Annotated in this window: 54 protein-coding genes, 3 tRNA genes and 2 pseudogenes (2 of these 59 only partly in view); 18 read left to right on the top strand and 41 right to left on the bottom strand. The window is 71.4% G+C overall.

Annotation, left to right across the window (positions count from 1 at the left end; genetic code table 11):
- The 3 genes and pseudogenes from ACIRF8_RS01880 to ACIRF8_RS01870 form a co-directional block, all read left to right on the top strand.
- Positions 1-1,075: the 3' portion of a pyridoxal phosphate-dependent aminotransferase gene (locus tag ACIRF8_RS01880; protein WP_404209858.1), read on the top strand. It extends 173 nt beyond the left edge of the window; 1,075 of the gene's 1,248 nt are visible here — the last part of the coding sequence; the start codon falls outside the window, past its left edge; it ends in the stop codon at positions 1,073-1,075.
- 123 nt (positions 1,076-1,198) lie between these two features.
- On the top strand, positions 1,199-2,218 hold the full coding sequence (locus tag ACIRF8_RS01875; RefSeq protein ID WP_404209856.1) for an adenosine deaminase: 1,020 nt from the start codon (positions 1,199-1,201) through the stop codon (positions 2,216-2,218).
- Positions 2,219-2,284: 66 nt separating this feature from the next.
- Positions 2,285-2,924, top strand: a pseudogene (locus tag ACIRF8_RS01870) (NAD(P)-dependent oxidoreductase).
- On the opposite strand, the gene ACIRF8_RS01865 reads toward ACIRF8_RS01870, so the two are convergent.
- The 10 genes from ACIRF8_RS01865 to ACIRF8_RS01820 form a co-directional block, all read right to left on the bottom strand.
- Entirely contained in the window at positions 2,918-4,345 is a 1,428-nt protein-coding gene (locus ACIRF8_RS01865) for a tetratricopeptide repeat protein (protein WP_404209854.1), read from the bottom strand. The pseudogene ACIRF8_RS01870 and the gene ACIRF8_RS01865 sit on opposite strands and share 7 nt — an antisense overlap.
- 91 nt (positions 4,346-4,436) lie before the next feature.
- Positions 4,437-5,540, bottom strand: coding sequence for a UDP-N-acetylmuramate dehydrogenase (locus ACIRF8_RS01860; protein WP_404209852.1), 1,104 nt, complete (start codon positions 5,538-5,540; stop codon positions 4,437-4,439).
- Between the two features lie 10 nt (positions 5,541-5,550).
- A complete protein-coding gene (locus ACIRF8_RS01855; RefSeq protein ID WP_404209850.1) occupies positions 5,551-5,931 on the bottom strand; it encodes a DUF3291 domain-containing protein in 381 nt (126 codons plus the stop codon).
- 103 nt (positions 5,932-6,034) lie between these two features.
- A complete protein-coding gene (locus ACIRF8_RS01850) occupies positions 6,035-7,471 on the bottom strand; it encodes an MFS transporter (RefSeq protein ID WP_404209848.1) in 1,437 nt (478 codons plus the stop codon).
- A gap of 144 nt (positions 7,472-7,615) precedes the next feature.
- Positions 7,616-8,179 (bottom strand): TetR/AcrR family transcriptional regulator, encoded by a 564-nt coding sequence (locus ACIRF8_RS01845; RefSeq protein ID WP_404209846.1) that lies wholly within the window; start codon positions 8,177-8,179, stop codon positions 7,616-7,618.
- Between the two features lie 140 nt (positions 8,180-8,319).
- Positions 8,320-8,748, bottom strand: coding sequence for a MaoC family dehydratase (locus ACIRF8_RS01840; protein WP_404209844.1), 429 nt, complete (start codon positions 8,746-8,748; stop codon positions 8,320-8,322).
- 2 nt (positions 8,749-8,750) lie between these two features.
- Positions 8,751-9,203 carry a MaoC family dehydratase N-terminal domain-containing protein gene (locus ACIRF8_RS01835; protein ID WP_404209842.1) on the bottom strand — a complete coding sequence of 151 codons (453 nt, stop codon included), beginning with the start codon at positions 9,201-9,203 and terminating at the stop codon, positions 8,751-8,753.
- A 77-nt stretch (positions 9,204-9,280) separates the two neighbouring features.
- Positions 9,281-9,445 (bottom strand): 50S ribosomal protein L33, encoded by a 165-nt coding sequence (gene rpmG, locus ACIRF8_RS01830; RefSeq protein ID WP_004571794.1) that lies wholly within the window; start codon positions 9,443-9,445, stop codon positions 9,281-9,283.
- A gap of 91 nt (positions 9,446-9,536) precedes the next feature.
- Positions 9,537-9,609 (bottom strand) — tRNA-Met (locus ACIRF8_RS01825).
- 46 nt (positions 9,610-9,655) lie between these two features.
- A tRNA-Thr gene (locus ACIRF8_RS01820) sits at positions 9,656-9,728 on the bottom strand.
- A gap of 193 nt (positions 9,729-9,921) precedes the next feature.
- Between ACIRF8_RS01820 and ACIRF8_RS01815 the strand changes: the two genes are divergently transcribed.
- Together ACIRF8_RS01815 and ACIRF8_RS01810 are read left to right on the top strand one after the other, a co-directional pair.
- Positions 9,922-11,184 (top strand): amidohydrolase family protein, encoded by a 1,263-nt coding sequence (locus tag ACIRF8_RS01815; RefSeq protein WP_404209840.1) that lies wholly within the window; start codon positions 9,922-9,924, stop codon positions 11,182-11,184.
- Between the two features lie 194 nt (positions 11,185-11,378).
- Complete coding sequence (locus ACIRF8_RS01810) at positions 11,379-12,035, top strand: SDR family oxidoreductase (protein WP_404209838.1); 657 nt, start codon at positions 11,379-11,381, stop codon at positions 12,033-12,035.
- A 16-nt stretch (positions 12,036-12,051) separates the two neighbouring features.
- Here the strand turns inward: ACIRF8_RS01810 and ACIRF8_RS01805 are convergent, their stop codons facing one another.
- The 6 genes from ACIRF8_RS01805 to ACIRF8_RS01780 all read right to left on the bottom strand — a co-directional run bounded on the left by ACIRF8_RS01805 (position 12,052) and on the right by ACIRF8_RS01780 (position 16,854).
- Positions 12,052-12,285: a hypothetical protein gene (locus ACIRF8_RS01805; RefSeq protein ID WP_404209836.1), complete on the bottom strand. Its 234-nt coding sequence runs from the start codon at positions 12,283-12,285 to the stop codon at positions 12,052-12,054.
- A 108-nt stretch (positions 12,286-12,393) separates the two neighbouring features.
- Positions 12,394-13,665, bottom strand: coding sequence for an MFS transporter (locus ACIRF8_RS01800; protein ID WP_404209834.1), 1,272 nt, complete (start codon positions 13,663-13,665; stop codon positions 12,394-12,396).
- 3 nt (positions 13,666-13,668) lie between these two features.
- On the bottom strand, positions 13,669-14,358 hold the full coding sequence (locus ACIRF8_RS01795; protein ID WP_404209832.1) for a DUF5825 family protein: 690 nt from the start codon (positions 14,356-14,358) through the stop codon (positions 13,669-13,671).
- Positions 14,355-16,301 carry a RiPP maturation radical SAM C-methyltransferase gene (locus tag ACIRF8_RS01790; RefSeq protein WP_404209831.1) on the bottom strand — a complete coding sequence of 649 codons (1,947 nt, stop codon included), beginning with the start codon at positions 16,299-16,301 and terminating at the stop codon, positions 14,355-14,357. The genes ACIRF8_RS01795 and ACIRF8_RS01790 overlap by 4 nt, the downstream gene beginning before the upstream one ends.
- Before the next feature lie 51 nt (positions 16,302-16,352).
- A complete protein-coding gene (locus ACIRF8_RS01785) occupies positions 16,353-16,481 on the bottom strand; it encodes a hypothetical protein (protein WP_404209830.1) in 129 nt (42 codons plus the stop codon).
- 291 nt (positions 16,482-16,772) lie between these two features.
- A tRNA-Tyr gene (locus tag ACIRF8_RS01780) sits at positions 16,773-16,854 on the bottom strand.
- 213 nt (positions 16,855-17,067) lie between these two features.
- Here ACIRF8_RS01780 and ACIRF8_RS01775 point away from each other — a divergent pair.
- On the top strand, positions 17,068-17,556 hold the full coding sequence (locus ACIRF8_RS01775; protein ID WP_404209828.1) for a YajQ family cyclic di-GMP-binding protein: 489 nt from the start codon (positions 17,068-17,070) through the stop codon (positions 17,554-17,556).
- A gap of 135 nt (positions 17,557-17,691) precedes the next feature.
- Here the strand turns inward: ACIRF8_RS01775 and ACIRF8_RS01770 are convergent, their stop codons facing one another.
- The 14 genes and pseudogenes from ACIRF8_RS01770 to ACIRF8_RS01705 all read right to left on the bottom strand — a co-directional run bounded on the left by ACIRF8_RS01770 (position 17,692) and on the right by ACIRF8_RS01705 (position 30,444).
- Positions 17,692-17,964: a GlsB/YeaQ/YmgE family stress response membrane protein gene (locus ACIRF8_RS01770; RefSeq protein WP_404209826.1), complete on the bottom strand. Its 273-nt coding sequence runs from the start codon at positions 17,962-17,964 to the stop codon at positions 17,692-17,694.
- A 127-nt stretch (positions 17,965-18,091) separates the two neighbouring features.
- Positions 18,092-18,484 (bottom strand): YccF domain-containing protein, encoded by a 393-nt coding sequence (locus ACIRF8_RS01765; protein WP_404209824.1) that lies wholly within the window; start codon positions 18,482-18,484, stop codon positions 18,092-18,094.
- The gene (gene htpX, locus ACIRF8_RS01760) at positions 18,481-19,344 is read right to left on the bottom strand and encodes a zinc metalloprotease HtpX (protein WP_404209822.1); all 864 of its coding nucleotides are present in this window, start codon (positions 19,342-19,344) and stop codon (positions 18,481-18,483) included. Before htpX ends, ACIRF8_RS01765 begins: the two co-directional genes overlap by 4 nt.
- Before the next feature lie 198 nt (positions 19,345-19,542).
- Positions 19,543-20,004: a large conductance mechanosensitive channel protein MscL gene (gene mscL / locus ACIRF8_RS01755; protein ID WP_404209820.1), complete on the bottom strand. Its 462-nt coding sequence runs from the start codon at positions 20,002-20,004 to the stop codon at positions 19,543-19,545.
- A gap of 92 nt (positions 20,005-20,096) precedes the next feature.
- Positions 20,097-21,632, bottom strand: a complete 1,536-nt coding sequence (locus ACIRF8_RS01750; RefSeq protein WP_404209818.1) for an NADH-quinone oxidoreductase subunit N — start codon at positions 21,630-21,632, stop codon at positions 20,097-20,099.
- Complete coding sequence (locus ACIRF8_RS01745) at positions 21,629-23,203, bottom strand: NuoM family protein (protein ID WP_404209816.1); 1,575 nt, start codon at positions 23,201-23,203, stop codon at positions 21,629-21,631. Before ACIRF8_RS01745 ends, ACIRF8_RS01750 begins: the two co-directional genes overlap by 4 nt.
- Before the next feature lie 6 nt (positions 23,204-23,209).
- A complete protein-coding gene (locus ACIRF8_RS01740; protein ID WP_404209814.1) occupies positions 23,210-25,228 on the bottom strand; it encodes an NADH-quinone oxidoreductase subunit L in 2,019 nt (672 codons plus the stop codon).
- Entirely contained in the window at positions 25,225-25,656 is a 432-nt protein-coding gene (nuoK, locus tag ACIRF8_RS01735; protein WP_404209812.1) for an NADH-quinone oxidoreductase subunit NuoK, read from the bottom strand. The genes ACIRF8_RS01740 and nuoK overlap by 4 nt, the downstream gene beginning before the upstream one ends.
- Positions 25,656-26,291 (bottom strand): NADH-quinone oxidoreductase subunit J, encoded by a 636-nt coding sequence (locus ACIRF8_RS01730; RefSeq protein WP_404209810.1) that lies wholly within the window; start codon positions 26,289-26,291, stop codon positions 25,656-25,658. Before ACIRF8_RS01730 ends, nuoK begins: the two co-directional genes overlap by 1 nt.
- 452 nt (positions 26,292-26,743) lie before the next feature.
- A pseudogene (locus ACIRF8_RS01725) lies at positions 26,744-27,352 on the bottom strand (NuoI/complex I 23 kDa subunit family protein); the annotation flags it as partial.
- Positions 27,352-28,320: an NADH-quinone oxidoreductase subunit H gene (locus tag ACIRF8_RS01720; protein ID WP_404209808.1), complete on the bottom strand. Its 969-nt coding sequence runs from the start codon at positions 28,318-28,320 to the stop codon at positions 27,352-27,354. The pseudogene ACIRF8_RS01725 and the gene ACIRF8_RS01720, both read right to left, overlap by 1 nt.
- Complete coding sequence (locus tag ACIRF8_RS01715; protein ID WP_404209806.1) at positions 28,317-29,411, bottom strand: NADH-quinone oxidoreductase subunit C; 1,095 nt, start codon at positions 29,409-29,411, stop codon at positions 28,317-28,319. Before ACIRF8_RS01715 ends, ACIRF8_RS01720 begins: the two co-directional genes overlap by 4 nt.
- Entirely contained in the window at positions 29,408-30,055 is a 648-nt protein-coding gene (locus tag ACIRF8_RS01710; protein ID WP_404209804.1) for an NADH-quinone oxidoreductase subunit B, read from the bottom strand. The genes ACIRF8_RS01715 and ACIRF8_RS01710 overlap by 4 nt, the downstream gene beginning before the upstream one ends.
- Complete coding sequence (locus ACIRF8_RS01705) at positions 30,046-30,444, bottom strand: NADH-quinone oxidoreductase subunit A (protein ID WP_404209802.1); 399 nt, start codon at positions 30,442-30,444, stop codon at positions 30,046-30,048. Before ACIRF8_RS01705 ends, ACIRF8_RS01710 begins: the two co-directional genes overlap by 10 nt.
- 204 nt (positions 30,445-30,648) lie before the next feature.
- On the opposite strand from ACIRF8_RS01705, the gene ACIRF8_RS01700 reads away from it, so the two are divergent.
- From ACIRF8_RS01700 to ACIRF8_RS01680, 5 genes are all read left to right on the top strand, one after another.
- Entirely contained in the window at positions 30,649-31,824 is a 1,176-nt protein-coding gene (locus ACIRF8_RS01700) for a sensor histidine kinase (RefSeq protein WP_404209800.1), read from the top strand.
- 210 nt (positions 31,825-32,034) lie between these two features.
- Positions 32,035-33,390 (top strand): sensor histidine kinase, encoded by a 1,356-nt coding sequence (locus ACIRF8_RS01695; protein WP_404209798.1) that lies wholly within the window; start codon positions 32,035-32,037, stop codon positions 33,388-33,390.
- 247 nt (positions 33,391-33,637) lie between these two features.
- Entirely contained in the window at positions 33,638-34,297 is a 660-nt protein-coding gene (locus ACIRF8_RS01690; RefSeq protein WP_404212220.1) for a LuxR C-terminal-related transcriptional regulator, read from the top strand.
- A gap of 255 nt (positions 34,298-34,552) precedes the next feature.
- Positions 34,553-36,499, top strand: coding sequence for a 2-oxoacid:acceptor oxidoreductase subunit alpha (locus ACIRF8_RS01685; RefSeq protein WP_404209796.1), 1,947 nt, complete (start codon positions 34,553-34,555; stop codon positions 36,497-36,499).
- Positions 36,492-37,556: a 2-oxoacid:ferredoxin oxidoreductase subunit beta gene (locus tag ACIRF8_RS01680; RefSeq protein WP_404209794.1), complete on the top strand. Its 1,065-nt coding sequence runs from the start codon at positions 36,492-36,494 to the stop codon at positions 37,554-37,556. Before ACIRF8_RS01685 ends, ACIRF8_RS01680 begins: the two co-directional genes overlap by 8 nt.
- Before the next feature lie 62 nt (positions 37,557-37,618).
- Here the strand turns inward: ACIRF8_RS01680 and ACIRF8_RS01675 are convergent, their stop codons facing one another.
- Entirely contained in the window at positions 37,619-38,011 is a 393-nt protein-coding gene (locus ACIRF8_RS01675) for a winged helix-turn-helix transcriptional regulator (protein WP_404209792.1), read from the bottom strand.
- A 90-nt stretch (positions 38,012-38,101) separates the two neighbouring features.
- Here ACIRF8_RS01675 and ACIRF8_RS01670 point away from each other — a divergent pair, with 90 nt between their 5' ends.
- From ACIRF8_RS01670 to ACIRF8_RS01660, 3 genes are all read left to right on the top strand, one after another.
- A complete protein-coding gene (locus ACIRF8_RS01670) occupies positions 38,102-38,959 on the top strand; it encodes an SDR family oxidoreductase (RefSeq protein ID WP_404209790.1) in 858 nt (285 codons plus the stop codon).
- A gap of 110 nt (positions 38,960-39,069) precedes the next feature.
- Positions 39,070-40,062 (top strand): EamA family transporter RarD, encoded by a 993-nt coding sequence (gene rarD / locus ACIRF8_RS01665; RefSeq protein WP_404209788.1) that lies wholly within the window; start codon positions 39,070-39,072, stop codon positions 40,060-40,062.
- 7 nt (positions 40,063-40,069) lie between these two features.
- Positions 40,070-40,519, top strand: a complete 450-nt coding sequence (locus ACIRF8_RS01660; protein ID WP_404209786.1) for a VOC family protein — start codon at positions 40,070-40,072, stop codon at positions 40,517-40,519.
- Between the two features lie 67 nt (positions 40,520-40,586).
- Here the strand turns inward: ACIRF8_RS01660 and ACIRF8_RS01655 are convergent, their stop codons facing one another.
- Positions 40,587-41,432, bottom strand: coding sequence for an oxidoreductase (locus ACIRF8_RS01655; RefSeq protein ID WP_404209784.1), 846 nt, complete (start codon positions 41,430-41,432; stop codon positions 40,587-40,589).
- A gap of 247 nt (positions 41,433-41,679) precedes the next feature.
- Between ACIRF8_RS01655 and ACIRF8_RS01650 the strand changes: the two genes are divergently transcribed.
- Together ACIRF8_RS01650 and ACIRF8_RS01645 are read left to right on the top strand one after the other, a co-directional pair.
- Entirely contained in the window at positions 41,680-42,618 is a 939-nt protein-coding gene (locus tag ACIRF8_RS01650; RefSeq protein ID WP_404209782.1) for a M28 family metallopeptidase, read from the top strand.
- 134 nt (positions 42,619-42,752) lie between these two features.
- On the top strand, positions 42,753-43,343 hold the full coding sequence (locus ACIRF8_RS01645) for a flavodoxin family protein (protein WP_404209781.1): 591 nt from the start codon (positions 42,753-42,755) through the stop codon (positions 43,341-43,343).
- A gap of 18 nt (positions 43,344-43,361) precedes the next feature.
- Here the strand turns inward: ACIRF8_RS01645 and ACIRF8_RS01640 are convergent, their stop codons facing one another.
- The 5 genes from ACIRF8_RS01640 to ACIRF8_RS01620 form a co-directional block, all read right to left on the bottom strand.
- Entirely contained in the window at positions 43,362-44,249 is an 888-nt protein-coding gene (locus tag ACIRF8_RS01640) for an ABC transporter permease (protein ID WP_404209779.1), read from the bottom strand.
- The gene (locus ACIRF8_RS01635; RefSeq protein WP_404209777.1) at positions 44,236-45,174 is read right to left on the bottom strand and encodes an ABC transporter ATP-binding protein; all 939 of its coding nucleotides are present in this window, start codon (positions 45,172-45,174) and stop codon (positions 44,236-44,238) included. The genes ACIRF8_RS01640 and ACIRF8_RS01635 overlap by 14 nt, the downstream gene beginning before the upstream one ends.
- A 43-nt stretch (positions 45,175-45,217) precedes the next feature.
- On the bottom strand, positions 45,218-46,414 hold the full coding sequence (locus tag ACIRF8_RS01630) for an outer membrane lipoprotein carrier protein LolA (RefSeq protein WP_404209775.1): 1,197 nt from the start codon (positions 46,412-46,414) through the stop codon (positions 45,218-45,220).
- Between the two features lie 269 nt (positions 46,415-46,683).
- Positions 46,684-47,676 carry a CHRD domain-containing protein gene (locus tag ACIRF8_RS01625; RefSeq protein ID WP_404209773.1) on the bottom strand — a complete coding sequence of 331 codons (993 nt, stop codon included), beginning with the start codon at positions 47,674-47,676 and terminating at the stop codon, positions 46,684-46,686.
- A gap of 114 nt (positions 47,677-47,790) precedes the next feature.
- Positions 47,791-48,801 carry a polyprenyl synthetase family protein gene (locus tag ACIRF8_RS01620; protein WP_404209772.1) on the bottom strand — a complete coding sequence of 337 codons (1,011 nt, stop codon included), beginning with the start codon at positions 48,799-48,801 and terminating at the stop codon, positions 47,791-47,793.
- Positions 48,802-49,037: 236 nt separating this feature from the next.
- Between ACIRF8_RS01620 and ACIRF8_RS01615 the strand changes: the two genes are divergently transcribed.
- Entirely contained in the window at positions 49,038-50,540 is a 1,503-nt protein-coding gene (locus tag ACIRF8_RS01615) for a peptide MFS transporter (RefSeq protein WP_404209771.1), read from the top strand.
- A gap of 18 nt (positions 50,541-50,558) precedes the next feature.
- Positions 50,559-52,574 (top strand): CocE/NonD family hydrolase, encoded by a 2,016-nt coding sequence (locus tag ACIRF8_RS01610; RefSeq protein WP_404209770.1) that lies wholly within the window; start codon positions 50,559-50,561, stop codon positions 52,572-52,574.
- A gap of 24 nt (positions 52,575-52,598) precedes the next feature.
- Here the strand turns inward: ACIRF8_RS01610 and ACIRF8_RS01605 are convergent, their stop codons facing one another.
- From ACIRF8_RS01605 to ACIRF8_RS01590, 4 genes are all read right to left on the bottom strand, one after another.
- Positions 52,599-53,402, bottom strand: a complete 804-nt coding sequence (locus ACIRF8_RS01605; RefSeq protein WP_404209768.1) for an HAD family hydrolase — start codon at positions 53,400-53,402, stop codon at positions 52,599-52,601.
- A gap of 140 nt (positions 53,403-53,542) precedes the next feature.
- Positions 53,543-53,995: a hypothetical protein gene (locus ACIRF8_RS01600; RefSeq protein WP_404209766.1), complete on the bottom strand. Its 453-nt coding sequence runs from the start codon at positions 53,993-53,995 to the stop codon at positions 53,543-53,545.
- A gap of 48 nt (positions 53,996-54,043) precedes the next feature.
- Positions 54,044-55,258, bottom strand: a complete 1,215-nt coding sequence (locus tag ACIRF8_RS01595) for an FAD-dependent oxidoreductase (protein ID WP_404209764.1) — start codon at positions 55,256-55,258, stop codon at positions 54,044-54,046.
- A gap of 54 nt (positions 55,259-55,312) precedes the next feature.
- Positions 55,313-55,402, bottom strand: the 3' portion of a protein-coding gene (locus tag ACIRF8_RS01590; protein WP_404209762.1) for an ATP-grasp domain-containing protein. 1,161 nt of this gene lie beyond the right edge of the window; 90 of the gene's 1,251 nt are visible here — the last part of the coding sequence; its start codon lies beyond the right edge, outside the window; the stop codon is at positions 55,313-55,315.

Genomic DNA, 55,402 nt, shown 5'->3' with positions numbered 1-55,402 from the left:
CCCGACGCCCGACTATGTCGTCGAGGCGGCCATCGAGGCGTGCAAGAACCCGAAGTTCCACCGCTACACGCCGGCCGGCGGTCTGCCCGAGCTGAAGGCGGCGATCGCCGCGAAGACGCTGCGCGACTCCGGCTACGAGGTCGACGCCTCGCAGATCCTGGTGACCAACGGCGGCAAGCAGGCCATCTACGAGGCGTTCGCCGCGATCCTCGACCCGGGTGACGAGGTCATCGTCCCGGCTCCGTACTGGACGACGTACCCGGAGTCGATCCGGCTCGCGGGCGGTGTGCCGGTGGAGGTCGTGGCGGACGAGACGACCGGGTACCGGGTCTCCGTCGAGCAGTTGGAGGCCGCGCGCACCGAGCGGACGAAGGTCGTGCTCTTCGTCTCGCCGTCGAACCCGACGGGCGCCGTGTACAGCGAGGCCGACGCGGAGGCCATCGGCCGCTGGGCCGTCGAGCACGGCCTGTGGGTCATGACGGACGAGATCTACGAGCACCTCGTCTACGGCGACGCGACGTTCACCTCGCTGCCCGCGATCCTGCCGGAGCTGCGCGACAAGTGCATCGTGGTCAACGGTGTCGCCAAGACGTACGCGATGACCGGCTGGCGGGTGGGCTGGATCATCGGCCCGAAGGACGTCGTGAAGGCGGCGACGAACCTCCAGTCGCACGCCACCTCGAACGTCTCCAACGTGGCGCAGGCCGCCGCGCTCGCCGCCGTCTCCGGTGACCTGACCGCCGTGGAGAAGATGCGCGAGGCCTTCGACCGGCGCCGCAAGACGATCGTGCGGATGCTCAACGAGATCGACGGCGTCGTCTGCCCGGAGCCCGAGGGCGCGTTCTACGCGTACCCGTCCGTGAAGGGGCTGCTCGGCAAGGAGATCCGCGGCAAGCGCCCGCAGGACTCCGTCGAGCTGGCGGCGCTCATCCTGGAGGAGGCCGAGGTCGCGGTGGTGCCGGGCGAGGCCTTCGGCACACCGGGTTACCTGCGGCTCTCCTACGCCCTCGGTGACGAGGACCTCGTCGAGGGTGTCTCCCGCATCCAGAAGCTGCTGGCCGAGGCGCAGGACTGAGTCGTACGCCGTCGCCGGACGGGCCGCCTCTTTTGAAGAGGCGGCCCGTTTCTTCGTTCGGAGGGGGACCCGAAGGGGGAAAGGCGCTACCGGTACTACAGGTGTGTACGGCAGGATCTTGGGATGGAGCGTGTACCTCGTGACGTACGGCAGTTGCCGAAGGCCCATCTGCATCTGCATTTCACCGGGTCGATGCGGCCCACGACCCTGCTCGAACTGGCCGACAAGTACGGGGTGCGCCTGCCCGACGCGCTGACCGGCGCCGAGCCGCCGAAGTTGCGGGCCACGGACGAGCGCGGCTGGTTCCGCTTCCAGCGGCTCTACGACGCGGCGCGCTCCTGCCTGCGGGCTCCCGAGGACATCCGGCGCCTGGTGCGGGAGGCCGCGGAGGAGGACATCGCGGACGGGTCCGGCTGGCTGGAGATCCAGGTCGATCCGACGTCGTACGCGCCCCGGCTCGGCGGTCTGATCGCGGCCATGGAGGTCATCCTGGACGCCGTCGACAGCGCCTCGCGGGAGACGGGGCTCGGGATGCGGGTGCTCGTCGCCGCCAACCGCATGAAGCACCCGCTGGACGCCCGCACCCTGGCGCGGCTCGCGGTGCGCTACGCGGACCGGGGCATCGTCGGGTTCGGGCTCTCCAACGACGAGCGGCGCGGGATGGCACGGGACTTCGACCGGGCCTTCCACATCGCGCGCGAGGGCGGGCTGCTGTCCGCGCCGCACGGCGGTGAGCTGACCGGTCCGGCGTCCGTGCGGGACTGCCTGGACGACCTGGACGCCACCCGCATCGGCCACGGGGTGCGGGCCGCCGAGGACCCGCGGCTGCTCAAGCGGCTCGCGGACCGGCAGGTGACCTGTGAGGTGTGCCCGGCCTCGAACGTGGCGCTCGGGGTCTACGAGAAGCCCGAGGACGTGCCGCTGCGCACCCTCTTCGAGGCCGGGGTGCCGATGGCGCTCGGCGCCGACGACCCGCTCCTCTTCGGCTCGCGCCTGGCCGCCCAGTACGACATCGCCCGCCGCCACCACGACTTCTCCGACGCCGAACTGGCCGAGCTGGCCCGCCAGTCGGTGCGCGGCTCGGCCGCCCCCGTGGACGTCAAGGAGAAGCTGCTGAGCGGCATCGACGAGTGGCTGGCCTGATCCTCGCCCTCGTACGGCGATACGGCGATACTCACCCACCACCTGACGCCGACCTGGAGGTACGCCATGAGGCTCACGGTTTTCGGTGCTACGGGTGGCATCGGGCGGGAGATCGTCCGGCAGGCCCTGGGGGCGGGTCACGAGGTCACGGCGGTGGTGCGGGACCCGGCCCGGTTCCGCGCCACCGGCGAGCGCCTGGAGGTGTTCCGGGGCGATCTGAGCGACCCCGGGTCGCTGCGCCCCGCGGTCGCCGGCCGCGACGCCGTGCTCTCGGGGCTCGGCGCCCGCGGGCGCGCGGAGGCCGCGACGGGGATCGCGACGGAGCTGACCCGGTCGGTCCTGGCGGCGATGGAGGCGGAGAGCGTGCGCCGCCTGGTGGTGGTCAGCGCGGGCCCGGTGGGCCCCCAGCCCGCGGACTCGCCCTTGGCCGACCGGCCTGGTGCTGAAGGTGATCGGCTCGCTCCTGAAAGGCGTCTACGTCGATCTGGCCGCCATGGAGCGTGAGGTGGCGTCCAGCGCGACGGACTGGACCTCGGTGCGGCCCCCGCGCCTCCAGGACAAGCCGCTGACAGGCTCGTACCGGAAGGCCGTTGGTGGCTTCCCGCGCGCGGGACGCTTCATTTCCCGCGCGGACGTGGCCCACGCGATGCTCGCCGCGGTGGACGACCCGGCGACGGTCAAGCAGGGCGTGGGGGTCGCCTACTGAACGGTGCCCTCGTCGGTAGGCCGCAAGGTCGCCCGGCGCAGTTCCCTGGTGGTCCGGGCCGGCGTCGCACGGTCGAGGGAACCGGTGACGCCGCTCATCACCACGCCCATGCTGCCCTTGTCGAACCAGGTGCAGACGCCCAGCCTGCCGCCCCCCGGCCGGTACGACGCGCACTCCATCCGGCCGCCGAGCGGACCCGGGTCGGCGCTCCAGACGTCCTCCGGCCCGCCCCACGGGGCGTCCCCGCTTTCTCCTCGCATGGCCGCGAACAGCTCATCGGGGTCCTCGGCGTGCAGGTCGCCCGTCGCCCCGAGAAGGACGATCCCGATACCGGAACCCTTGTCCCTGTAGAGGCCCGAGAACGGACGCGCGGATGACGGGAACAGGGAATCCGCCCTGGAGGAGTCCAGGTAGTCGCCCATCGGGTCGTCCGCGCTCAACGCGATCCCGTGGAAGGACCGCGGCACCACCGCCACGTAGTGCGGGTACTGCGTCGACCGCACGTACTGCCACCCCACGGACCCGAACACCGACCCCGCCACCATTACGAGCGCCAACGCCAGCGCGGTCCGCTCACGACGCGTCGGGGGCGGGATGTCCGGGGCACCGGGCGCGGGAGCCGCGTACCCGGCGGGCAGCCGCTGCTCGGCTCTGCGGCGGGCCCGCCTCAGCAGGGACCGCTCCATCCTCACCGGGACGCTCACGACCAGCCCGCACAGGCAGTACTGCCAGGGCAGGCCGAGCGCGGGCACGGTCGGCAGCCAGGCGGCCACGGCCGCACACAGCACGAGCGCTGTCCGGTACGGGTGCCGCAGCATCGTGGCGATGAGCCTCCGGTGCCTCTTGGGCTCGGCCAGCGCGGCCAGCGTCTCGGCGCGGACGGCGAGGCGGCGGTCGTGCGGCCAGGCGTCGGCGGCCTCCCTGGCCTGCCCGGCGGCGGCGTCGAGGGGGGCGCCATTGGTCAGCGCCGCCCTGACGTCATGGCGCTGGACGTACCCGGGGGACGGCGTCCGGCGCCCGGTGGAGCCCCCGGCCACCACCTCGCCGATCCGCAGCGCCTGCGGTGAATCGGGGGCCAGCTCCCGCAGCCGGTCCGCAGCCCGCCGCCCGCGCGCTACGCGCCCCGGTCGCTCCATGAGGTCACCGGCGAGCCCGAACTCGGCGTACGCGGCGAGCAGGTCCAGATCGTCCGGGAAGGCGTCGAGCCCGGCCCGGTAGGCGCGCTCCGCCGCGGCGTCGTGATCGTCGTCGTCCTCGGCCTCGTGAGCCCGGCCGAGGACCGCGTAGAGACCCGCGTGCGGGCCGTGCTCGTCGAGGGCCTTGTGCGCCTCGGCCCGGGCGCGCGCCGGCTCGCCCGCCCGCAGCGACGCCTGAGCACGTTCGTGTGCGGGCAGCACGGACTGCCCGTCGTTCCCCTGCATGTGTGGTCCCCACCCCTGATGTGCGTGTCGATCGTCTCGACGCCGCCACTATCAGGGGCAAAGACCGCTCGGGTCAATGAGTCATTGCAGCTCAGAGGCGTACGCCGACGGTCACCGGCTCATTGACCAGCGTCACCCCGAACGCCTCGCGGACGCCCGCCACGACCTCGCGGGCCAGGGCGAGCAGGTCCTCGGTGGTCGCCTGGCCGCGGTTGGTGAGGGCGAGGGTGTGCTTCGTGGAGATGCGGGCCGGGCCGGTGCCGTAGCCCTTGGTGAACCCCGCCTTGTCGATGAGCCAGGCCGCCGAGGTCTTGGTCAGGCCGTCCCCCGCCGGGAACGCGGGCGCCTTCACGTCCGGGCCGAGACGCTCGGCCACGCGCGCGTGGAAGGCGGCGAACTCCGCCTCCGTGAGGATCGGGTTGGTGAAGAACGAACCGGCCGACCAGGTGTCGTGGTCCTCGGGGTCGAGCACCATGCCCTTCCCGGAGCGCAGCTTCAGGACGGTCTCCCGCGCGGTCGCGGCCGGGACCCGGTCGCCCGCCTCGACCCCGAGGGTGCGGGCCGTCTCGGGGTACTTGATCGGAGCGCTGAGACCGCCCGCGTCCTCCAGCTCGAAGCGCACCCGCAGCACCACATAGCGGTCGGGTTCGGCCTTGAAGCGGCTGTGGCGGTACGAGAAGGCGCACTCGGCGTTGGCGAGCGTGACCGTCTCACCCGCCGTGCGGTCGTAGGCGACGACCTCGGTGATGGTGGCGGACACCTCCTGGCCGTAGGCGCCCACGTTCTGGATCGGTGTCGCGCCCGCGGAGCCGGGGATCCCGGCGAGGCACTCGATGCCCGCGAGGCCCGCCTCGACGGTGCGCTCCACGGCGTCGGTCCACACCTCGCCCGCCGCCAGCTCAAGCTTCGTGCCGTCGAGTTCGAAGCCCTTGGTGGCGATGCGCAGGGCGGTGCCCGCGAAGCCCTGGTCGCCGATGACGAGGTTGCTGCCACCGCCGATGATCAGCAGCGGGGTGCCGGCGGCGTCGGCCTCGCGCACCGCTTCGACGACCTCGGCATCGGTCGTCGCGGTGAGCAGCCGGGTGGCGGGGCCGCCGAGCCGGAAGGTGGTCAGGGGGGCGAGGGGGGCGTCGTGGAGTTCCTGCACGCGCTCCAGAGTACGAGAACGGCCCCGCCGACAGGGCGGGGCCGTCACTTGGCGGGCATCACGAGAAGCGCCGCTGGACGTCCTTCCAGTCGAGCGGCAGGTCGTCGGTGGACACCTGCCAGGTGCGATACGTGACGTCCCGCATCTGGGCACGCAGTCCGGCAGCGACCGGCGCGTGCGGCGCGGAGGCCGCGTACTCCTTGAGGGCGTCCGCCGACTCCCAGGCGGAGAGGGTCCAGAAGGTGCGCTTGAAGGGCGTTGCCCGCAAGGTGGCCCCGTAGGCACCACGGGCGCGGCCCACCTGGCGCCAGATCGTGGGGGTCCGGAGCAGGAACTTCAGCGCGCCCCCCAAGGTGCGGGTCTCGAAGCGGGAGGCGAAGACAACGGCCTCCGCGCGCGTGGGCGGGGTGTTCGGGACGGTCCAGGGCAGGGTCGGCATGGTGGTGCTCCCTTCCGGTGCGTACGTAGCTGGTGCGTGCGCAGGTAACTGGTGCGTGAGTGGTGCGTGCGCGATCGGTGCATACGGACTGGCGCCTCGGGCGTCAGGCGTTTTCCAGGACAGGGGCGGGGCATTCGTCCGGCACCGTGTCCGTCGTGGACCGCAGCCGCGGGATGAACAGGGTGGCGACACCGGCCAGGGCCACCGCCGCGGAACCCACCCACAGCGCGGGTTCGATGCCGTTCACGAAGTGCTGCGGGGAGTCGTAGCCGCCGTTGGCCGAGAAGATCGACGCCATGACCGCGACGCCGAGCGCGCCGCCGACCTCGCGCAGGGCGTTGTTGGAGCCGGACGCGATGCCCTGTTCGTGCGGCAGGACGCTGGACATGACCAGGGCGGACGCGGGGGCGAAGTACAGGGACATCCCTATGCCGCTGATGATCAGGGCGGGCAACTGGGCGGCGTAGGAGACGTCGACCGCGATCGTGGCGGCGTAGTACGCGAGTCCGACGGCCTGGAGGAACAGGCCGGTCGCGACGACCGGGCGGCCACCGATCCGGTCGGACAGATATCCGGCGATCGGCGCGACCAGCATCGGCATGCCGGTCCACGGCAGCATGCGCAGGCCCGCCTCGGTCGGCGAGTAGCCGAGCACACCCTGCATGAACTGGCTGAGCAGGAAGATCGAGCCGAACATGCCGAGGAACATCAGCAGACTGGCCGCGTTGATGCCCGTGAAGGCACGGGAACGGAAGAGCCGCATGGGGAGCATGGGGTTCTTGGTGTGGATGCCGTGGTGGACGAACCCGCCGAGCAGTGCGGCGCCCGCGAAGAGGCCGAGCAGGACGACGGGGCTGGACCACCCGTCCATGGGGGCACGCACCAGGGCGTACACGATGCCGAAGAGACCGCCGCTGGCGAGCAGGGTGCCGACGATGTCGAGCCGGGCGCCGGAACCGTAGGACTCGTTCAGGCGCAGCCGGGCGAGGGGCAGCAGGGCCAGGCCCAGCGGGACGTTGAGCCAGAAGATCCAGTGCCAGGAGACGTGCTCGGTGAGGCTGCCGCCGATGAGCGGGCCCGAGGCGACGGCGAGCCCGTTGACCGCGCCCCAGATGCCGTACGCCATTCCCCGCTTGGCCGCCGGGACGGCCGCGGTCAGCAGGGTCAGTGTCAGCGGCATCATGATCGCGGCGCCGACACCCTGCACCGCGCGGGCGGCGATCAGCGACTCGATGCCGGGTGCCAGGGCCGCGGCGGCGGAGGCACCGGTGAACACGCTGAGCCCGACCAGGAAGAGCCGCCTGCGTCCGAACCGGTCGCCCAGCGCGGCGCCGAACATCAGCAGCACGGCGAAGGTGAGCGTGTAGGCGCTGACCGTCCATTCGAGGTCGTCGAGGGCGCCGCCGAGGTCCTTGCGGATGGAGGGCAGGGCGGTGGTGACGACGAGATTGTCGAGGGCCGCCATGAATCCGGCGACGCTGGTGATGACGAGGGCCCAGACCGTTCCCCCGCGCTGTGGTGTGGCTGTTCGCTGTGACATCGCTTCTCCTTGGATCCCTGGTTAGTAATTGATGACTAACTTTTGCGGGGACAGAAGTGCGCACCCCCGTGACACACGCGCTGTAGTACCACTGCGGTCGTCGGCTGCAAGCCGGGCCGCCGACGGCTATCGAGACCGCTACCGCTACCGTTCCGCCTGCCGTTGCACCGAGTCGTAGAAGCCGGTCCAGACCCGGTGGTCGGCCTGGAAACCGAGGGAGACCAGGACATTGACGAGCATCCCGTAGGCGAGGAACTGAGTGGTGTCGCCGACACCCGTGCCCAGCGCGAGCTGGACCGTGTCGTACATCTCCATCCAGCCCGCCCGCAGCGCCTCCCCGAACTCCCGGTCGCCGGCCGACTCCGCGGAGGCCACGGCGACGTACATCTGCATCTGCATGAGCAGCATGTCGGGGTCGTCGGCGATGAGCCCCTGGTACGCCGCCCCCATCGCGTGCAGGGCCTCCTCACCCGATAGCCCCTCGGACGCCTTCCGGAACACCTCGGTGGTCCGCTCGCAGCAACGGCGGGCCGCCGCGAGGAAGATGGCTTCCTTGCCGGGGAAAAGCCGGAAGAGGTACGGCTGCGAGACACCCACACGCTTGGCGATCGCCTCGGTGGACGTCCCTTTGTAGCCGCCGCGGGCGAATTCGATCATCGCCGCGCGGATGACGCTCTCGCGTCGCTCCTCCGCACTCATCCTGACCATGCGAGAAAGTTAGTGGTTGATTACTACCCTCGTCAACCCGCCGACGCGATCGCTTTTCCGCCGCCCTGTGGCCAAGGACACACGTAAGGGACGCCCTCCGGGAGGACGCCCCTTACTCACAGCTACTGATTCCAGGTCGGTCAGACGAGTTGGACGACCGCCCGCGACATGCCGAGCACCTTCTGTCCCGCGCTCATGGCGGTGAGGTCGACCCGGACGCGGTTGTCGTCGAGCTTGGCCGCGACCTTGGCGCTGACCGCGATCTCGGCGCCTTTGTCGTCGTTCGGGACGATGACCGGCTTGGTGAAGCGCACGCCGTACTCGACGACGGCGGCCGGGTCGCCCGCCCAGTCGGTGACGACGCGGATCGCCTCGGCCATGGTGAACATGCCGTGCGCGATCACGTCCGGGAGGCCGACCTCCACCGCGAACTTCTCGTTCCAGTGGATCGGGTTGAAGTCACCGGAGGCGCCCGCGTACTGGACGAGGGTGGCGCGGGACACGGGGAAGGTCTGCGCCGGCAGCTCGGTGCCGACCTCGACCTCCGCGTACTTGATGGTCGTCGCCATGGTCAGGCCTCCCCTGCGGCGCGTGAGACGAGCTTGGTCCAGGCGGTGACGACGTGTTCGCCCGCCGCGTCGTGGACCTCACCGCGGACGTCGATGATGTCGTTGCCCGCGAGGGACTTGATGCCCTCGATCGTGGACGTGACGGTCAACCTGTCGCCCGCGCACACCGGACGCGTATAGGCGAACTTCTGGTCGCCGTGCACGACACGGCTGTAGTCGAGTCCCAGTTCCGGGTCGTGGATGACGTCTCCGGCGGCCTTGAAGGTGATCGCGAACACAAAGGTGGGCGGGGCGATCACGTCGGGGTGGCCGAGCTGTCGCGCGGCCTCCTGGTCGACGTAGGCGGGGTTGGTGTCCCCCACCGCCTCGGCGAACTCGCGGAGCTTCTCCCGGCCGACCTCGTACGGGGCAGTGGGCGGGTAGGTCCGCCCCACGAAGGACTGGTCGAGCGCCATGGACTCGGCACCTCCTGGGTGTGTCAACGACGCGAGGCCGCCCCCTGACGGGGACGGCCTCGTGTACGAGCCTGAAATTATCGCGTTTCGCGGTGCGCGGTGTGCGCATTGCAACGCGGGCAGTGCTTCTTCATCTCCAGTCGGTCCGGGTCGTTACGCCGGTTCTTCTTGGTGATGTAGTTCCGCTCCTTGCACTCCACGCAGGCCAGCGTGATCTTCGGGCGGACGTCGGTGGCAGCCACGTGAGTGCTCCTTGACGAACGGATGGGACAGGGTTATACGCATAAAAGAGTAGCCGATCGAAGGACCGACCCCACAATCGGCTACTGTCAGTAGCGGTGACCGGACTTGAACCGGTGACACAGCGATTATGAGCCGCTTGCTCTACCGACTGAGCTACACCGCTGTGATGCGAGGACCCCTCACCCGAAGGTGAGGGAACTTCACACCAGAGCCCCAATGCGGAATCGAACCGCAGACCTTCTCCTTACCATGGAGACGCTCTACCGACTGAGCTATTGGGGCGAGCGATGAAGACATTACACGGTCGCGCGCCGATCGCCCAAATCCGTTTCGGGTGATCGACACAGGCCCCCCACGGACCCCATCTGTACGACTATTTCGGGTTCCTCGAAGGTGTCCCACCGTCGTCCTAGGCTCGTCCCGTCGCTGCGTGATCTTGCCGCAGCACGAGCCCCGACGAGCCCTCTGGAGCGCGATGCCCGACAGCCCGCCTCAGCAGCCCCCCTCCCCCGGCTCCCCGGACGACGCGTCCGACGGCTCCGGTCTGTTGCTGTGCGGTGCCAGGCTCACCGACGGCAGGACCGTGGACGTGCGGCTGAGCGGCGGACGGATCGAGGCGGTGGGCACGGCAGGCAGCCTGACCGCCCCCACCGCGCGCGTGGACCTCTCCGGGTACCTCCTGCTGCCCGCCCCCGCCGAACCGCACGCGCACGGCGACACCGCGCTGTCCGCGGACTGCGCGGGGCCCGTCTCCCACGACGCCGAGGACGTCCAGCGCCGTGCCACCGAGTCGGCGCTGCTGCAACTGGGGCACGGGGCCACCGCGTTGCGCTCCCATGTGCGGATCGGCGACATGGAGGGCCTCGGATCGATGGAGGCCGCTCTGAAGGCGCGGCGTTCGCTGGTGGGGCTCGTGGATCTGCGGACGGTGGCGATGCCCCGGCTGCTGACCGGGGTCGCCGGGGCGAACGGGCTGGCGATGTTGCGGGACGCGGTGAAGATGGGCGCTTCCGTCGTGGGCGGCTGCCCCGACCTCGACCCCGATCCGACGGGCTATGTGGAGGCGGTGCTCGAACTCGCCGCCGAGCACGGATGCCCGGTGGACCTGCATACGGACGGGGCCGATCCGGCGCGGCTCGGGCGGCTGGCGGCGGCCGCGGGCGGGTTGCGCTCCGGGGTGGCCGTGGGGCCGCTGGGTGGGCTCGGGCGGTTGCAGGGCGAGGTGGCGCGGCGTGCGGTGGACCGGCTGGCGTCGGCCGGGGTGACGGCCGTGTGCCTGCCGCAGAGCGGCTGCTCCGGGGTGGACGGCCGCGGGGTGGCGCCGGTCCGCCTCCTGCGGGCCGCCGGCGTACGGGTGGCTGCGGGCAGCGGGGCGCTGCGGGACCTGTCCAACCCCGTGGGCCGGGGTGATCCACTGGAGGCCGCGTACCTGCTGGCCTCCCGGTACGGGATGCGGGCCGAGGACGCGTACGACGCGGTGAGTTCGGCCGCCAGGGCCGCGCTGGGACTCCCCGAGGTGCGTCTGGAGGCGGGCTTCCCCGCCGAACTGCTCGCGGTGCGCGGGGATCGGCTGGCGGGGGCGCTCTCCCTCGCGTACAGCCGCATCGTGGTGCACCGGGGACGGGTGGTCGCGCGGACCAGCGCGGTGCGCGAGTACTGCGACTCGGCGGCGGCGGTCGCGCTGGACCTGCCACGGCAGGGGCGGGCCGCCAAGTACGAGGGCGGCAACCAGGCTTGAGGATGTGTCCTCCCACGCGCGTGGGAGCGGCGGCGCGTGCGTGGGGGCGTACCCCTTCGGCTGACTCGGAGGGCGGCTTCCTGCGTCGTACGAGGGCACGTGCGCCGCAAGGACCTCGGTTCCGGGGGTGATCGTGAACCGTCGCGGACGTGGTTGCGCGGTGAACCGTGCGCACCCGGCGTACGGTCGGAGGCATGCGCATTGTCATTGCTGGGGGTCATGGTCAGATCGCGTTGCGGCTGGAGCGGGTGCTCTCCGCGCGCGGGGACGAGGTGGCGGGGATCATCCGCAACGCCGCGCAGGGCGACGCCCTGCGCGCGGCCGGTGCGGAGCCCGTCCTGTGCGATCTGGAGTCGGCGTCCGTGGAGGAGGTCGCCGCGCATCTCCAGGGCGCGGACGCGGCCGTCTTCGCGGCGGGCGCGGGCCCGGGCAGCGGCACGGCCCGCAAGGACACCGTGGACCGGGACGCCGCCGTGCTGTTCGCGGACGCGGCGGAGCGGGCCGGGGTGCGCCGGTACGTGGTGGTGTCGTCGATGGGCGCGGACGCCTCGCACAAGGGTGACGACGTCTTCGACGTGTACCTGCGGGCCAAGGGCGCGGCCGACGACGACGTGCGTCGGCGGAGCGGCCTTGACTGGACGATCCTGCGGCCCGGGTCGCTGACGAACGACGCCGGGACCGGTCTCGTCCGCCTGGAGGTCTCCACCGGGCGCGGATCGGTGCCGCGCGACGACGTGGCCGCGGTCATCGCCGAGCTGGTGGACACGCCCGCCACGGCAGGGCTGACCCTCGAACTCGTCTCCGGTTCGGCGCCGGTGCCGGTGGCCGTGAAGTCGGTCGCCGGGAACTGACGCCCGCTCCTCGCCCTCAGAACAGCGGTAGTTGACCGGGCACGTACGGAACGGCGTATCCGTCGAGGGCGTCCTGCACCGCTCCGAGCTGGGCCCTGCGGCGGGAGCCGGGGCAGGAGACCAGCCCTCCCGCCGCGCGGGCCCCCGGAGGGTCGTGCCGGGCGAAGCGGCCGCCGACGACGGCGATGTCGCGCCGGCACTCGGGGCAGGTGCGGCGGCGGGACGCCGAGGGCGTGGATGACGAAGCCATGGGTCAATTCTGCGCCGTGATCGGCGCGTGCACACGAGGGCACGTGCCGCGTTCGTTCCGCAGGGCGGGCGCGGCCTCCTCGGGGCGTTCCCCGGGCGGTGGGGGCGCTCAGTGTCGGCTGGGCACGCCGTTCCCGGCCGGATCCACCGGGTCGGCCGCGACGGCCCGCATCGGCGCCCAGAGCGTCGCCGCGGAGACGAGGGCGACCGTCGCCGAGCCCAGCAGGACGGGCACATTGCCGAGCCATGCGGCCAGTGCCCCGCCGACGAGCGCTCCGACCGGCACGGTCGCCAGGAGCACGGCCTGCACGAGCCCGGCGACACGGCCCTGCATGTCGTCCGGGGCGACCTGTTGCTGCGTCGTCGTCATGGAGATCATCCATACGGTGCCGGAGAGCCCGTACGTCACCTGGTACGCGAGCAGCAGTGCGAGCGCCGGGCCGAGCGAGGCGGCCGGGATCAGGAACACGGCGGCGCCCGCCACGAGGCCGCACACCTGGGTGGCCCGCCACAGTCCCGTGGTGCGGGCGAAGCGACCGGCGAGGAACGCGCCCGCGACCGTGGCCGCGCTGTAGACGGCGTAGGTCACACCTAACTGGGGTGCTGACAGGCCGAGTTCGCTGGCCGCATAGAAGACGTAGAGGGCGGTGGCGGCGCCGCTGCCCAGGTTGAGGCCCGCGCCGGACAGGACCATGCGGCGCAGTCGGGGCTGGGCGCGAACGACGGCGAGGCCCGAACGCAGGGCGTCCAGGGGAGACGTGGCGCCTTGCTTCTCGCGGAGGTTCAACCCGGCGGGCAGGGCGAGGACGAGGAGCGTCTCCACGGCGTAGGCCGCGCTGCCCGCGAGGAGGGCGGGGGCGGGGCCGAGGAGCCCGACGAGGATGCCGCCGAGCGCCGGGCCGCCGATCTGCCCGCTCGTCCGGGCCGCTGTCAGCGCGGAGTTGGCGCCGAGCAGGCGGGCGGGCGCGACGACGCGGGGCAGCGCTGCCTGGAGCGCCACGGAGAGCGTGAACGTCAGGGCGCCGCAGACGACGGCTACGACGTACAGATGTCCGCTGGTCAGGTGCCCGGCAGTGGCCGCGAGCGGGACCGAGCCGACGACGAGGGCCTGCGCGGCGGTGACTGTGACGAGCAGGTTCCGCAGCCGTACGCGGTCGACGAGGACACCGGCGAGAGGGCTGAGCAGGGCGCCGGGGAGGTAGGTCAGCGCGAGCAACGCGGCCGTCCCGAACGGGCCCGTGCCCAGGTCGGTCACGGCCAGCAGCGCCAGGGCGAGCGTGGTGATCTGCCGCCCCAGCGAACTGGCGATCTGCTCCCCGCAGAGCAGGACGAACGGGCGGTGCCGCCACAGCGAGGTGCCGTCGGCGGCGACCGTGGTCACCCGTCAGATTCCCGTGCAGGGCACGGGCCAGCGCCGTAGTCGGGGCGGCAGCGCCACCGCCCAGCCGTCGACGATCAGCGCGAGCCGTTCGGCCGCCAGCAGTTCCGCGGCCTCTTGGTGGACGGGGGCGAGCGCGGCGAGGGGCATCGCTTCGTGCAGCGCGTCGAAGGCGGCCAGCAGATCGGGGTGGTCGAGGGTGAACCTGGCCGACGCGGGGCGTTCCCTGCGGTCCATGACCGTGATGAAGCCGGGGCCTCTTCGGTGGTAGAGCATCCCGTAGGCATGGTCCGCCCGCCATATCGTCAACTCAGGCGGTTCACCGGGCTGTTCGGCGGGAGGGGGCAGGTGGCGCAGGACGCGGAGGTCGTACGTGCCTGGTGTGGGTCTTGGCACCTCTGGCCTGGGGTTATACGTATCAGGCCCCGGGGCGGGGACGGGCAGGACGGCGTCATACGTAACACTCAGTCCGCGGCTCAGGCACTCGCGCAGGAACTGGACCGCCCGGGTGGCGGTGGGCCCGTCTCCGCACAGGTGCAGCGGTTCGCTCACGTGGACGTCGCTGCCGGTGCGGCGGTGGGCGACGGTGGCGGGCAGGGCGGGTGCGGCGGTCGTGGGCGCGGGGATCGTGGGCGCGGAGGCCGGGGAGTCCGCGGGGCGCGTGGCGGGGCTGGTGTCGCCGGGCGGGGCGGTCATCGGGCCACCGCCTCGGGTACGGGCCCTTCCGCGGGACTCGCGCCTGTTTCGCGGTCGACGCGGATCGGCACGCTCCGGGTCGGCAGGGAGACGTACGTGCGGCCGTCTCGAAAGAGCAGGCCGAGGGCGAGGGCTTCGCCGAGCCACTCCCTCACCTCCCCGGCGGAGACCTCGTACCGGTCGGCGGTCAGTTTCCGGTGGAGGGCGGTTTCGGTGCGGCCGTCCTCCAGGTGGCGCAGGGCGGCGGCCTGCCAGCCGCTGAACCAATAGGTGCGCGGGGGCCAGCCCTGGCGCCGGTCGCGCACCAGGAGGGCGCTCCCGTCCGCGGCGCCCTCCCCGCCCGGGCCGTCTTTGCCCGCCGTCTCCATGACGAGGGTGGAGTCGGCGTGGCCGGCCCGCCACTGCGCGACGGCGTGCAGGAGCCGGGCCTCGGTCTCCCCGCCGATACCGGCGTCCTCGGTGTCGAACAGGTAGACCAGGTCGGCCAGTTCGTCCTCGGGGAGTTCGTAGACGTGGTGGTACATCTCGGCAGGTCGGCGCTTGCCGAAGCCGAGGGCGGGGTTGGTGAAGTGCGGGCTGAACCGCTCCAGTTGGATGCGGTGGGCGCCGCCGGGCGGCTGGAGGTGGACGAGCGCCGGCATCTGGTCGAGGACGGAGGCGTAGTCCTGGTCGCTTTCACCCGGGAAGCCGTACAGGTAGTTCCAGGTGCAGGTGATGGCGTGGTTGTCGAACTCGCGCAGGGTACGGATGTTGCGGGCTCCGGTGACGCCCTTGTCCATGAGGTCGAGAACGCGGTCGCTGAGGCTCTCGATGCCGGGTTGGAGCAGGACCGCCCCGGCCGCGCTCAGCAAGGCGATCTGTTCGCGGCTGAGGTTGGACTTCACTTCGTAGTGCATCCGCAGGTCCCAGCCGCTCTCGGCGGCGCGCGGCAGGAAGTCCTTGAAGTACGCCATGTCGATGATGTTGTCGACGGTGACGACGTCGAGGATGCGGTGGCGGCGCACCAGCCGGTCGATCTCGCTCCACAGCCGCTCGCCCGGCTTGGCGCGGAAGGCCATGGCGGTGCCGTTGAGACCGCAGAAGGTGCAGTGGTGCTTCTCGCCCCACCAGCAGCCGCGGGCGCCTTCGACGACCAGTTTCGGATACACGTACTCGATGACCGGGGACGCCTCGACCTCCGCCTGCCACTGGTCGTAGTCGGGCGAGGGGATGTCGGCGGGGGCCACCGTGCGGCGGGTCTCGGTGTTGGCGCGCGAGACGCGGGACACCCCGGAACCGTCCCACCAGCACAGACCCGGTACGTCGTCGGGCGGCGTGCCTCTGTCCAGATGGGCCAGGAGGGCCGGGAAGGCGTACTCGCCTTCTCCGCGCACCACGTGGTCGACGTAGGGGTGGTTGCGGTGCAGTGCGTGTCCCATGGGGCCGTCGCAGTTGCTGCCGCCGAAGACGACGGTCAGGTCCGGGCGGCGGTGTTTGAGCGCACGGGCGAGGGCGAGTGAGGGCACGTTCTGCATGAAGGTGCTGGTGAACCCGACGACGTCCGGGGCGTGGGCCAGCACGTCGTCGGCGCACCGGTCGATGTAGTCGGCGGCGTGCGCGCGCATCTCGGAGACGGTGTCGAGGGTGTCGGCGCACAACGCGCGCTCGCGCGCGTACGCGTGCAGCTTCGCCACGCCCCAGTTCTCGTCCTCGTAGAGCACGCCGGAGAAGACCCAGTCGCCCAGTCCATGGAAGATCGAGTCGCTGCCGATCGCCTCGTAGTCACCAGGGCGCAGCCGGCCGTCCGAGCGGGCGAGCAGGAACTCCGCCCAGCGCAGTGAGCCGTGGAACTCGCGGACCTCGTCGCCGGGTCGGACCTGCCGCAGCAACTGGTGCAACAGGCCCACCTGGAGGGAGGGCAGATCGATCGGATGCCAGGGCATGGTCACCAACTGAACGCGCATGCCGCCCTCTTTTTGCTCGTCCTGCTCTTCCCGGTGGCTCAGCGAGTCGGTTCAGCGGGTCGGCCGCTTCTCCATGATGGCGGGCCTGCGGTTGGTGCGCTCTTCCTCACGGATCACGGTCTTCTTGATCTCCATGGCTGCCTCCCCCTCGACCCTGCGGACTCGAACACCCGTGTGCAATACGGCGGTTCACCCTAGAGCTGCACCATGCGTCACACAAGGGTGCTGCTTACACGGGTGGGGAGGGAGGGGTGTGCGGCCGGCTGTCGACGCCGTAGCGCAGGGAGGGGTTATCACGCGCCGCGCCCCGGGACCGCTCCAGCCGCCCGCACACGGCCGCCAACGCCCCCGCTACCCGCCAGGGCGCCGCGTCTGCTGCCGGGGCCCCTCTCGCGCGTCCTGGGCGCCGTCCTGGGTGGCCCGGACACGACGAAGCCCCCTCCGGAATCCGGAGGGGGCTTCACCCAAGTGTGGCGGCGCCAGGATTCGAACCTGGGAAGGCTGAGCCGGCAGATTTACAGTCTGCTCCCTTTGGCCGCTCGGGCACACCGCCTTGGGTTCGCTGCCCCGGGCCCCGCTCGGTGGCGGTGCTCGCTGGCAACGACGTAAACAATACCTGATGCACAGGGGTGCTTCGCCACCCGATTGATCGGCGGTGGGGCGCGGGGCGGTGGCTAGGCTTTGCACGCGGCGCAATGCCTCGGTGCGCGCCCGACCAGAACCCGATCGGACACCGATCAACCCCCGATACAAGGAGCCACAGGACATGGCCGACTCCAGTTTCGACATCGTCTCGAAGGTCGAGCGGCAGGAGGTCGACAACGCCCTCAACCAGGCCGCCAAGGAAATCTCGCAGCGCTACGACTTCAAGAACGTGGGCGCCTCCATCTCCTGGTCCGGCGAGAAGATCCTGATGGAGGCCAACTCCGAGGAGCGGGTCAAGGCCATCCTCGACGTCTTCCAGTCCAAGCTGGTCAAGCGCGGTATCTCGCTGAAGTCGCTGGACGCCGGCGAGCCGCAGCTCTCCGGCAAGGAGTACAAGATCTTCGCCTCCATCGAGGAAGGCATCTCGCAGGAGAACGCCAAGAAGGTGGCGAAGATCATCCGCGACGAGGGTCCCAAGGGCGTCAAGGCCCAGGTGCAGGGTGAGGAGCTGCGGGTCAGCTCCAAGAGCCGTGACGACCTCCAGGCCGTGCAGGCGCTGCTCAAGGGCAAGGACTTTGACTTCGCACTGCAGTTCGTGAACTACCGGTAGGTCTGCCGAAGAGGCACCGCACGGCTGGGTGGGCGGCCTACTGGTAGGCGCGCCCCTGGGGCCTGTGCGGTCGTCTGCGCGCAGGGAGGGGCGGTGCCCGGTCCGGGCACCGCCCCTCCCTGCTGTGGGCCTGTCTCAGCGGCGGCTGCGCGAGTCGCCGAAGAAGATGCGGTAGACGATCAGCAGGACGAGCGCGCCTCCGATCGCGGAGACCCAGGTGGCCGTGTCGTAGAAGTCCTTGGTGATGGGACGGTCGAGCCAGCGGGACGATATCCAGCCACCGATGAAAGCTCCCGCGACGCCTATGAGCGTGGTGCCGATCAGGCCGCCCGGGTCGCGGCCCGGGAGCAGCAGCTTGGCGACGGCACCGGCGAGCAGCCCGAGGATGATCCAACTGATGATGCCCATGCCGTGTTCTGCCCCTCTGTCGTACCGACCCGCACGCGAGCTCGCTCGCGGCGATGTTGCTCAGAAGGACGCGGTCGAGCGGGCGGTGGTTGCGCTGACCTGGGAGCGTGGCGCGCGGAGGGTGCTGTCAGCGCGCCGCGAACGGCTGGTCCGTGGAGACGATGTCGCGGCCCAGGGGCATCAGCGACACAGGGATCAGCTTGAAGTTGGCGATGCCGAACGGGATGCCGATGATCGTGACGCACAGGGCGATGCCGGTGAAGATGTGGGCCAGCGCCAGCCACCATCCGGCGAGAATCAGCCACAGCACGTTGCCCACGCAGGACGGCGCTCCCGCGTCCCTGCGCTCGACCGTCGTGTAGCCGAAGGGCCACAGCGCGTAGACGCCGATCCTGAACGCCGCCACGCCGAACGGGATGCCGATGATCGTGATGCACAGCAGCAGGCCCGCGAGCACATAGCCGAGGAACAGCCAGAAGCCGCTCAGGACCAGCCAGATGATGTTCAGGATTGTCTTCACTGTCGGCGACCTGCCATCTGCTCGAGCCGGGCGATCCGCTCCGCCATCGGCGGGTGCGTGGAGAACATCTTCGACATTCCCTGGCCCGGGCGGAATGGGTTGGCGATCATCATGTGGCTCGCCGTCTCGATACGCGGCTCGGGCGGCAGGGGGAGCTGCTTCGTCCCGGCGTCGAGCTTGCGCAGGGCACCGGCCAGGGCCAGCGGGTCCCCGGTCAACTGGGCGCCCGAGGCATCGGCCTCGTACTCGCGGGAGCGGCTGATGGCGAGCTGGATGAGGGAGGCGGCGAGCGGGCCCAGGATCATGACCAGCAGCATCCCGAAGATGCCGGGGCCCTCGTCGTCGTTCGAGCGGCCCACGGGGATCAGCCACGCGAAGTTGACCAGGAACATGATCACGGAGGCGAGGGCTCCGGCGACCGACGAGATCAGGATGTCGCGGTTGTAGACGTGGCTGAGCTCGTGGCCGATGACGCCGCGCAGCTCCCGCTCGTCCAGGAGGCGCAGGATCCCCTCGGTGCAGCACACCGCCGCATTGCGTGGGTTGCGGCCCGTCGCGAACGCGTTCGGCGCCTCGGTCGGGGAGATGTACAGGCGGGGCATGGGCTGGCGGGCCTGGGTGGAGAGCTCGCGGACCATGCGGTAGAGCGCGGGCGCCTCGAACTCGCTGACCGGGCGGGCCCGCATCGCGCGCAGGGCCAGCTTGTCGCTGTTCCAGTACGCGTACGCGTTCGTCCCGATCGCGATGACGAGTCCGATGACAAGCCCCGTACGGCCGAAAAAGCTGCCGATGACGAGGATGAGGGCGGACAGTCCCCCGAGGAGTACTGCTGTCTTCAACCCGTTGTGCCGGCGGTGCACGGTACGCCCTCCTGGTGGTGCGGCAGGGGAACCCACTGCTTGCTTGCTCGCTGCTTCCACTGGGCCTGTACCCGCAATTCGGTGCGGGTGGCTGTGGTGTCTCTCCAGTGGACCCTCCCGTACTGGTCAACGCCAGACGAGCAGGACTAGTTCCCTTGTGCACGCTCAGGGAGCGGGGGTGCGACTGGGCCGTACGGGTCAGTGCTGCTGCTGGGGCAGCAGGCCCGCGACCTCCAGTGCCTTCTCGTCGGGCTCGATCTCGCTGGTGCAGTTCGGGCAGCGGGTGGCGATGCCGGGGATCTGGCTGAAGCAGCGGGGGCAGTCGCGCAGGGCGGCCTTGATGTCGATCGGCTTGTTGCGGTCCGCGCGGGCCGTGATCTTCATCATCGGCACGACGATCAGGAAGTAGAGCACCGAGGCGGTGATCAGGAAGGCGATGCCCGCGTTGATGAGCTTCCCGTAGGGGAACCGGACGCCTTCCAGCGTGAAGTACGCGTCCGAGTAGGTGCCGATGGAGCCGGTGGCCCAGCCGAGGAGGGGGGTGATGAACGCGGCGGTGAACGCGGTCACCAGCGCCGTGAACGCTGATCCCACCGCGAGGCCCACCGCCATGGAGACGATGTTTCCGCGAAGGATGAAGTCCTTGAAACCGCTCAGCACGGTGCTGCTCCTGGGAAGGGTGAGGGTGGGGAAGGCGCTTGTTTGCTGCGACCCAGAAACGTACCAAATAGGGGCTTTGGGAATCTGTCGCGTCACGAGAACAGTCCACTGCCCACAAAGCGAAGGATCAACTGTGGAGCTCCGGAGAGGACCACTCCGGCGGCGGCGGTGACGGCGATGGCGGCGGTGAGCGGCAAGGAGGCACGGTAGGCGGCCGGCTCGCCCTCGGGGGCGCGGAAGAGGGCCGCGGTCCACTGGAGGTAGTAGAAGAGCGCGATGACGACATTCACGGCCATGACGACGGCGAGCCAGCCCAGGCCCGCCTCGACGGCCGCCGAGAAGACGGTCACCTTGGCGAAGAGCCCGATGACGCCCGGCGGCAACCCCGCCAGGCACAGCAGGAAGAAGCCCAGGACGAGCGCGGCGAGCGGGCGCGACGCGTACAGGCCCCGGTAGTCGCTGAGGCGGTTCAGCGGCTTCGTGCGGGCGACGAGGGCGGCCACGGCGAAGGCGCCGAGGTTCACGGCGGCGTACATGAGGGCGTACGCGAGCGTGGAGCCGATCGACTTCTGCGGGTCGTCGGAGTACGCGGCGGCGGCGATCGGCACCAGGAGGTACCCGGCCTGACCGACGGAGGACCAGGCGAGGAGGCGTACGGCGCTGTACGCGCGCGTGGCCTGCTGGCGCAGGGCCGCGACATTGCCGAGCGTCATGGTCAGCGCGGCGAGCGCGGCGAGCGCCGGGCCCCACACGTCGGCGTACGACGGGAACGCGACGACCGTGACAAGGATGAGGCCCGAGAAACCGACCGCCTTGCCGATGACCGACAAGTAGGCGGCGATCGGCAGCGGCGCGCCTACATAGGTGTCGGGTACCCAGAAGTGGAACGGTGCGGCGGCCGTCTTGAAGGCGAAGCCCACCAGGGTGAGGGCGACGCCCGCCTGCGCGAGGGTCTGGAACTGCCCGTTCACCTGCGTGAGTTCGGAGGCGATCTTCGTGAGGTGCAGGCTGCCCGTGGTCGCGTAGACGAAGCTCACACCGAGGAGGGTGACGGCGGTCGCGGTGACCGACGACAGGAAGAACTTCAGGGCCGCGTCGGAGGAGCGCCTGTCGTCGCGCTTGAGTCCCACCAGGGCGAACGCGGGCAGTGAGGCGACCTCCAGGGCCACCACGAGCGTGGCGAGGTCGCGGGAGGCGGGCAGGAGGGCGGCGCCCGCCGCGGAGGACAGGAGGAGGAACCAGAACTCCCCCTCGGGAAGCGGCGTGTGCGCGTTCTTGGCGTCCTTCAGGGTGCTGATCGAGAGCAGGGCCGTGAGCAGGGCCCCGGCGAGGACCAGGAACTGGATGACGAGCGTGAAGCGGTCCGCCGTGTAACTGCACGCTTCCTGGGAGGACGCGAGGCAGAAGGTGGAGCGTTCGTCGCCGATCAGCGGGAGCAGGGCGAGTCCGGCGGCGGCCAGACCCGCGACGGAGATCCATCCGAGGACCGGTTTGCGGCGCTCGTCCACGAACAGGTCGGCGACCAGTACGACGAGGGCGACGACCGCCGCGATCGTCGGCGGGGCGATCGCGGCCCAGTCGACGGACTGGACGAGGGACGCCACGGAGGGCGCGGCGACGGCGGTCACTGGAGGCCTCCTGCGAGGAGCTTCTGCACGGCCGGGTCCGTGAGGCCGAGCAGCGCGGCGGGCCACAGACCCGCGAGGACGGTGAGGGCGACGAGCGGGGTCCAGGCGGCGAACTCGTATCCGCGGACGTCGACGAGGTGCGGCGCTTCGCGGTCGCGCGGGCCCATGCAGACGCGGCGGACCACGATGAGCATGTACGCGGCGGTCAGCAGGGTGCCGAACGCGGCGATCGACATGAACACGAGGAAGGCCGGGCGGCTGAGGGCGTCGGCGGGCCTGAACGCGCCGAACAGGGCGAGCATCTCGCCCCAGAATCCGGCGAGGCCCGGCAGTCCGAGCGAGGCGACGGCGGCGAACGCGAGCAGGCCGCCCAGGCGCGGGGCCTTGCCGTACAGGGCCATGCCGCCCTGCTCGGCGAGGGTGTCGAGGTCGCTGGTGCCAGCCCGGTCCTTGAGCGCGCCGACGAGGAAGAAGAGCAGGCCGGTGATGAGGCCGTGGGCGATGTTGGCGAAGAGCGCGCCGTTCACGCCGGTCGGGCTCATCGTCGCGATGCCCAGCAGGACGAAGCCCATGTGGCCGACGGAGGAGTACGCGATGAGGCGCTTGAGGTCGCCCTTCGCGCCCTGCTTGGCCAGGTTCAGGCAGGCCAGGGAGCCGTAGATGATCCCGACGACGGCGAACGCGGCGAGATACGGCGCGAAGGTCCGCATCCCGTCGGGGGCGATGGGGAGCAGGATGCGGACGAACCCGTACGTACCCATCTTCAGCAGGACACCGGCGAGAAGGACGGAGCCGACGGTCGGGGCGGCGGTGTGGGCGTCCGGCAACCAACTGTGCAACGGCCACATCGGGGTCTTCACCGCGAGCCCGATCCCGATTGCCAGAACGGCGATGACCTGCACGGACGACGTCAGACCCCGGCCGTTGTCAGTGGCGAGTGCCATCATGTCGAACGTGCCCGACTTAACACCGATAAGGAGAAGCCCGAGCAACATCACGACCGAGCCGAGCAGGGTGAAAAGGATGAACTTCCAGGCTGCCGCCTGCCGCTGGGCACCGCCCCAGCGGGCGATGAGGAAGTACATCGGGATGAGGACCATCTCGAACGCGAGGAAGAAGAGGAGGAGGTCGAGCACGGCGAAAGTGGCCAGCGTGCCCGATTCCAGAACGAGGACCAGGGCCACGAACGCCTTGGGCGAGGGGCCCGCCGGCATTTTGAAGTAGGAGTACAGCGCGCAGAGGAACGTCAGCAGCGCCGTCAGCACCAGGAGGGGGAGAGAGATGCCGTCGATGCCCAGGTGGATACGTACGTCCAGGGCCGGGATCCAACTGATGTCCGTCGTGGCCTGCATCTTCGACGGCTGGTCGTGGTCGAAGCCGAGCGCGAGGACGATCGCGGCGATGAGGATCAGACCGGTCACGGTCACGCCGTGGCGGAGCACGGCCTGGTCCGGGGACGTGCCCCGCAGCCCGGGCGGGGCCGGGAGAAGGGCGAGGACCGCGCCGATGAGCGGGCCGACGACGATCAATGCGAGAAGGAACTGCATCACGGATTCGCTGATATCGATCACGGCTGCTCACGCTCCGGCGGTGGCGACGAGGACGACGGCGACCACCAGCACGACGGTGCCTGCGAGGAGTGCGCTGAGGTAGGTCTGGACGTTGCCGGTCTGCGCGCGGCGCACGGCCCAGCCCAGCGCCTTGGGGCCTTCGGCGGCGGCGCGCACGTACGTGTCGACGACCGCCCGGTCCAGGAAGCGGACCAGCGCTGCCGCGGCCTGGACGGGGCGGACGAAGAGCGTCGTGTAGACGGCGTCGAGGTGGAATCCGGCGGCGGCGTGCCCGTGCAGCGGACCGAGCAGGAGGCGGCCCGGGTCGCCCAGGTCGGGGGCGCCCGCGATGTCCCCGTACGCGGCCGTGTGGCTGGCGATGGCCTCGGCCTCGACCAGACCGCCGTCCCCGGACGCGGTGTCGACGGCGACCGCGCCGATCGGCTCCCGGCGCGCGGTCATCGCGGTGGTGTGGCGCCACGCCCCGTACATGACCAGGACGCCGACGAGTGCGAAGCCGGTGCCGATGACGGACGTGGTCAGGGTCGGGGTGAGCGAGCGGCCGTCGAACCAGTCGGGCAGGACGCCCGTGGCCAGACCGAGAGCGAGGGAGGGGATCGCCAGGACCCACAGGACGGCGTTCATCACGACCGGCTGCCGACCGTGGTCGGGGGCTTGCGCGCCCCGGCCGTTGAAGGCGAGGAGCCACAGCCGGGTCGCGTAGGCGGCGGTGAGCAGCGCTGTGACAAGACCCGCGACGAGGACGATCCAGCCGGACGCGGCCGGGATGCCGTGCTCATGGCCGGTGGCGGTGTGCTCGGCGGCGCCGAGGACGGCCTCCTTGGAGAAGAAGCCGCTGAAGGGCGGGATCGCGGCGAGCGCGAGCAGCGCCACGGTCATCGTCCAGAAAGCGTCGGGGACGCGGTCGCGCAGCTTGCCCATACGGGCCATCGCGGCCAGGGAGTTGGTGCCGGCGGCGTGGATGACCACACCCGCCGCGAGGAACAGCAGTGCCTTGAAGGCGCCGTGTGTGAGGAGGTGGAAGACGGCGGCGTTGCGGTCGCCGACGGCGAGGGCGCCGGTCATGTAGCCGAGCTGGCCGATCGTCGAGTAGGCGAGGACGCGCTTGATGTCGTCCTGGGCGAGGGCGGCGAGGGCCGAGCCGGCCATGGTCGCGGCGGCCATGACGGCCAGCACGATCAGGGCCGCCCGTGAGGCGGCGAAGACCGGGAGGAGGCGGGCGACGAAGTAGACACCGGCGGCGACCATCGTCGCGGCGTGGATCAGCGCGGAGACGGGCGTGGGACCCGCCATCGCGTCGGGCAGCCAGGTGTGCAGCGGGAACTGCGCGGACTTGCCCGCCACACCCGCGAGGAGCAGCAGGGCGATCAGGGTGGGGTGGTCGAGGCCGCCCTCGCTGGTGACCTTGCCGAGGATCGTCGTGATGCGGAAGGAGCCCGCGTCGGTGGCGAGGGCGAACAGGCCGATGAGGAAGGGGACGTCGCCGAGTTTCGTGACGAGGAACGCCTTCAGGGAGGCGGCCCGCGCCTCGGGGGTCTCCCAGTAGTGGCCGACGAGGAAGTACGAGCAGATGCCCATGACTTCCCAGCCGACCAGCAGCACCATCAGGTCGCCGGAGTAGACGACGAGGAGCATCGCGGAGGTGAAGAGCGAGACGAGCGCGGCGTACGAGGGGTAGCGCGGGTCGTCGCGGAGGTAGCCCGTCGAGTAGAGCTGGACGCAGGTCGCGACCAGGCCGACCAGGACGGCGACAAGGGCGGCGAAGCCGTCGATGTGCAGGGCGAGTTCGATCGGTACGGAACCGGTCGGGGTGAGCTGGGTGTGCGCGTCGAGGGCCGTGGTGCCGTTGCCGGTGCCGCCGCCCTGCTGGACGGCGACGACGACGGCGAGGACGAGTGCGGCCAGGGGCGGCAGTACGGCCAGCGGGCGGACGAAGCCGGGGGCGGTGCGGCCGAGGAGGAGACCTGCGACGGCGCCGAGGAACGGAAGGAGGGGGACGAGGACGGCGAGGGTCGTGGTGGTCACGCGGTGGCCTCGGCCTTCTTGTCCGTCGCCGGGCCGGCCGGGGTGGTGGCCTGCCCGGCGGGGGCGGACGGGTCGTGCGGGTCGTCGTCCGGGGTGTCGCTCGGGTCGTCGTCCGGGTCGTGGGGTTCGGCGGAGTCGCGGAGCCTGTCGATGTCGGCCGTGCCCCGGTTGCGATGGACGGCCAGGACGATGGCCAGGCCGATGCCGATCTCGGCGGCGGCGATGGCGATGGTGAACAGGGTCAGGGCCTGTCCGGAGTGCAAGGCGTCGCGCAGCCAGACGTCGAAGGCGACGAGGTTGAGGTTGACGGCGTTGAGCATCAGCTCGACGGACATCAGGACGAGGATCGCGTTGCGGCGGGCCAGGACTCCGTACAGGCCCGTGCAGAAGAGGAGGGCGGACAGGACGGCGGGATAGGCGAGGTGCATCAGCGGTCGCCCTTCCGGCGGTCGGCGGGGGCGGCGTCGGCGCCGGCGTCCCCGGTCGCTTCGGCGGTGGACTTCTTGCGGGACAGGACGATCGCGCCGACCAGGGCCGCCAGCAGGAGGACGGAGAGGGCTTCGAAGGGCAGTACCCAGTGCTGGAACAGGATGGAGCCGGTGACGGCCGTGTTGCCCTGGGCGGCCACGTCCAGGTCGATCCAGGTCGTGCGGAAGGCGTCGACGACGACCCAGACCAGGGCCGCCGCGGCGGCGACCGCCACGGTCAGGGCGGCCCAGCGGTTGGGGCTGTCCGCGTCAGGTGACCGGCCGATGGGCGCGCGGGTCAGCATCAGGCCGAACAGGAGGAGGACGACGACGGAACCGACGTAGATGAGGACCTGCACCCACGCGATGAACTCGGCGGTGAGCAGGAGGTACTCGACGGCGAGTCCACCGAGGGCGACGACCAGCCACAGGGCGGCATGCACCAGTTGCTTGGTGGTGACGGTGACGATCGCGGCGCCGAAGGTGACGAGGCCGACGAGGAGGAAGGCGATCTCGACGCCCGTCGGTGAGAGGAACCCGTGGCTCTCGGCGGCCGTGGTGACGGCGGCGGAGGCCGCCGTTGCGGCGGGGGTCATGCGGGCGTCTCCTCTCCGGGGTCGTCGGACGCGGCGGGCTTCTGCGGCGCTTGGGCGGACGCGTCCTGGGCGGGCGGGGCGGTCTGCTCGGGCGGGGCGGTCTGCTCAGGCTGGCCGGTCTGCTCGGGCGAGGCGGTCTGCTCAGGCGGGGCCGTCTGCCCAGGCGCGCCCGTCTGCTCGGGCGGGGCCGTCTGCCTAGTCGGCGCCGTCTGACCGGGCTGCACACCCTGCCCAGGCCCGGCGGCCTGCTCGGGCTGGCCAGTCTGCTCGGGCGCGCCAGTCTGCTCAGGCTGGGCGGTCTGCTCAGGCTGGGCGGTCTGCTCGGGCTGGTCGGTCTGCCCAGACCCGGCGTCCTGCCCGGCGTCCTGCCCGGCCTGGGCAGCCTCGGCCGCCCGGGCCACCCCGGCTGCCTGCGCTGCCTCGCTCACCCGGGCCACCCCGGCTGCCTGCGCTGCCTCTGCTGCCTGCGCTGCCTCGCTCGCCCGGGCTGCCTCGGCTGCCTGTGCCGCCTCTGCCGCCTGTGCCGCCTCTGCCGCCTGTGCTGTGGCCAGTTTGTCGGCTGTTTTGCGGGCCGCGGCCAGTTCCTTCGGTTCCTCGGCGGACGGGTCGAGGGCGGGCGGGGACGGGACCGTCCACATCCACTCGCGGAGCTTGTCGCGCTCGTGGGTGAGATCGCGGATGTCCGTCTCGGCGTACTCGAACTCCGGGGACCAGAAGAGGGCGTCGAAGGGGCAGACCTCGATGCAGATACCGCAGTACATGCAGAGGGAGAAGTCGATGGCGAAGCGGTCGAGGACGTTGCGGCTGCGCTCGCGGCCGCCCTCGACGGCGGGCGGGACCGTCTCCTTGTGGGAGTCGATGTAGATGCACCAGTCGGGGCATTCGCGGGCGCACAGCATGCAGACCGTGCAGTTCTCCTCGAACAGGCCGATCACGCCGCGGGTGCGGGGCGGGAGTTCGGGCTGGGTTTCCGGGTACTGCTCGGTGACGGTCTTCTTCGTCATCGTGCGGAGGGTGACGGCGAGGCCCTTGGCCAGGCCGGACCCGGGGATCGGGGGCACTAGTTGATCGCCACCTTCACGATTCCGGTGAGCGCGATCTGCGCGAGGGCGAGGGGGATGAGCGTGGTCCAGGCGAGTTTCTGGAGCTGGTCCTCGCGCAGGCGCGGGTAGGACACGCGCAGCCAGATGACGACGAAGGCCAGGATCGCCGTTTTGAGCAGGGTCCATACCCAACCCAGGCCGTCGGCGCCCCAGGGCCCGTGCCAGCCGCCCAGGAACAGGACCGTGGTCAGGCCGCACAGGACGACGATGCCCGCGTACTCGGCGAGCAGGAAGAGAGCGAAGCGCAGGCCCGTGTACTCGGTGTACGCGCCGAAGATGATCTCGGAGTCGGCGACCGGCATGTCGAAGGGAGGGCGTTGCAGTTCGGCGAGGCCCGCCACGAAGAAGACCAGGGCGCCCACGATCTGCCAGGGCAGCCACCACCACTGGAAGGCGTCGAGGATGCCGGGGAGCGAGACCGTGCCCGCGGCCATCGCGACCGAGGCCGCGGCGAGCAGCATCGGGAGTTCGTAGGCGAGGAGCTGGGCGGCGGTGCGGAGGCCGCCGAGGAGGGAGAACTTGTTGGCGCTGGCCCAGCCCGCCATCAGCGAGCCGAGCACGCCGACGCCCATCACGGCGAGCACGAAGAAGATGCCCGCGTCGATGGCCTGGCCGACCGCGCCGTCGCCGGGCCCCACCGGGATCGCCAGCAGGACGAGGAGGTACGGCAGCAGGGCCACGGCGGGGGCGAGTTGGAAGACGCGGCGGTCGGCGTCGGCCGGGACCACGTCCTCCTTCTGCGCGAACTTGACGCCGTCGGCGACGAGTTGGGCCCAGCCGTGGAAACCGCCCGCGTACATGGGGCCGAGGCGGCCCTGCATGTGGGCCATGACCTTGTGCTCGGTCTGGCCCACGATCAGGGGCAGCACCAGGAAGGCGACGAAGACGAGGACGAGGCGCAGGGCGACGTCGAGAGCGTCGTTCACTGCGTGCCTCCGTCGGTCGTGTCGGGGTCGGGGCGGGGATCGGGGTCGGGGCGAGGATCGGGTTCGGGGCGGGGCTCAGGGGTGGAGGAGGGGGCAGGGTCGCCTTCCGCGTCCTCGTCGAACGCGGGTTTGGCGTGGTGCCAGGGCGCGTCGGCGGAGCGGGGTTTCGGTGCCGCCTCGGCCGGTCCGGTCCCCTGGGCCGGGGTGGTGTCCGGCGCGGGGCGCTGGCTCGCCGAGCCCTCCGAGACGCTGCGCGCGCGCCGGGCGGGACGCGCGGGACGCCCCTCCCCCGCCGGGTCGGACGGTGCGGAGGAAGCAGCGGGAGGAGAAGAGGACGCCCCCGCGGAAGCCTGGCTGGCCGAGCCCTCGCTCACCGAACGGGACCGTCGCGCCGGACGCTCACCCGGCCCACCGGAACCAGCGGCACCCGCACCGGAACCAGCGGCCCCCGCACCGGCACCAGTACCGGCACCCGCGCGCCCCGCCCCCCAGGCAGGACGTGCCGGGCGGGCCGGTGCGGCGGGCAACTGGCCCTTCAGCGGGCCCCACTCGTTCGGGTCGGGTACGCCGGGCGGCAGCATCTGGCGCCGCTTCGGGCCTCCGTGCTCGGACTCGCCCGGCTCCTTGGCGCCGGGCCACGCCTTGGCGACGCGCGCCGCGAGCACGAAGTCCTTGCGCAGCGGGTGGCCCTCGAAGGTGTCGGGCAGCAGCAGCGGAACGAGGTGCGGGTGGCCCTCGAAGCCGACGCCGAACATCTCGTGCGTCTCCCGTTCGTGCCAGGCCGCGCCCGCGTACACGTCGACCGCCGAGGCGAGCACCGGCGCGTCGTGCGGCACGGTCGTGCGCAGCAGCAGACGGCGTACGGAGCCGGGGGCGACGGCGGCGACGTGCGCGCACACCCGGAAGCCGGTCCCCGGTTCGTCGACGGCGCTGAGCCAGTCGAAGTAGGTGCAGCCCAGCGTCGTACGAGCCGTCCGGAGTGCCTCGGTCCAGGAGGCGGCGGGGACGTCGACCGTCAGCAGGTCGTACGCCTCCTCGACGGTGGCCTCGGCGCCGAACAGTTCCTCCACCGGGCCCGGCAGCCAGCTCATCGGTCACCGCCCGCGGCGGGCGGCTGGACGAGGCCGCTGCTCAGCGCCGCCGCCGAGGGACGCCCGGCCGCCGCGTCCGCGGACGCGGACCCGTACCGCTCGCCGAGCGATTCGCGGGCGATCTTCTCCTGGAGCTTGAGGATGCCCTGGAGCAGCGCCTCCGGGCGGGGCGGGCACCCGGGCACGTACACGTCGACGGGGATGATCTGGTCGACGCCCTTGGTCACCGAGTACGAGTCCCAGTACGGGCCGCCGCAGTTGGAGCAGGCGCCGAAGGAGATGACGTACTTCGGCTCGGGCATCTGCTCGTACAGGCGCTTCACGGCCGGGGCCATCTTGTCGGTGACCGTGCCGGAGACGACCATCAGGTCGGCCTGGCGGGGGCCCGGCGCGAAGGGGATGACGCCGAGCCGGATGAAGTCGTGCCGCGCCATGGACGCGGCGATGAACTCGATGGCACAGCAGGCGAGGCCGAAGTTGAAGACCCACAGGCTGTAGCGGCGGCCCCAGTTGAGGACCACCTTCATCGGTTCGGGGGCCAGGCGCGAGAGCACACCCAGCTTCTTCGGCCCGACCGGCCCGACCGGCCCGACCGGCTCGGGCAGCGGCACCGGCTGCGAGGGGGTCACGTCGCTCACGTCCATGCCAGGACGCCCTTCTTGTATGCGTACAGCAGGCCCACGGCGAGGAAGCCGAGGAAGATGAACATCTCCACGAGCGTCGTCGCGCCGTATCCGGGCGCGGCGAAGACCGTCGCCCAGGGGAAGAGAAAGATCGAGTCGACCGCGAAGATCACGTAGAGGAACGCGTACACGTAGTAGCGGACCTGGGTGTGGGCCCAGCCCTCACCGACGGGGTCGACGCCGCACTCGTACGTGAGCAGTTTCTCCGGGGTGGGGACCACCGGGCGCAGCAGTCGGCCCGCGCCGAAGGCCACGGCGACGAAGAGCACGCCGACGAGGGCGAGCAGCCCGACCACCGAGTACGAGTGGAAGTAGTCCGCCGCGATGACGGTCACGGTCGGTCCCGTCACGTCTGTCGCCCCTCGTGTGTTGGTGTTCGACGATCTGTACGCACGGGAGTCTAGGGCCTGTTAAAGGGAGGGTAAGCAGCCCGGTGCGAAGCGTGGCCCCGGTGGGTGCGGGGACGGGCGGGGCCCGGGGTGGGGTTATCCCCCGTTCGCCCCGGCAGTCCGCCTCATGGCGGAGCCGTGCGCGCGCAGGGCAGTCTGTCGCTTATGACCGACCCACTCGACTCCGCTGAGGCCCGCCCGGTGCCTCCACCGCCGCGTTTCGCCTACGACAAGCACACCTGGAAGGAGATCGCGTACCTCCTGACCAGCTTTCCGCTGGCCGTGCTCGGTTTCGTGTACGCGGTGACGCTCCTCGCGGTCGGTGCCGGGCTGACCGTCACGGTGATCGGGCTGCCGTTGATCGCGGCGGGGCTCGGCGGGGCGCGGATGCTCGGCAGGGCGGAGCGGGCGCGGGCGCGGCGGCTGCTCGGGGTGCGGATCGAGGAGCCGAGCCCGTTGCCGCGCCGCCGCGGGGACGGTTTCTTCGGGTGGCTGTGGAACGGCCTGAAGGACTCGGTGGGCTGGCGCGCCGTGCTGTACGAGGTGATCCGGCTGCCGTGGGGTGTGCTGACGTTCGCGGTGACCCTGGTCGGTCTCTTCGTGCTGTGGCCGGTGCTGCCGTTCCTGGCGCGCGGCCTCACCAACGCGGACCGCGCCATGGTGCGTGCGCTGCTCTCGCCCTCCGACGAGCTGGAGCGGCGGATCGAGGAGCTGGAGTCGGACCGCGGGGTCGTGGTCGACACGGCCGCGGCCGACCTGCGGCGCATCGAGCGCGATCTGCACGACGGCGCGCAGGCCCGCCTGGTCAATCTGGCGATGGGGCTCGGCCTCGCCAAGGAGAAGCTGCTGGAGGACCCGGACGCCGCGGCCACGATGGTCGACGAGGCGCACGGTGAGGTGAAGCTGGCGCTCCAGGAGTTGCGGGACCTGGCCCGCGGTATCCACCCGGCGGTGCTCACCGACCGGGGCCTGGACGCGGCGCTGTCCTCGGTGGCCTCGCGCTGCACGGTCCCGGTGAAGGTGACGGCCGATCTTCCGGCGCGGCCCGCCCAGGCGATCGAGGGCATCGCGTACTTCACGGTCTCCGAGCTGTTGCAGAACGTCAGCAAGCACAGCCGTGCCACGCAGGCGGCGGTCGACGTGTGGCGGTCGGACGACCGGCTGCTGATCCAGGTGCGGGACGACGGGCAGGGCGGTGCGAGCCTCGACAAGGGCACCGGGATGTCCGGGCTCGCGGAGCGGCTCGGCGCGGTCGACGGGCTGTTCGTCGTGGATTCGCCGGCGGGCGGCGGGACGACGGTCACGGCCGAACTGCCGTGGCGGGACCGCTCCCGGCAGTAGCCCCACGTCGCGCGCGGGGGCCGAAGGTAGGGAAAACCCCCGGTCCAAGACGCCTACCCACCGCATGGCCCGGGGCCCCGCCGCCCGGGACCCTGGAAGTGGAGCGGAGGGCACCGGCGGGAACGGCGGCCCCCCTCCGGCCGGACCCGGCCGGACCCGAGCGAAGACCCGGCACACCCCAGCGAACCTCAGCAGAAACGGACGGCATCCATGGCCACGCAGCAGTACGGATACCGCGGCGAGTACGCGTACGACGACGAGCCCGGTCCTCGGCGGCGCGGTCTCGGACGTCTGCCGGCCGGGCTGCGGGCGCCGGTCGAGGGGCGTACCTGGCGGGAGCTCGGCTATGTGCTGCTCAGCCTGCCGGTCGCCGTCGTCGGGTTCGTCTGGTCGGTGACGATGATGTCGCTCGGCGCAGGACTGCTCGTGACGTTCATCGGGGTGCCGGTGCTGGCGGCGGCGCTGGCCGGGGCGCGCGGGCTGGGCGCCCTGGAGCGGGCGCGGGCGCGGGGGCTGCTCGGCCTGGAGGTCGGTGCGCCCGAGCCGGTGCGCGCGGGGAGGGCCGGGCCGTTCGGGTGGATGGGCGCCACGCTCAAGAGCGGTGCCTCGTGGCGTCATCTGCTGTACACGGTGCTGCACTTCCCGTGGGCGGTGTTCTCCTTCTCGGTGGCGACCGCGTTGTGGACGACGGGCTGGGCGCTGTTCACGTATCCGCTGTGGCAGTGGGTCTTCCCCATGTACGCGGGGCAGGCCGGTATGCAGCTCTACGGCGACGAGGCACACTCCGTGTATCTGAACAACCCGTTCGAGATCGGGCTGACCTCGCTGGTCGGCCTGCTCGTGACGCTGGCGACGCCGTGGATCGTCCGGGGACTCACCACGGTGGACCGGCTGATGATCGTGGGGCTGCTCGGTCCTTCGCGGCTCGTTACGCGGGTGGTGGAGCTGGAGTCCGACCGCGGGATCGTGGTCGACACGGCCGCGGCCGACCTGCGGCGCATCGAGCGCGATCTGCACGACGGCGCGCAGGCCCGCCTGGTCAGTCTGGCGATGGACCTGGGTCTGGCGAAGGAGAAGCTGAGCGAGGACCCGCAGACGGCGGCCCGCATGGTCGACGAGGCGCACGGCGAGGTGAAGACGGCGCTCCAGGAGCTCCGCGACCTGGCCCGCGGCATCCACCCGGCGGTGCTCACCGACCGCGGCCTGGACGCGGCGCTGTCCTCGGTGGCCTCGCGCTGCACGGTCCCGGTGACGGTGGAGGTCGACCTGCGGGAGCGCCCGGCGCCCGCCATCGAGGGCATCGCCTACTTCACGGTCTCCGAGCTGTTGCAGAACATCAGCAAGCACAGCCGGGCGACGCGGGCCACGGTCGACGTGTGGCGCACGCGGGACCGCCTGATGCTCCAGGTCACTGACAACGGGGTCGGCGGCGCGGCCGTCTCCGCCGGTTCGGGTCTCGCGGGCCTGACCGAGCGCCTCGACGCGGTCGACGGCATCCTGCTGGTTGACTCCCCGGTGGCCGGGCCGACCCGGATCACGGCGGAGCTGCCGTGGCGCCGGGCCTGACACCCCCTCACCTCCCCCGGTCACCCGATCGCCCGGTCGCCCGAGGTGACCGGGTGACCGGGTGACCGGGTAACCGGGTGACCGGGTGACCGGGTGACCGGGTGACCGGGTAACCCGGAGGGATCCACCCCCTGTTACCGCCGTGTGGGCGCACCCCGCTCCGGATGCTGGAATGCTGGGCCTGTCAGAACTGGCCTCTGTGACAGGTGCACAGGGGCGCTGGGGGGCCGAAAACGTGGAGGACAGGGTGCGGGTCGTCATCGCCGAGGATTCAGTGCTGCTCAGGGAGGGCCTGACCCGGTTGCTGACCGACCGCGGGCACGAGGTCGTGGCCGGTGTCGGCGACGGGGACGCGCTGGTCAAGACCATCACCGATCTGGGGGCGCAGGACCAGCTCCCCGACGTGGTCGTGGCGGACGTACGGATGCCGCCCACGCACACGGACGAGGGGGTGCGCGCCGCCGTGCAGTTGCGCGGGCAGTTCCCCGGGCTCGGGGTCCTGGTGCTGTCGCAGTACGTGGAGGAGCGCTACGCCACCGAACTGCTCGCGGGGTCGAGCCGCGGCGTGGGCTATCTGCTCAAGGACCGGGTGGCCGAGGTACGGGAGTTCGTGGACGCGGTGGTCCGGGTCGCGGAGGGGGGCACGGCGCTCGACCCGGAGGTGGTCGCGCAGTTGCTCGGGCGCAGCCGCAAGCAGGACGTGCTCACCCATCTCACGCCGCGCGAGCGGGAGGTCCTCGGCCTGATGGCGGAGGGGCGGACCAACTCGGCGATCGCCCGGCAGCTCGTCGTCAGCGACGGCGCGGTCGAGAAGCACGTGAGCAACATCTTCCTGAAGCTGGGGTTGTCGCAGAGCGTCGGGGATCACCGGCGAGTTCTGGCCGTTCTGACGTACCTGAACAGTTGAGCGGCGGGGCGGGCGCCCGTCGGCCCAGAACCGGGGTACGCGCACGGAGCGTCTTGCGGACCGACGCGCGCGGCGCGTCGGGCTCGGCTCCGGGGGTGGGCAGATCACGGCGGAGCGGGGCGACACGCCGTCTGGATTCCGGGTCCATCCCACGAACATCCAGAGGAAGGCACCCCTTACAGACGTAGGGTGGGCCAGGGGAAGGCCAGTGGGACGGGCCTGCCCGCAAAGCCGCCTCGAGGGAGGTCCAGTTCAGTGACCAGCCAGGTCAGTACTACAGCCGAACAGGCCGACGGGACCGACAGCGCAGTGGTCGGAGGACAGCGCGCAGCCGGGGGTGCGTCGGGCAAGGATGTCCGGCGTCTGGACCGGGTGGTCATCCGGTTCGCGGGTGACTCCGGTGACGGGATGCAGTTGACGGGGGACCGGTTCACCTCGGAGACCGCGTCGTTCGGCAACGATCTGTCGACGCTGCCGAACTTCCCCGCCGAGATCCGGGCACCGGCCGGCACGCTGCCGGGGGTCTCCTCCTTCCAGCTCCACTTCGCCGACCACGACATCCTCACCCCCGGTGATGCCCCCGACGTGCTGGTGGCGATGAACCCCGCCGCGCTGAAGGCGAACATTGCCGACGTGCCCCGCGGCGCGGATGTCATCGTCAACACCGATGAGTTCACCAAACGGGCGATGGCCAAGGTCGGCTATGCCGTCTCCCCGCTGGAGGACGGCTCGCTGGACGGCTACCACCTGCACCCGGTGCCGCTGACCACGCTGACGGTGGAGGCCCTCAAGGAGTTCGCGCTCTCCCGCAAGGAGGCCGAACGCTCCAAGAACATGTTCGCCCTGGGCCTGCTGTCGTGGATGTATCACCGCCCCACCGAGGGCACCGAGAAGTTCCTGACGGCGAAGTTCGCCCGCAAGCCCGAGGTGATGAAGGCGAACCTGGCCGCGTTCCGTGCGGGCTGGAACTTCGGGGAGACCACCGAGGACTTCGCCGTCTCCTACGAGATCGCCCCGGCCACCACCGCGTTCCCCACCGGCACCTACCGCAACATCTCCGGGAACCTGGCGCTGGCCTACGGATTGATCGCCGCGGGCCGGCAGGCGGATCTGCCGCTGTATCTGGGCTCTTATCCGATCACCCCGGCCTCGGACATCCTGCACGAGCTGTCCCGGCACAAGAACTTCGGGGTGCGCACCTTCCAGGCCGAGGACGAGATCGCCGGGATCGGCGCCGCGCTGGGCGCCGCGTTCGGCGGATCGCTGGCGGTGACCACCACTTCCGGGCCCGGGGTGGCCCTGAAATCGGAGACGATCGGCCTGGCCGTGAGCCTGGAGCTGCCGCTGCTGGTCATCGACATCCAGCGCGGCGGACCCTCCACCGGCCTGCCCACCAAGACCGAACAGGCCGACCTGTTGCAGGCGATGTACGGGCGCAACGGCGAGGCCCCGGTCCCCGTGGTCGCACCGAGGACACCGGGGGACTGCTTCGATGCGGCGCTGGAGGCGGCCCGGATCGCGCTGGCCTACCGCACCCCCGTCTTCCTGCTCTCCGACGGCTACCTGGCCAACGGCTCCGAGCCGTGGCGGATCCCCGAGGTCGACGAACTCCCCGACCTGCGGGTGCAGTTCGCCACCGGCCCCAACCACACCCTGGACGACGGCACCGAGGTGTTCTGGCCCTACAAACGCGACCCGCAGACTTTGGCCCGGCCCTGGGCGGTGCCCGGCACCCCGGGCCTTGAACACCGTATCGGCGGGATCGAGAAGCAGGACGGCACCGGCAACATCTCCTACGACCCGGCCAACCACGACTTCATGGTCCGCACCCGCCAGGCCAAGATCGACGGCATCACCGTGCCCGACGCCGAGCTCGACGACCCCACCAACACCGCCACCACCCTCGTCCTGGGCTGGGGCTCCACCTACGGACCCATCACCGCCGCCGTCCGCCGCCTGCGCGCCGCCGGCGAGGAGATCGCCCAGACCCACCTGCGCCACCTCAACCCCTTCCCGCGCAACCTGGGCGACATCCTCGCCCGCTACGACAAAGTCGTCATCCCCGAGATGAACCTCGGCCAGCTCGCCACCCTCATCCGGGCCACCTACCTGATCGACGCCCACAGCTACACCCAGGTCAACGGAATGCCGTTCAAGGCCGAGCAGCTCACCACAGCTCTCAAGGAGGCCATCGATGCCTGACGCTCCCGCCAACGAGCTCCTGCACCTGATCCCCCGGGCCGACGCGAAACAGTCCATGAAGGACTTCAAGTCCGATCAGGAGGTGCGGTGGTGTCCGGGCTGCGGTGACTACGCGATCCTCGCCGCCGTCCAGGGCTTCATGCCCGCACTCGGCCTGGCCAAGGAGAACATCGTCTTCGTCTCCGGCATCGGCTGCTCCTCCCGCTTCCCGTACTACATGAACACCTACGGGATGCACTCCATCCACGGCCGCGCCCCCGCCATCGCCACCGGACTCGCCTCCTCCCGCCGCGACCTGTCCGTCTGGGTCGTCACCGGCGACGGCGACGCCCTGTCCATCGGCGGCAACCACCTCATCCACGCCCTGCGCCGCAACGTCAACCTCAAGATCCTCCTCTTCAACAACCGGATCTACGGCCTCACCAAAGGCCAGTACTCACCGACCTCCGAGATCGGCAAAATCACCAAATCCACCCCCATGGGCTCCCTCGACGCCCCCTTCAACCCCATCTCCCTCGCGCTCGGAGCCGAAGCCTCCTTCGTCGCCCGCACCATCGACTCCGACCGCACACACCTCACCGACGTCCTGCGCCAGGCCGCCGACCACCCCGGCACCGCCCTGGTCGAGATCTACCAGAACTGCAACATCTTCAACGACGGCGCCTTCGACGTCCTCAAGGACAAGCAGCAGGCCGAAGAAGCCGTCATCCGCCTCCAACACGGACAGCCCATCACCTTCGGCGCCGACGCCTCCAAAGGCGTCGTACGCGACCCCGCCACCGGCGACCTCACCGTCGTGGCCGTCACCGACGCCAACCGCGCCGACATCCTCATCCACGACGCCCACGCCACCTCCCCCACCACCGCCTTCGCCCTCTCCCGCCTCGCCGACCCCGACACCCTGCACCACACCCCCATCGGCGTCCTGCGCAACGTCAAACGCCCCGTCTACGACACCCAGATGGCCGACCAGCTCGACACCGCCGTCGAACACCACGGCAAGGGCGACCTCGCCGCCCTCCTCGCCGGCGGCGACACCTGGACCGTCATCGGCTGAACCAGCCACGAAGGGCCCGGACGCGCCGCCGCGTCCGGGCCCTTCCCCTGTTCGGATCCTGCCTAGGCCCGTGCGGCGTCGTACCGCTGCCGCGCCTCGGCCACCTCGGCCGTCCGCCGGTCCGTCCAGTCCGCGAGCGCGCGCACCTGCGCCGCCGCCTCCCGGCCGAGACCGGTGAGCGAGTAGTCGACGCGCGGCGGGATGACCGGCTTGGCGTCGCGGTGCACCATGCCGTCCCGCTCCAGGGTCTGGAGCGTCTGCGTGAGCATCTTCTCGCTGACCCCGCCGATCTCCCGGCGCAGCTCGCTGAAGCGGAACGACCGCTCCTCCAGGGCGAGCAGCACGAGCACACCCCACCGGCTCGTGACGTGTTCGAGGAGCAGTCGCTGCGGGCAGAGCCCCGCGCTGCTGGTGGTGGTCCACTCCCGCACCGTGCTCAGGTTGCTTACTCCCATACCAGTACCTTACTTCAAGGTGGGTACTTACGAATCGACAGCGCTACCCGTACGGTGGGGAAAGAACCCCCACTCAAGGAGATTTCCGTCATGAGCCTCGTCATCACCGGAGCCACCGGGCACCTCGGCCGTCTCGTCGTCGAAGGGCTGCTCACCGCGGGCGTACCGGCCGGGGAGATCGCCGCGGTCGTGCGCGACAAGGAGAAGGCCGCGGGTCTCGCCGCCCGCGGCGTCGAGCTGCGCGTCGCCGACTACAGCGTGCCCGAGACCCTCGCCGGCGCCTTCCGCCCCGGTGACAAGGTGCTGCTCGTCTCCGGCAGCGAGGTCGGGCAGCGCGCGGCCCAGCACCAGGCCGTCATCGACGCCGCCAAGGCGGCGGACGTGGCCTCGCTCGCGTACACCGGCGTGCTCGGCGGTCCGGACGCCGACTTCGCGCTCGCCGACGAGCACAAGGTCACCGAGCAGGCGATCCTCGACTCGGGCCTGCCGTACACGTTCCTGCGCAACGGCTGGTACCACGAGAACTACACCGAGAACCTGGCCCCCGTCCTGGAGCACGGCGCCGTCCTCGCGTCCGCGGGCGAGGGCCGTGTCGCCTCCGCCTCGCGCGCCGACTACGCCGCCGCCGCCGTCGCCGTACTGACCGGCGAGGGTCATGAGAACAAGGTGTACGAGCTGAGCGGCGATGTCGCCTGGTCGTTCGCGGAGTACGCCGCCGAGGTCGCGAAGCAGTCCGGCAAGGAGATCGTCTACCGGGCCGTGACGCCCGAGGAGAACCGCGAGATCCTGCTCGGCGCGGGCCTGCCCGCCCCCTTCGCCGACATCCTCGTCGGGGTCGACACGGCCATCGAGCAGGGCCTGCTCGCCCGTCGGAACGGGGACCTCGCCCGCCTCATCGGCCGCCCCACGACGCCGCTCGCCGACGCCGTCGCCGCCGCGCTGAAGTAGCGGCGCCGCCGACAGGACCGTATGCCGATACGGGCATGACACATGGAGCCCCGCGGCGCTACCTTGCTTGGTGGCCGCCGCGGGGCTGCCGCGTGTCATGAGGAGGGTCCGTGCACGATCGGGCGGCAGAAGACAAGGGGCAAGGCGGCGAGAGCCGCACCGGGCTCCTCAACGGTTTCGCGGCGTACGGGATGTGGGGCCTCGTGCCCCTGTTCTGGCCGCTGCTCAAGCCCGCCGGATCGGTGGAGATCCTCGCGCACCGCATGGTGTGGTCCCTGGTCTTCGTGGGCATCGCCATGCTGTTCGTACGGAAGTGGGGCTGGGCCAAGGAGCTGCTGCGCCAGCCCAGGCGGCTCGGGCTCGTCGCCGTCGGCGCCGCGGTCATCACCGTGAACTGGGGCGTCTACATCTGGTCCGTGAACGCCGGGCACGTGGTGGAGGCCTCCCTGGGCTACTTCATCAACCCGCTGGTCTCCATCGCGCTCGGCGTGCTGCTCCTGAAGGAGCGGCTGCGGCCCGCGCAGTGGACGGCCGTCGGCGTCGGGCTGCTCGCCGTGCTCGTCCTTGCCGTCGGCTACGGGCAGCCGCCGTGGATCTCGCTGGTCCTCGCGTTCTCCTTCGGCACGTACGGGCTCGTGAAGAAGAAGGTGAACCTCAGCGGCCTGGAGTCGCTGGCCGCCGAGACCGCCGTCCAGTTCCTGCCCGCGCTGGCGTATCTGCTGTGGCTGACGGCGCAGGGCCGTTCGACCTTCGCCTCCGAGGGCGCCGGGCACGCGACGCTCCTCGCCGCGACGGGCCTGGTCACCGCCATCCCGCTGGTGTGCTTCGGCGCGGCGGCGATCCGGGTGCCGCTGTCGACGCTCGGGCTGCTCCAGTACCTCGCGCCCGTCTTCCAGTTCCTGCTCGGGATCGTGTACTTCCATGAGGCCATGCCGCCGGAGCGGTGGGCCGGGTTCGCGCTGGTGTGGCTGGCGCTCGCGGTGCTGACCTGGGACGCGTTGCGTGCCGCGAGGGCCGGGCGGATCGCGTTGGCCCGGGCGGCGGCGGCTGCCGCCGAGTCACGCGGCGAAGCCACCCCCGTACGGCGGAAGTCGGCTCTATAACTGACGCATGACCTTCGAATGGAAGCTCGTCGTCGACGCCGCCGACCCGCATGCCCAGGCCGGGTTCTGGGCCGCCGCGCTCGGCTACGAGATCGAGGACAACGCCGCCCTGATCGAGCGGCTCCTCGGGTTCGGGGCGGTGACCGAGGCGGAGACCCTCGAACGGTGGGGGCGCCGCGCCTTCCGGGACCTCGTCGCCGTCCGCCACCCCGACGACCCGGTCGACGAGCAGACCGGGACCGGGCTCGGGCGGCGCATCCTGTTCCAGCGGGTGCCGGAGGCCAAGACCGGCAAGAACCGGCTGCACATCGACGTCCACGCCGGGAGCGACCGGCGCGACGCCGAGGCCGAGCGGCTGACCGGCCTCGGCGCGAGCGTGCTGCGGTCCGTGGACGCGCAGGGCGGGCAGTGGCTGGTGATGGCCGACCCCGAGGGCAACGAGTTCTGCGTGCAGTGAGGCCCTGCGTGCGGTGAGGCTCTGCGTGCGGTGAGGTTCTGCGTGCGGTGAGGCCGCCGCCGGAGCGCTACGCGTCGATGTCCGTGCCCCGCGACACCTCCTCCCACTCCGTGATTTCGGCCCGCACCGCGTCCAGGTGGCCGACGAGGGCGTCCACCGCGTCGCCGCCGAGCGCGAGGCGCAGCGGGGGCTTCTCCGCCGCCAGCGCCAGCCGGATCGCCGCGGCGGCCTTCGCCGGGTCGCCCGGCTGGGAGCCCGCGCTGTCACGCACCATCGCGCGCGTGGCGCCCACCGTCTCCGCGTACTCGGGGTGCTCCGCCGAGAAGTAGGCGGCGCCCCGCGCGAACAGGTTGGTGCGGAACGCGCCGGGCTCCACGATCAGCACCCTGATGCCGAACGGGGTCACCTCGTCGGCCAGGCCCTCCGACAACTGCTCCAGGGCCGCCTTCGTCGCGCTGTACGCGGAGAACCCGGCGAAGGACAACTGGCCGCCGAGGCTGCTGATGTTCACGATCGAACCGGCGCGGCGTTCCCGCATGTGCGGCAGGAGCGCGCGGGTCAGTCTCGCCGGGCCGAAGACGTGGAGCTCGAACAGGTCGCGCAGCTCGGTCTCCGTGGTCTCCTCGAAAGCGCCGACCTGGGTGCGGCCGGCGTTGTTGACCAGGACGTCCACGCGGCCGTGGCGGGCCAGTACGTCGGCGGCGACCTCGTCGACGCAGTCGCCGTCGGTGATGTCGAGGGCGACCGCCTCCACCTGGTCCGGGTGGGCGGTGACCAGGTCGGCGAGGCCGTCCGGGCGGCGGGCGGTGCCGATCACTCGGTCGCCCGCCGCGACGGCCGCCTCCGCGAGGGCCCGGCCGAAGCCGCTGCTCGCACCGGTGATCAACCAGACCTTGGCGGTGTCCTGCGTCATGTCGGTATCCCTTCGAGACGTTCAACTTCCTTACTGCGCAACCACATTGCCGCCGTCTGTCTTCCGCCCGCATGCCGGAACGCACCCAAGACCTTTCGATATGACGCGCGGTCAGTGAGTGCACACGACCGGGCGCCCGGTATGCGAACAGCGCTGACCGGATTACGCTCTTGACGGTGCATCGACAAGCCAGGACCATCGGGCCACCTCAATTCCGTCCCCCTCCCAGGAATCAGGAGCCCCCCACATGGCCCTGCACCCCCTACGCATGCGGCTCGCAGCCGCCTCCCTGCTCACCGTCGGCGTTCTCGTCGCCGCCACACCGGTCGGCGCGACACCCGGCGTGGCTGCGGCGCCCGACATCCCCGTGGCGTCGGTCAAGGCCCACCTCACCCAGTTCCAGTCCATCGCCGCCGCCAACGGCGGCAACCGCGCCCACGGCAGGCCGGGCTACAAGGCCTCCCTGGACTACGTGAAGGGGAAGCTGGACGCGGCCGGGTTCACCACCTCGATCCGGCAGTTCACGTCGGGCGGTCGTACCGGCTACAACCTGATCGCGGACTGGCCGGGCGGCGACACCACCCAGGTCGTCATGGCCGGCGCCCACCTCGACAGCGTGACGGCCGGGCCCGGCATCAACGACAACGGCTCGGGGTCCGCCGCGATACTGGAGACCGCGCTCGCCGTCTCCCGCGCCCAGTTCAAGCCCACCAAGCATCTGCGGTTCGCCTGGTGGGGCGCCGAGGAGCTGGGCATGGTCGGCTCCCGGAACTACGTCAACTCGCTCTCCCTCACCGACCGTTCGCGGATCGACGGCTACCTGAACTTCGACATGGTCGGCTCGCCCAACCCCGGCTACTTCGTGTACGACGACGATCCGGCCCTGGAGAAGGTGTTCAAGGACTACTACACCGGCCTCGGCGTCCCCACCGAGATCGAGACCGAGGGCGACGGGCGCTCGGACCACGCCCCCTTCAAGAACGCCGGCATCCCGGTCGGCGGCCTGTTCAGCGGCGCCGACTACCTGAAGACGACCGCGCAGGCCCAGAAGTGGGGCGGCACCGCGGGCAAGGCGTTCGACGCCTGCTACCACTCGTCCTGCGACACGGCCGCCAACATCAGCACGACGGCGCTCGACCGCAACAGTGACGCCATCGCCTACGCCATATGGGCGTTGGCCGAGTAGGCGTACGCCGGACTCACCCTTTGCGGCGCCCTTCCCCGGCACCCTTCCCCGGCACCCCTTCCGCGACTTACTTGCGTGTGCATATACTGCATGCGCAAGTAAGTCGCGTCCGTGTCAGCGCCCCAGGGGGAACCATGTCCGCCCGCTCTTTCCTGTTCGTGCTCGGCAGCAGCCGCTCCGAGGGCAACACCGAGATCCTCGCGCGGAAGGCCGCCGAGCAACTGCCGCCCGACGTCGGACAGCGCTGGATCGATCTGGCCAGGCATCCGCTGCCCGACTTCCAGGACCTGCGCCACGACAGCGACCACGTGCGCCCGCGCGGCGACGACGTCGCGCTGCTCCTCGACGCCACCCTCGCCGCCACCGACATCGTCATCGCCTCGCCGCTGTACTGGTACTCGGTCTCCGCCTCCACCAAGCGCTATCTGGATCACTGGTCCGGCTGGCTGCGCACCCCGGGCGTCGACTTCAGGGCCACCCTCGCCGGGCGCACCCTGTGGGGCGTGACCGCGCTCGCGCACGAGGAGGAGGTCGTCGCGGAGCCGCTGATCGGCACCCTGCGCAACTCGGCCGCGTACATGGGCATGCGTTTCGGCGGCGTACTCCTCGGCAACGGCAGCAAGCCCGGCGACATCCACCAGGACGAGGCGGCGCTGGCCCGCGCCAAGACGTTCTTCGCGCAGGAGGCGCCGCTCGCCACCTTCCCCTACGAGCACCAGGGGTGAGCGCGGGCGGTGGCGGCTCTACGCGGTGATGTCCTTCGCCGTGAAGCGGGCCCAGGCCGCCGAGCCGAAGACCGCCGCGTACAGCGCCTGGAGCTGGAGGTTCTTGGTCAGGTCGTCCCAGTAGACCGGCTCGCGCATCAGGTCGGCGAAGGACAGCCAGTGGTGGGAGAAGAAGTACGGCTGGATCGCGTGCAGCGGGGGGATCTGGTCGAGGATCTGCACGGTGATGAGCAGCCCCACCGTCGTCGCCATCGCCGCGATGCCGCTGTTCGTCAGCGTGGAGACGAACAGGCCGAGGGCCGCTATGCCGAGGAGGGACGCCGCCACCATGAGGGCGATGAGGAGCGCCCGCCACAGTCCCTCGCCGAAGCCGATCCGCGTTCCGGAGAGGGTGACGACGTCGCCCATCGGGAAGAGGACCGCCCCCGTGGCGAGCGCCGAGACGGCCACGACCAGCGTCGCCACCACACAGAACGCCATCGTCGCCGCGTACTTGGTGAGCAGCAGGCGGGTGCGGCCCGCCGGGGCGACGAGGAGGTAGCGCAGCGTGCCGGCGTTCGCCTCGCCCGCCACCGCGTCGCCCGCGACGACGCCGACCGACATGGGGAGGAAGAAGGGGAGCGTCGCCGCCAGCGCGGTGAAGACCAGGAACAGACCGTTGTTCGTGACCTGGGCGATGAAGGCCGGCCCGCCCGCGCCCTCGGGGCCTCCCCCGCCGAACGACCCGCCGTCGCCCGTCTCGATCTTGACCGCTACGCCGATCAGGACCGGGACACCGGCGAGGACCGCGAGCAGGGCGAGCGTGCGCCAGCGGCGGAACGTCGTGGTCAGCTCGTTGCGCAGCAGTCCGAGCGTCCACGACGGGCGCACCCTCGCGGTGGTGGGGACCGCTTCAGCCCGCGACATCGAAACCCTCCCCCGTCAGCGCGACGAACGCGTCCTCCAGGGAGGCCCGCCGCACGCCGAAGCCGCGGACCCGCACGCCCGCCGCGACCAGTGCCGCGGTGACTTCCGCCAACTCCGTCCCGGGCGGCGGCGGTTCGGCCGTCAGGTGGTCGTCGGCCGTCTCCAGGACGGCGATGTTGAGTTCCTTGAGGACGCGGGCCGCGTCGACCGGGTCGGGGGTGGTGACGGTCAGCTTTCCCCGGCTGCCCGCGGCCAGTTCGGCGACCGGGCCCTGGGTGATGAGGCGGCCCTGGGCCATCACGGCGGCGTGCGTGCAGACCTGCTCGATCTCGTCGAGGAGATGGGAGGAGAGGAAGACCGTGGTGCCGTCGGACGCCAGCTCCCGGATCAGGCTCCTGATCTCGCGCATGCCCTGCGGGTCGAGGCCGTTCGTCGGCTCGTCGAGGACCAGGAGGCGGCGCGGCTGGAGCAGCGCGGCGGCCAGGCCGAGGCGCTGCTTCATCCCGAGCGAGTACGCCTTCGCCTTCTTGCCCGCGGCGGCCGTCAGGCCCACCCGGTCCAGCGCCCGCGCCACCCGCGCCCCGCGGGTGCGCGGATCGGCGGCCGGGTCGGCGGCGTCGTAGCGCAGCAGGTTGTCGCGGCCGTTCAGGAAGCCGTACAGGGCGGGGCCCTCGATCAGCGCGCCCACCTGCGGCAGGACGGCGCGGGTGGCGCGGGGCATCGGCCGGCCCAGGACCCGGGCGGTGCCCGCGGTCGGCTCGATCAGCCCCATCAGCATGCGGATGGTGGTGGTCTTGCCCGATCCGTTCGGCCCGAGGAAGCCGAAGACGGCGCCTTCCGGCACGGTCAGACTGAGCCGGTCGACGGCCAACTGGCCGCCGCGGTACCGCTTGGTGAGATCCCGGGTCTCGATGACCGGCGCCATGCCCCTCCCTCGTCACATGCCTCGCCACCGCGACGCCGCCGTGTCAGCCCGCGTCGGCCGCCTTCACCAGTGCCTCCTTGGTGACCGCTCCCGCGTAGACCTTCCCGTCCTCGGTGATCAGTACGTTCACCAGGCGGGTCGAGTACACGGTGCCGGCCCCGAACTCACCCTTCACCTTGTCGCCGAGGGAGTCGAGGAACTTCTGCGCGTCGCCCGGCATGCCGCTCGACGCGGAACCGGAGGCGAGGCCCGCGACGCCCGAGTCACCGGGCAGCTTCAGCTCGGCGACCGAGGTCCAGCCGGTGCCGATGACCCGGAGCCCGTCCAGGCTGCCGACGCCGTCGGGTGCCTGCTTCGCCCGGCCCCCGTCCTGCGGTTCACCGGCTTCGGTGACCTTGGTGCCCTTCGGCGGCGTGAAGTCGAAGGTGGACGCGGCCGGCTTGCCGAAGTCGACCTTGGTGAAGCCCGCGTCGACGACGGCCGCGCCGCCGCTCGCCGGGGTCAGCGTGAACTTCAGCGGCGTACCCGTCTTCGCGTCCACGGAGACCGTGACCGCGCCGACCGTCGAGCCGGACTGCCTGGGCTTGATCTGGAGCCGGTACGCGTCACGCCCCGCGACCTGCGCCGTGCCGTCGACGGTGTACGACGTGGTGGAGCCGGACGCCTTCAGGATCTCGTCCGTGAGCTGCTTCGGCGTGGCCGGCAGCTCGGAGGAGTGCTTCCTCGCCCGGTCGCCGGACGCCCCCTCGGTGTTCTTCGCGTGGTACGCCTCGTCCGACCCGCTGTCGTACGCCCATACGTCGGCGCCGTTGTGGATCACGCTGTACTCGGACGCGTCGTCCAGGATCGACAGCTTCTGCCGGTCCTGGCCGTCCGCCGCGATCCGCAGCGTGTGCGTCCCGGTGGCCAGCTCGGTCAGCTTCGCCTTCGGGTCGGCCGACGAGGAGTCCTTGCCGCCGCCCGCGCCGGGCAGGCCCGGGGTCGCGCCGCCCAGGGACGGCAGGCCCAGGTCCGTGTGGATCTTCACGGTGCCCGACACCTGCTCGGTGTCCGAGGCGGCGATCTTCTCGATGAGTTCGCGGGCGGTGATCTTCGGGAGATCCGGGTCGCCCGAGTCGGCGAGCGCCGGGACGAGCCCGATCGTCACCGCGGCCACCCCCACCACGGCCACGGGGACCGCGTAGCGAGCCGCCTTGCGGCGCCCTGAGCCCTGGCTGTCTTCGGATTCGTACGGTGCCATGCTGATGCCCTACCTCCGTGTTCGGCGGCGGCCTACCGTCCTGTGCCCGCGTCGTCCGCTGATCGGATGCGCTGCGCGCTCGTCCACCCCAAGCCGCCATTCTCACCCGAATTGGTCAGGAGTGGTGTAAGCAATCTGACCAAATCGGCCACACGGAAGCGTCAGTCCGCGGGATCAACTCCGCGTACACCTACGGGATGACAAGGACGGGCGGCGCCTCCCCCGACCCGTAGGGGTGGCGCCGCCCGGTCGCTCTCGAAGACAGGCGCTCAGCGCTGCACGAACACGTAGTCCGCCCGGTAGGGCACGCCCACGATCGCCCCTTCGGCGCAGCTCCCGGCCGGGGCGACTCCGCCCACGGTGTTGAGCCGCAGGATCTCGGCTGTACGGGCCAGCAGGCCGTGGTGCTTGCCGGAGGAGGTCGCCTTGAGGTCCAGCTCGGCGATGTTGTGCTCGCCGTTCGGCGTCTTGCCGAGGACGGTGCCGGTGACGGCGCTGCCGTCGGGCGCGACCCACTGCGGCACACCGGAGTTCGGGGCCACGAACGAGTGCGCGATGTCATGGCCGAGCACGGCACGGACGTCCCGCTGCGCGAAGGCGGAGACGCCGGTCGCCGGATCCTTCCTGCACGCGTAGATCTGCTGTCCGCGCACCACGGACGCCTGGAAGCCGTCCAGGGCGTGGCGGATGTCGAACGGGGTGGTGACCCGGTGGAGCCGGCCGCGGACGGCGCCGCCCGGGAACGCGGCGGTGTGCAGATCGGCGTAGAACCCACCCGGATCGGACGTCAGCCGGCCGAGCAGCGCGCTGTCCCCGACGGTGACGGTGCCGGTGACGCGGTGGTGCCTCGCCTTCGCGAGGAGCGGGCCGAAGTCGATCCTGACGCCGCCGTTGGTGCCCTTGGCGCCCTCGTGGAGGTGGAGCATGGTCGGCGCGCCGGTGCCGCGCCAGCGGACGGCGACGGAGACCCGGTCGCCCTCGACCTTCACGAACTCCAGGGCCGATCCGTCCCGGTCGCCGACGGCGGGGCCGCCCGGCACGGGCACCTCGTCGGCCCCGTTGAGACTGGTGGCGAGGAATGTCCGGCCGGGGTCGTCGCCGCCGTCGGCCGAAGCGGGCAGCGCCGCACCGGTGACCCCGGCCGCGACGGCGGCGGCGACCCCGGCGAGGACGCGCCCCCGACGACGGAGCGCCTGCGGCGGCGCGGGCCGCGCGCTCCGCTTCCGGGTCTGCCGTGTGCTGCTGGTTCCGTCCGTGCCCATGTCGAACCCCCTGCCCCGAGCCGACGCCCCCTGCGCGGCTTCCGAGGGGAGGTACGGGCCCTGGCGACGCCCGCCTCATCCCACCCCTGTGACCTGCGTCACAGGGGGTGCGATTCAGCCTGCCCGGTGGACCACGGCGTCGCAGAGCTCCACGAGCGCCGCCTTCGCCTGGCACTCGGGGAGCGGGGCCAGCACCGAGCGGGCCTCCTCCGCGTAGCGCACGGTGTCGCGGCGGGCCTGCTCCAGGGCGGGGTGGACGCGCAGCCGCGCGATCGCCTCGGCCAGCCGCGCGTCGTCCGCGAGGTCGGAGTCGAGGAGCTCGACCAGGGCCTGGTCCTCGGGCAGGCCGAGGAGCAGCGCGCGCTCGCGCAGGCGCAGCACCGGCAGCGTCGGGATGCCCTCGCGCAGGTCGGTGCCGGGCGTCTTGCCGGACTCGTGCGAGTCGGAGGCGATGTCGAGGACGTCGTCGGCGAGCTGGAAGGCGACGCCGAGGCGCTCGCCGTACTGGGTCAGCACGTCCACGACGGTCTCGTCGGCGCCGGACATCATCGCGCCGAAGCGGCACGCCACGGCGATCAGCGAGCCGGTCTTGCCGGCGAGCACGTCCAGGTAGTGGTCGACCGGGTCGCGTCCCTCGGCCGGGCCCGCGGTCTCCAGGATCTGTCCGGTGACCAGGCGCTCGAACGCCTCGGCCTGGATCCGCACGGCGTCCGGGCCGAGGTCGGCGAGGATGTGCGAGGCGCGGGCGAAGAGGAAGTCGCCGGTGAGGACCGCGACGGAGTTGCCCCAGCGCTGGTTGGCGCTCTCCACGCCGCGGCGCACGTCGGCCTCGTCCATCACGTCGTCGTGGTAGAGCGTCGCCAGGTGGGTGAGCTCGACGACGACGGCGGAGGGCACGATGCCCGGCGCGTACGGGTCGCCGAACTGCGCGGCGAGCGTCACGAGGAGCGGCCTGAAGCGCTTGCCACCGGCCCGCACCAGATGCTGGGCGGCCTCCGTGATGAAGGGGACCTCGCTCTTGGTCGCTTCGAGCAGCCCCTCCTCGACAGCCACCAAACCTGCCTGGACATCGGCTTCGAGAGCCTGGTCCCGCACGCTAAGACCGAAAGTCCCGACGACGGTCACGAGAGGTTCTCCTGTCTGCTGACGATCACGACGCTCACATGGCGAACTCGGTCGATCATTCGGTCGTTCATTCGGTCGATCACACAGTTTGTCGATGTGTCGCTGCCATCACTCAAGTCAGCGTATCCGGTCGCGTTTCGATCACAGGTGGCGCCCGCCCGGACAACCCGGACCGGGCACCTCCCCAGTGCCCCCGGTATGTTCTTGATCAGCCGATAAGACCGGGAGTACGCACTTTGTCCCGCACCACGACCGACCCCGGCCCCGCGACCGGGCCACCGCCGGGCGACGACACCGCCTTCTTCGGGCAGCCGCGCGGCCTGCTCACCCTGTCCGGCCTTGAGGTCTGGGAACGGTTCTCGTTCCTCGGCATGCAGGCCATCCTCGTGCTGTTCTTCGCCGACACCGTCGCACACGGCGGCATGGGCATGGACGCGGGCACCGCCGCCTCGGTCTCGGCCGCGTACGGCACCCTCGTCTACCTGGTCTCCGTCGGCGGCGGCTGGCTCGCCGACCGGATCCTCGGCTCGTACCGCGCCGTCCTGTGGGGCGGCATCCTCATCGCCTGCGGCCACTACTCGATGGCGGTGCCCACCGCGGCCATGACCTGGGTGGGCCTCGGGCTGATCAGCGCCGGGACCGGGCTGCTCAAGCCGAACGTGGCCGCCATGGTCGGCAAGCTGTACCGCACCGACGACGAGCGCCGTGACGCCGGTTTCGCGCTGTACTACATGGGCATCAACATCGGCGCGTTCGCCGGACCGCTGATCACCGGCTGGCTCGGCGACCACAAGGGCTGGCACTGGGGCTTCTCCGCCGCCGCCGTCGGGATGACCCTCGGCCTGATCCAGTACGTCACCGGGCGGCGCCACCTGGCCGGGCGCAAGCACGCCGCCGAGTTCGCGCTGCCGCCCGAGGGGATGCGCCGCGCGGTGCGCACGATGATCGTCGGTGCCGTCGTGGTGGCCGCGCTCGCCGTGCTCCTCACCTCGGTCGGCTGGCTGACGATGGACCGCTTCGTCGACTGCCTCACCGTCCTCTCGGTGATCGCCCCGCTCGTGTACTTCACGGTGATGTTCAAGAGCCCGCGCGTCACGGCCGAGGAGCGCGGACGCCTGCGCCCCTACCTGGTCCTCTTCGTCGCGTCGGTCGCCTTCAACTTCATCCTCTTCCAGGCGTACTCGACGATGATCCTGCTGGCCTCCACCAACGCCGAGACGACCATCCTCGGCTTCCACTTCCCGGCCGGCTGGTACGCCTCCGCGCTCGGCGCCTTCGAGGTCGCCCTCGCGCCCGTGGTGGCGGGCGTGTGGGCCCGGATGGGCCGGCGCCAGCCGCACGCCTCCAACAAGATCGCCTTCGGGGTGATCCTCGGCGGCCTGTCGTTCCTCCTCATGGTCCTGCCGACGGCCGGCCACGGCGGTGACTCCTACCGGATGGCGGTCTGGTGGATCGTCGGCTCGTACCTGCTGCTCGGCCTCGGCGACATCCTCGTGGAGACCTCGGGCATGTCGGCGACGACGAAGCTCGCCCCGCGGGCCTTCGCCAGCCAGACCATGTCGCTCTGGTTCCTCTCCCTGGCCCTCGCCAACGGCATCCAGGCCCAGACCGTGAAGTTCTACGGCGAGGTGTCCGATCCCGCGTATTTCGGCGTCAACGGCGCCGTCGCCGTCGTCGTCGGAGTCGCCGTCATCGCCCTGGCGCCGTGGTTGCGCCGCACCATGCATCCCGTTCACTGACGCCACCGAGGGATTCCCATGAGCACTCCGAGCACTCCGAAGATCCGGACGGACCTCCCGTACGGAACGGTCCGTGAGGACATCCTCGTACCCCTCTCCGACGGGACGACGCTCTTCGCGCGCGTCTGGCGTCCGGTCACCGACGCACCGGTCCCGGTCCTCCTGGAATACCTCCCCTACCGGCTCTCCGACTGGACGGCGCCGCGCGACTGGCAGCGCCACCCCTGGTACGCGGGGCACGGCTACGCCTCCGTCCGCGTCGACGTGCGCGGGCACGGCAACTCCGAGGGCATGCCGGGCGACGAGTACGACGCGCGGGAGCTCGCGGACGGCGTCGAGGTGGTGCACTGGCTTGCAGGACAGCCCTGGTCGAGCGGCAAGGTCGGCATGTTCGGGATCTCCTGGGGCGGCTTCAACTCCCTCCAGATCGCGGCCCTCGCGCCCGAGCCGCTCAAGGCGATCGTCACCGTCTGCTCCACGGACGACCGCTATGACAACGACGTGCACTACATGGGAGGTTCCGTCCTCGCCGTGGACATGCACGCGTGGGCGGCGACGATGCTCGCCTTCGTGTCGCGCCCGCCCGACCCGGCGTTCGTCGGCGACCGCTGGCGCGAGATGTGGACCGACCGCCTGGAGGCCGTCGACCCCTTCGTCCACACCTGGCTGAAGCACCAGACCCGCGACGAGTACTGGCGCCACGGCAGCGTCTGCGAGGACTACTCGGCGATCAAGGCGGGCGTCCTCGCGGTGGGCGGCTGGCACGACCCGTACCGCGACACCGTGCTCCGGCTCGTGGAAGCGCTCCCCGACACGCAGGTGCGCGGCATCATCGGACCGTGGTCGCACCAGTACCCGGACCGCGGCCTGCCGCCCGGCCCCGCGATCGGCTTCCTCCAGGAGACCTTGCGCTGGTGGGACCACTGGCTCAAGGGCGACGACCCCACGGACGTCATGGCCGAGCCCAAGCTCCGCTCCTGGATCAGCGACGCACACCCCCCGGCCACCGTCTACCCGGAGCTGCCCGGCCGCTGGGTCGGCGACCCCTCCTGGCCCTCCCCGAACGTCACACCCGTCTCCTACGCGCTCCAGGGCCACACCGTCCTCGTCCGCTCCCCGCAGCAGACGGGCCTGGACGCGGGCCGCTTCTTCCCCTTCGGCAACGACGCCGACCTGCCGCCCGACCAGCGGGACGAGGACGCGAAATCGGCCTGCTTCGAATTCGAGGTGCCGCAGGACCTCCGGGTCCTCGGACGCCCGAGAGTCACCTTGCGCCTCACCTCCCAGGTGCCCCGGGGCCAGGTCGTGGCCCGCCTCTGCGACATCGCGCCCGACGGCTCCTCCACGCTGGTCACCCGCGGGGTCCTCAACCTCGGCTCACGGCACGGCCGCGCGGCGTCCGTCCCCTGGCTGCCCGGCACCACCGAGGACGTCACCTTCGAACTGAACGGCATCGGCCACGCCTTCCCCGCCGGGCACCGCATCCGCCTCGCCGTCTCCTCGGCGTACTGGCCCTGGATCTGGCCCCAGCCCGGCTCCGACGCCGGCTTCACCCTGAACCCGGTGGGCAGCACCCTCGAACTCCCCGTCCGCTCCGGGAACCTCGGCCCTGCCGTCACCTTCCCCGAGCCCGAGCAGTCCGAGCCGCTCGGCGTGGTGTACCCCGCCTCCCTGGACGAGCCACGCCCCGAGCGCCTCGTCGTCCGGGACGTGGCCAAGGGCGAATGGCGCCTGGAGGTCGACCCCCGGTACGGCGGCACCCGGGTGTACCCGGACGGCCTGGAGTTCACCGAGGACGCCGTCGAGACGTACGTCATCCAGGAGGACGACCCGCTCTCCGCCCGCACCCGCTCCGACTGGTCGATCCGCCTGCACCGGCCGGAACGCGGCTGGGACGCGACGGTACGGACCCGCTCCGAGATCACCTGCACGGAGCAGGAGTTCGTCACGTCGAGCGAGGTGGTGTGCCGGGACGGGGACGAGGTGGTGTTCCACCGGACGTGGGAGGAGCGGATCCCGCGGACGGCGGGGTGACCGCGCCTCCTGGGCGCCCGCCCGTCAGCCGAACAACCGCTCCAGCACCTCCGCCACCCCGTCCTCCTCGTTCGACGAGGTCACCTCGTCGGCGACGGCCTTGAGTTCGGGGTGCGCGCCGGCCATCGCCACACCCCGCGCCGCCCACGCGAACATCGGTACGTCGTTGGGCATGTCGCCGAACGCGACGGTGTCGGCGGGCCCCGCGCCGAGCCGGTCGGCGGCGAGCTCCAGCCCCGTCGCCTTGGTCACGCCGCGCGGCTGAAGTTCGACGGTGCCGGGCCCGGACATCGTCACGGAGGCGAGGGGGCCGACCGCGGCGCGGGCCACCGTCGCCAACTCGTCGTCGCTCAGCTCGGGGTGGCGCAGCAGGACCTTGCTGATGGGCTCCGCCCACAGGTCGGCGCGGCGGTGGACGCGGACGGCGGGCAGGGTGGGGTGCGGCATGAGGTAGCCGGGCTCGATGAGGGTGAGGCCGTCGACGCCGTCCTGGTCGACGGCGGCGTGCACCTGGCCGAGTTCCGCCTCGATCTTTCCGAGCGCCTGTTCGGCCAGCTCCCGGTCGAGCGTAAGGGACCAGAGCAGCCGGTCACGCGCCCCGTCGTACAACTGCGCGCCCTGCGCACATACCGCGAGCCCCCCTCCGCCCAGCTCGTCGAGGAGCGGCTTCACCCGGGGCGCGGGGCGGCCCGTCACCACGATGTGCCGGGCCCCGGCCGCGACGGCTGTGGCCAGGGCGGCGCGGGTCCGGTCCGAGACGGTGTCGTCGTCGCGCAGCAGCGTTCCGTCCAGGTCAGTGGCGATGAGGGCATATGCGGGTGCGGCCATGATCCGAAGAATACGGACCGGCCGCCCCGCCGGACCGTCGAGTACCGGCCGCCCTGGCGCGCTCCATCTGTTCGAGCTAAGCGGCGGTCAACATCGCTCCTGGCGACGGCAGTTGTAGTACGAGGTGCCCTCGTGGCCGGTCACGGGCCGCTCGCGCGGGACACGTGGCACTCGAAGCAGTACTCGGCCTCGGTGACGACGACGAGCCGGTCGAGGGGGCCCGCGAGGAACATCCAGGGGTCCTCGATCGCGTCCCGCAGCCGCGCCGCCCAGCCCGTCGCGGGAACGTCGCACTCCAGCCACGGCCGCAGCACCACATGGCTGGCCACGTAGAGCTTTCCGGTCATGCCGTGAGTGGCGAGCAGGCCCTCGATCCACGCGTCGAGTTCTTCCGGCGGGGTGTCGTCAGCGAGCAGTTCGTCCGGTTCCGTCCCGGTGGACAGGGACCGGTCGATCGCCGCGCGGACCCACCCCGGTTCCCCGCCGGGCGGCAGGGCGCCGCCGGTGCCCAGGACGCCCAGGTCCGCCTCGATGGCCTCCAGCGCCACCTGGTCCCGGCGCTCGCGGAGCTTCTGCCGCAGCTTGCTCTCCATCGCGTCCCTCCTGTTCGCGTCGGGGGCCGGGCAGCGCCCCGGCGGCCCTCACCCGTGCGCGGCCGCCAGATGCCGCGCCAGCCGCGGTGACGCGAACTCCGTGCCGCACACGAACCGCATCACCGGTCCGTACGACGATCCGCCGAGCATGCCCGTGAAGTACAGCCCCGGGACGGAGGAGACGTAACCGGCGCCGAGCCGCGGGGTGCCCCGGCTGACCGCGATCCGGGGGCGCAGACCGTCGCCCAGGAAGGGCAGCGCCGCCAGGTCCACGCGATACCCCGTCGCCGCGATCACATGGTCCGCGGACATCTCCCGCCGGCGCCCGCCGTGCGTGCGGACCTTAAGGACGGGCGCACCGCTCTGCGACACCGAGGCCGCGTCGATCGCGGCGACGTCCCGCACCGCGACCTTCCCCTCGAAGCGCTCGCGCAACCACCACGCGCCGAGCGGCCCGAGCACCCGCTTGACCAGGAAGTGCCTTGCCTGCGGCGGCAGTTGGCGGTAGCGGTGCGGATAGTAGGTGAGCGCGTACAGCGACCAGGCCCGCCCGAACGGTGTCTCGGGGCGCAGCTTCGGCTGTTCCCACGGCGGCGCCCCGAACCGCACCCTGCCCGCGCCGCGGGCCACCACCCGCACGCTCGCCCCGGCCTCCGCCGCGAGCACCGCCGTCTCCAGGGCCGACTGGCCCGCGCCGACCACGATCAGCTCCCTGCCCGCGAACCGGGACAGGTCGTGGTGCTGGGCGCTGTGCGAGAGCGGGCCCGCGGCGGAGGGCCCGTCGGGCACGGCCCCGGCGAGCTCGCGCGGCAGGTGCTCCAGGCCGGACAGGCCCGTGGCGACGACCACGGCACGCGCCGTGAACTGCTCGCCCGAGTCCAGCTTCAGCGCGAAACCGGCGCGGCGGTCGGGCCCGCCCCGGTCCACGGAGACGACGCGGACGCGCTCCAGGCCGGGCACAAGGCGCTGCTGGAACCAGTCCCCGTACGCGACGAACACCTCGGCGGAGATCAGGTCCTCGTCGGTGACGAGACGCTTGATGCCGGCCGCGTCGCAGTAGTCGGCGAGGGTGTGACCGCGCTGCGGCGCGTCGATGTTCGACGCGGACGGGACGGACTTGAGGATCATCCCCTCGGGCATGTGCGAGCGCCAGCTCACCATGGGCTCGCCGAAGACCCTGACGGGTATGCCGCGGGCCCGCAGATGCGCGGCGGTGGACAGGCCGTAAGGCCCCGCCCCGATGACAGCTACCGGATGGTTCACGAAGTCCCTCCCCAGGACGACGCGGCGTCACGTGCTCCGTGTCGGGCCCCGCCCTCAGAGGGCCGAACCGGTCGCGACGCCGCGGCGGTTGGCCCGCCACAGTTGATGAAGATGCCTGGCCCCCGGCCGTACGAAGCGGGCGAG

Source organism: Streptomyces sp. NPDC102406, from assembly GCF_044765725.1.
Taxonomy (GTDB): Bacteria; Actinomycetota; Actinomycetes; order Streptomycetales; family Streptomycetaceae; genus Streptomyces.
Note: the sequence above shows the minus strand (reverse complement) of the source record. Positions and strands in the feature narration are given on the sequence as shown.

Excerpts from the sequence above, each read along its gene's own strand:
- ACIRF8_RS01875 (WP_404209856.1), top strand. The coding sequence starts at position 1,199 with ATGGAGCGTGTACCTCGTGACGTACGGCAGTTGCCGAAGGCCCATCTG.
- ACIRF8_RS01865 (WP_404209854.1), bottom strand. The coding sequence starts at position 4,345 with ATGCAGGGGAACGACGGGCAGTCCGTGCTGCCCGCACACGAACGTGCT.
- ACIRF8_RS01855 (WP_404209850.1), bottom strand. The coding sequence starts at position 5,931 with ATGCCGACCCTGCCCTGGACCGTCCCGAACACCCCGCCCACGCGCGCG.
- ACIRF8_RS01850 (WP_404209848.1), bottom strand. The coding sequence starts at position 7,471 with ATGTCACAGCGAACAGCCACACCACAGCGCGGGGGAACGGTCTGGGCC.
- ACIRF8_RS01845 (WP_404209846.1), bottom strand. The coding sequence starts at position 8,179 with ATGGTCAGGATGAGTGCGGAGGAGCGACGCGAGAGCGTCATCCGCGCG.
- ACIRF8_RS01840 (WP_404209844.1), bottom strand. The coding sequence starts at position 8,748 with ATGGCGACGACCATCAAGTACGCGGAGGTCGAGGTCGGCACCGAGCTG.
- ACIRF8_RS01835 (WP_404209842.1), bottom strand. The coding sequence starts at position 9,203 with ATGGCGCTCGACCAGTCCTTCGTGGGGCGGACCTACCCGCCCACTGCC.
- ACIRF8_RS01815 (WP_404209840.1), top strand. The coding sequence starts at position 9,922 with ATGCCCGACAGCCCGCCTCAGCAGCCCCCCTCCCCCGGCTCCCCGGAC.
- ACIRF8_RS01810 (WP_404209838.1), top strand. The coding sequence starts at position 11,379 with ATGCGCATTGTCATTGCTGGGGGTCATGGTCAGATCGCGTTGCGGCTG.
- ACIRF8_RS01805 (WP_404209836.1), bottom strand. The coding sequence starts at position 12,285 with ATGGCTTCGTCATCCACGCCCTCGGCGTCCCGCCGCCGCACCTGCCCC.
- ACIRF8_RS01795 (WP_404209832.1), bottom strand. The coding sequence starts at position 14,358 with ATGACCGCCCCGCCCGGCGACACCAGCCCCGCCACGCGCCCCGCGGAC.
- ACIRF8_RS01790 (WP_404209831.1), bottom strand. The coding sequence starts at position 16,301 with ATGCGCGTTCAGTTGGTGACCATGCCCTGGCATCCGATCGATCTGCCC.
- ACIRF8_RS01775 (WP_404209828.1), top strand. The coding sequence starts at position 17,068 with ATGGCCGACTCCAGTTTCGACATCGTCTCGAAGGTCGAGCGGCAGGAG.
- ACIRF8_RS01770 (WP_404209826.1), bottom strand. The coding sequence starts at position 17,964 with ATGGGCATCATCAGTTGGATCATCCTCGGGCTGCTCGCCGGTGCCGTC.
- nuoK (WP_404209812.1), bottom strand. The coding sequence starts at position 25,656 with ATGCACCTCGCCTATCCCGCCGTCCTGTCCGCCCTCCTCTTCTGCACG.
- ACIRF8_RS01730 (WP_404209810.1), bottom strand. The coding sequence starts at position 26,291 with ATGACCCCCGCCGCAACGGCGGCCTCCGCCGCCGTCACCACGGCCGCC.
- ACIRF8_RS01715 (WP_404209806.1), bottom strand. The coding sequence starts at position 29,411 with ATGAGCTGGCTGCCGGGCCCGGTGGAGGAACTGTTCGGCGCCGAGGCC.
- ACIRF8_RS01710 (WP_404209804.1), bottom strand. The coding sequence starts at position 30,055 with ATGGACGTGAGCGACGTGACCCCCTCGCAGCCGGTGCCGCTGCCCGAG.
- ACIRF8_RS01700 (WP_404209800.1), top strand. The coding sequence starts at position 30,649 with ATGACCGACCCACTCGACTCCGCTGAGGCCCGCCCGGTGCCTCCACCG.
- ACIRF8_RS01695 (WP_404209798.1), top strand. The coding sequence starts at position 32,035 with ATGGCCACGCAGCAGTACGGATACCGCGGCGAGTACGCGTACGACGAC.
- ACIRF8_RS01680 (WP_404209794.1), top strand. The coding sequence starts at position 36,492 with ATGCCTGACGCTCCCGCCAACGAGCTCCTGCACCTGATCCCCCGGGCC.
- ACIRF8_RS01675 (WP_404209792.1), bottom strand. The coding sequence starts at position 38,011 with ATGGGAGTAAGCAACCTGAGCACGGTGCGGGAGTGGACCACCACCAGC.
- ACIRF8_RS01670 (WP_404209790.1), top strand. The coding sequence starts at position 38,102 with ATGAGCCTCGTCATCACCGGAGCCACCGGGCACCTCGGCCGTCTCGTC.
- ACIRF8_RS01660 (WP_404209786.1), top strand. The coding sequence starts at position 40,070 with ATGACCTTCGAATGGAAGCTCGTCGTCGACGCCGCCGACCCGCATGCC.
- ACIRF8_RS01655 (WP_404209784.1), bottom strand. The coding sequence starts at position 41,432 with ATGACGCAGGACACCGCCAAGGTCTGGTTGATCACCGGTGCGAGCAGC.
- ACIRF8_RS01650 (WP_404209782.1), top strand. The coding sequence starts at position 41,680 with ATGGCCCTGCACCCCCTACGCATGCGGCTCGCAGCCGCCTCCCTGCTC.
- ACIRF8_RS01645 (WP_404209781.1), top strand. The coding sequence starts at position 42,753 with ATGTCCGCCCGCTCTTTCCTGTTCGTGCTCGGCAGCAGCCGCTCCGAG.
- ACIRF8_RS01640 (WP_404209779.1), bottom strand. The coding sequence starts at position 44,249 with ATGTCGCGGGCTGAAGCGGTCCCCACCACCGCGAGGGTGCGCCCGTCG.
- ACIRF8_RS01635 (WP_404209777.1), bottom strand. The coding sequence starts at position 45,174 with ATGGCGCCGGTCATCGAGACCCGGGATCTCACCAAGCGGTACCGCGGC.
- ACIRF8_RS01630 (WP_404209775.1), bottom strand. The coding sequence starts at position 46,414 with ATGGCACCGTACGAATCCGAAGACAGCCAGGGCTCAGGGCGCCGCAAG.
- ACIRF8_RS01625 (WP_404209773.1), bottom strand. The coding sequence starts at position 47,676 with ATGGGCACGGACGGAACCAGCAGCACACGGCAGACCCGGAAGCGGAGC.
- ACIRF8_RS01610 (WP_404209770.1), top strand. The coding sequence starts at position 50,559 with ATGAGCACTCCGAGCACTCCGAAGATCCGGACGGACCTCCCGTACGGA.
- ACIRF8_RS01605 (WP_404209768.1), bottom strand. The coding sequence starts at position 53,402 with ATGGCCGCACCCGCATATGCCCTCATCGCCACTGACCTGGACGGAACG.
- ACIRF8_RS01600 (WP_404209766.1), bottom strand. The coding sequence starts at position 53,995 with ATGGAGAGCAAGCTGCGGCAGAAGCTCCGCGAGCGCCGGGACCAGGTG.